56 protein-coding genes, 1 tRNA gene and 1 pseudogene (1 of these 58 running past the window's edge) are annotated in these 56,480 nt (G+C 62.8%); 32 read left to right on the top strand and 26 right to left on the bottom strand.

What is annotated here, in order from left to right:
- On the bottom strand, window positions 1-170 hold the start of the coding sequence (locus NKJ77_RS29095; protein ID WP_023686460.1) for a sarcosine oxidase subunit beta. 1,084 nt of this gene lie to the left of the window's left edge; only the first 170 of its 1,254 coding nucleotides appear in the window; its start codon is at window positions 168-170; the stop codon falls past the left edge of the window.
- 202 nt (window positions 171-372) lie between these two features.
- Here NKJ77_RS29095 and NKJ77_RS29090 point away from each other — a divergent pair, with 202 nt between their 5' ends.
- From NKJ77_RS29090 to NKJ77_RS29055, 8 genes are all read left to right on the top strand, one after another.
- A complete protein-coding gene (locus NKJ77_RS29090; RefSeq protein ID WP_023671141.1) occupies window positions 373-741 on the top strand; it encodes a YrdB family protein in 369 nt (122 codons plus the stop codon).
- Between the two features lie 133 nt (window positions 742-874).
- Window positions 875-1,633, top strand: coding sequence for an SDR family oxidoreductase (locus tag NKJ77_RS29085; RefSeq protein ID WP_352536166.1), 759 nt, complete (start codon window positions 875-877; stop codon window positions 1,631-1,633).
- A 105-nt stretch (window positions 1,634-1,738) separates the two neighbouring features.
- On the top strand, window positions 1,739-2,125 hold the full coding sequence (locus tag NKJ77_RS29080) for an SET domain-containing protein (RefSeq protein ID WP_352536165.1): 387 nt from the start codon (window positions 1,739-1,741) through the stop codon (window positions 2,123-2,125).
- A 176-nt stretch (window positions 2,126-2,301) separates the two neighbouring features.
- Entirely contained in the window at window positions 2,302-2,580 is a 279-nt protein-coding gene (rpsU, locus tag NKJ77_RS29075) for a 30S ribosomal protein S21 (protein WP_023671138.1), read from the top strand.
- A 202-nt stretch (window positions 2,581-2,782) separates the two neighbouring features.
- A complete protein-coding gene (locus NKJ77_RS29070) occupies window positions 2,783-3,637 on the top strand; it encodes a tetratricopeptide repeat protein (protein WP_023700994.1) in 855 nt (284 codons plus the stop codon).
- 256 nt (window positions 3,638-3,893) lie between these two features.
- Window positions 3,894-4,367 (top strand): DUF992 domain-containing protein, encoded by a 474-nt coding sequence (locus NKJ77_RS29065; protein ID WP_023671136.1) that lies wholly within the window; start codon window positions 3,894-3,896, stop codon window positions 4,365-4,367.
- A gap of 89 nt (window positions 4,368-4,456) precedes the next feature.
- Complete coding sequence (locus NKJ77_RS29060) at window positions 4,457-4,936, top strand: DUF992 domain-containing protein (RefSeq protein WP_352536164.1); 480 nt, start codon at window positions 4,457-4,459, stop codon at window positions 4,934-4,936.
- A gap of 193 nt (window positions 4,937-5,129) precedes the next feature.
- Window positions 5,130-6,566 (top strand): MFS transporter, encoded by a 1,437-nt coding sequence (locus tag NKJ77_RS29055; protein WP_352536163.1) that lies wholly within the window; start codon window positions 5,130-5,132, stop codon window positions 6,564-6,566.
- A 120-nt stretch (window positions 6,567-6,686) separates the two neighbouring features.
- Here NKJ77_RS29055 and coaBC read toward each other — a convergent pair whose 3' ends face one another.
- From coaBC to ubiE, 3 genes are all read right to left on the bottom strand, one after another.
- Window positions 6,687-8,153 carry a bifunctional phosphopantothenoylcysteine decarboxylase/phosphopantothenate--cysteine ligase CoaBC gene (gene coaBC / locus NKJ77_RS29050; RefSeq protein ID WP_352536162.1) on the bottom strand — a complete coding sequence of 489 codons (1,467 nt, stop codon included), beginning with the start codon at window positions 8,151-8,153 and terminating at the stop codon, window positions 6,687-6,689.
- Window positions 8,154-8,220: 67 nt separating this feature from the next.
- The gene (gene ubiB / locus NKJ77_RS29045) at window positions 8,221-9,795 is read right to left on the bottom strand and encodes a 2-polyprenylphenol 6-hydroxylase (protein ID WP_352498607.1); all 1,575 of its coding nucleotides are present in this window, start codon (window positions 9,793-9,795) and stop codon (window positions 8,221-8,223) included.
- Between the two features lie 31 nt (window positions 9,796-9,826).
- Window positions 9,827-10,603 (bottom strand): bifunctional demethylmenaquinone methyltransferase/2-methoxy-6-polyprenyl-1,4-benzoquinol methylase UbiE, encoded by a 777-nt coding sequence (gene ubiE, locus NKJ77_RS29040; RefSeq protein WP_352536161.1) that lies wholly within the window; start codon window positions 10,601-10,603, stop codon window positions 9,827-9,829.
- A 134-nt stretch (window positions 10,604-10,737) separates the two neighbouring features.
- Here ubiE and NKJ77_RS29035 point away from each other — a divergent pair, with 134 nt between their 5' ends.
- The 3 genes from NKJ77_RS29035 to NKJ77_RS29025 all read left to right on the top strand — a co-directional run bounded on the left by NKJ77_RS29035 (window position 10,738) and on the right by NKJ77_RS29025 (window position 13,160).
- Window positions 10,738-11,709 carry an adenosine deaminase gene (locus NKJ77_RS29035; RefSeq protein WP_352536160.1) on the top strand — a complete coding sequence of 324 codons (972 nt, stop codon included), beginning with the start codon at window positions 10,738-10,740 and terminating at the stop codon, window positions 11,707-11,709.
- 128 nt (window positions 11,710-11,837) lie between these two features.
- Window positions 11,838-12,467: a uracil phosphoribosyltransferase gene (upp, locus tag NKJ77_RS29030; protein WP_023671129.1), complete on the top strand. Its 630-nt coding sequence runs from the start codon at window positions 11,838-11,840 to the stop codon at window positions 12,465-12,467.
- Between the two features lie 129 nt (window positions 12,468-12,596).
- Entirely contained in the window at window positions 12,597-13,160 is a 564-nt protein-coding gene (locus tag NKJ77_RS29025; RefSeq protein WP_352536173.1) for a TIGR02281 family clan AA aspartic protease, read from the top strand.
- A 9-nt stretch (window positions 13,161-13,169) separates the two neighbouring features.
- On the opposite strand, the gene deoA is transcribed toward NKJ77_RS29025, so the two are convergent.
- The 6 genes from deoA to NKJ77_RS28995 form a co-directional block, all read right to left on the bottom strand.
- A complete protein-coding gene (gene deoA, locus NKJ77_RS29020) occupies window positions 13,170-14,489 on the bottom strand; it encodes a thymidine phosphorylase (RefSeq protein ID WP_352536159.1) in 1,320 nt (439 codons plus the stop codon).
- Window positions 14,489-15,304, bottom strand: a complete 816-nt coding sequence (locus NKJ77_RS29015; RefSeq protein ID WP_352536158.1) for a purine-nucleoside phosphorylase — start codon at window positions 15,302-15,304, stop codon at window positions 14,489-14,491. Before NKJ77_RS29015 ends, deoA begins: the two co-directional genes overlap by 1 nt.
- 12 nt (window positions 15,305-15,316) lie before the next feature.
- A complete protein-coding gene (gene cdd / locus NKJ77_RS29010; protein WP_352536157.1) occupies window positions 15,317-15,709 on the bottom strand; it encodes a cytidine deaminase in 393 nt (130 codons plus the stop codon).
- Between the two features lie 107 nt (window positions 15,710-15,816).
- Window positions 15,817-16,788: an ABC transporter permease gene (locus NKJ77_RS29005; protein ID WP_023683182.1), complete on the bottom strand. Its 972-nt coding sequence runs from the start codon at window positions 16,786-16,788 to the stop codon at window positions 15,817-15,819.
- 1 nt (window position 16,789) lies between these two features.
- The gene (locus NKJ77_RS29000; RefSeq protein WP_023686470.1) at window positions 16,790-17,929 is read right to left on the bottom strand and encodes an ABC transporter permease; all 1,140 of its coding nucleotides are present in this window, start codon (window positions 17,927-17,929) and stop codon (window positions 16,790-16,792) included.
- Complete coding sequence (locus tag NKJ77_RS28995) at window positions 17,926-19,458, bottom strand: ABC transporter ATP-binding protein (protein WP_352536156.1); 1,533 nt, start codon at window positions 19,456-19,458, stop codon at window positions 17,926-17,928. The genes NKJ77_RS29000 and NKJ77_RS28995 overlap by 4 nt, the downstream gene beginning before the upstream one ends.
- Before the next feature lie 218 nt (window positions 19,459-19,676).
- On the opposite strand from NKJ77_RS28995, the gene NKJ77_RS28990 reads away from it, so the two are divergent.
- Both NKJ77_RS28990 and NKJ77_RS28985 read left to right on the top strand, forming a co-directional pair.
- The gene (locus NKJ77_RS28990; protein ID WP_352536172.1) at window positions 19,677-19,883 is read left to right on the top strand and encodes a SlyX family protein; all 207 of its coding nucleotides are present in this window, start codon (window positions 19,677-19,679) and stop codon (window positions 19,881-19,883) included.
- 13 nt (window positions 19,884-19,896) lie between these two features.
- Complete coding sequence (locus NKJ77_RS28985; protein WP_352536155.1) at window positions 19,897-20,283, top strand: hypothetical protein; 387 nt, start codon at window positions 19,897-19,899, stop codon at window positions 20,281-20,283.
- Here the strand turns inward: NKJ77_RS28985 and NKJ77_RS28980 are convergent.
- The 4 genes from NKJ77_RS28980 to NKJ77_RS28965 form a co-directional block, all read right to left on the bottom strand.
- Window positions 20,278-20,739 carry a GNAT family N-acetyltransferase gene (locus tag NKJ77_RS28980; protein WP_352536154.1) on the bottom strand — a complete coding sequence of 154 codons (462 nt, stop codon included), beginning with the start codon at window positions 20,737-20,739 and terminating at the stop codon, window positions 20,278-20,280. The genes NKJ77_RS28985 and NKJ77_RS28980 overlap by 6 nt on opposite strands.
- 89 nt (window positions 20,740-20,828) lie before the next feature.
- On the bottom strand, window positions 20,829-21,818 hold the full coding sequence (locus NKJ77_RS28975) for a BMP family lipoprotein (RefSeq protein ID WP_023683177.1): 990 nt from the start codon (window positions 21,816-21,818) through the stop codon (window positions 20,829-20,831).
- Between the two features lie 252 nt (window positions 21,819-22,070).
- Entirely contained in the window at window positions 22,071-22,394 is a 324-nt protein-coding gene (locus NKJ77_RS28970) for a hypothetical protein (RefSeq protein WP_023825163.1), read from the bottom strand.
- 105 nt (window positions 22,395-22,499) lie between these two features.
- A complete protein-coding gene (locus tag NKJ77_RS28965) occupies window positions 22,500-23,255 on the bottom strand; it encodes a hypothetical protein (protein ID WP_023825162.1) in 756 nt (251 codons plus the stop codon).
- Window positions 23,256-23,614: 359 nt separating this feature from the next.
- Between NKJ77_RS28965 and NKJ77_RS28960 the strand changes: the two genes are divergently transcribed.
- The 6 genes and pseudogenes from NKJ77_RS28960 to NKJ77_RS28935 all read left to right on the top strand — a co-directional run bounded on the left by NKJ77_RS28960 (window position 23,615) and on the right by NKJ77_RS28935 (window position 29,896).
- Window positions 23,615-23,704: transfer RNA gene (locus NKJ77_RS28960), tRNA-Ser, on the top strand.
- A 282-nt stretch (window positions 23,705-23,986) separates the two neighbouring features.
- Entirely contained in the window at window positions 23,987-24,946 is a 960-nt protein-coding gene (locus NKJ77_RS28955; protein ID WP_023686474.1) for a LysR family transcriptional regulator, read from the top strand.
- Between the two features lie 152 nt (window positions 24,947-25,098).
- Window positions 25,099-26,112 (top strand): amino acid ABC transporter substrate-binding protein, encoded by a 1,014-nt coding sequence (locus tag NKJ77_RS28950; RefSeq protein WP_023686475.1) that lies wholly within the window; start codon window positions 25,099-25,101, stop codon window positions 26,110-26,112.
- A gap of 209 nt (window positions 26,113-26,321) precedes the next feature.
- The gene (locus NKJ77_RS28945; RefSeq protein ID WP_352536153.1) at window positions 26,322-27,470 is read left to right on the top strand and encodes an amino acid ABC transporter permease; all 1,149 of its coding nucleotides are present in this window, start codon (window positions 26,322-26,324) and stop codon (window positions 27,468-27,470) included.
- Between the two features lie 18 nt (window positions 27,471-27,488).
- Window positions 27,489-28,614, top strand: a pseudogene (locus tag NKJ77_RS28940) (amino acid ABC transporter permease).
- Window positions 28,615-28,663: 49 nt separating this feature from the next.
- Window positions 28,664-29,896, top strand: coding sequence for a MalY/PatB family protein (locus NKJ77_RS28935; RefSeq protein WP_050586810.1), 1,233 nt, complete (start codon window positions 28,664-28,666; stop codon window positions 29,894-29,896).
- A 169-nt stretch (window positions 29,897-30,065) separates the two neighbouring features.
- Here the strand turns inward: NKJ77_RS28935 and NKJ77_RS28930 are convergent, their stop codons facing one another.
- The 4 genes from NKJ77_RS28930 to NKJ77_RS28915 all read right to left on the bottom strand — a co-directional run bounded on the left by NKJ77_RS28930 (window position 30,066) and on the right by NKJ77_RS28915 (window position 37,742).
- Complete coding sequence (locus tag NKJ77_RS28930; RefSeq protein WP_352536152.1) at window positions 30,066-34,592, bottom strand: autotransporter outer membrane beta-barrel domain-containing protein; 4,527 nt, start codon at window positions 34,590-34,592, stop codon at window positions 30,066-30,068.
- 215 nt (window positions 34,593-34,807) lie between these two features.
- Window positions 34,808-34,963, bottom strand: coding sequence for a hypothetical protein (locus NKJ77_RS28925; RefSeq protein WP_156033724.1), 156 nt, complete (start codon window positions 34,961-34,963; stop codon window positions 34,808-34,810).
- Between the two features lie 472 nt (window positions 34,964-35,435).
- Window positions 35,436-35,729, bottom strand: coding sequence for a hypothetical protein (locus NKJ77_RS28920; protein WP_023704064.1), 294 nt, complete (start codon window positions 35,727-35,729; stop codon window positions 35,436-35,438).
- Window positions 35,730-35,921: 192 nt separating this feature from the next.
- Complete coding sequence (locus NKJ77_RS28915) at window positions 35,922-37,742, bottom strand: PAS domain S-box protein (RefSeq protein WP_352536151.1); 1,821 nt, start codon at window positions 37,740-37,742, stop codon at window positions 35,922-35,924.
- Window positions 37,743-37,870: 128 nt separating this feature from the next.
- Here NKJ77_RS28915 and NKJ77_RS28910 point away from each other — a divergent pair, with 128 nt between their 5' ends.
- Window positions 37,871-38,239, top strand: a complete 369-nt coding sequence (locus tag NKJ77_RS28910; RefSeq protein WP_023744145.1) for a response regulator — start codon at window positions 37,871-37,873, stop codon at window positions 38,237-38,239.
- Between the two features lie 435 nt (window positions 38,240-38,674).
- Here NKJ77_RS28910 and NKJ77_RS28905 read toward each other — a convergent pair whose 3' ends face one another.
- A complete protein-coding gene (locus NKJ77_RS28905; protein WP_023744144.1) occupies window positions 38,675-38,833 on the bottom strand; it encodes a hypothetical protein in 159 nt (52 codons plus the stop codon).
- Window positions 38,834-38,961: 128 nt separating this feature from the next.
- Window positions 38,962-40,962, bottom strand: coding sequence for an AI-2E family transporter (locus tag NKJ77_RS28900; protein ID WP_023744143.1), 2,001 nt, complete (start codon window positions 40,960-40,962; stop codon window positions 38,962-38,964).
- A gap of 185 nt (window positions 40,963-41,147) precedes the next feature.
- Between NKJ77_RS28900 and NKJ77_RS28895 the strand changes: the two genes are divergently transcribed.
- A complete protein-coding gene (locus tag NKJ77_RS28895; protein ID WP_023671105.1) occupies window positions 41,148-41,381 on the top strand; it encodes a hypothetical protein in 234 nt (77 codons plus the stop codon).
- Between the two features lie 238 nt (window positions 41,382-41,619).
- On the top strand, window positions 41,620-42,660 hold the full coding sequence (locus tag NKJ77_RS28890; protein WP_352536171.1) for an aminopeptidase: 1,041 nt from the start codon (window positions 41,620-41,622) through the stop codon (window positions 42,658-42,660).
- 29 nt (window positions 42,661-42,689) lie between these two features.
- Here NKJ77_RS28890 and NKJ77_RS28885 read toward each other — a convergent pair whose 3' ends face one another.
- On the bottom strand, window positions 42,690-43,895 hold the full coding sequence (locus NKJ77_RS28885; RefSeq protein WP_023831736.1) for an ROK family transcriptional regulator: 1,206 nt from the start codon (window positions 43,893-43,895) through the stop codon (window positions 42,690-42,692).
- 145 nt (window positions 43,896-44,040) lie between these two features.
- Here NKJ77_RS28885 and NKJ77_RS28880 point away from each other — a divergent pair, with 145 nt between their 5' ends.
- From NKJ77_RS28880 to NKJ77_RS28850, 7 genes are all read left to right on the top strand, one after another.
- Window positions 44,041-45,306 carry an ABC transporter substrate-binding protein gene (locus tag NKJ77_RS28880; RefSeq protein ID WP_023710878.1) on the top strand — a complete coding sequence of 422 codons (1,266 nt, stop codon included), beginning with the start codon at window positions 44,041-44,043 and terminating at the stop codon, window positions 45,304-45,306.
- An 80-nt stretch (window positions 45,307-45,386) separates the two neighbouring features.
- Window positions 45,387-46,322, top strand: a complete 936-nt coding sequence (locus NKJ77_RS28875; protein WP_352536150.1) for a carbohydrate ABC transporter permease — start codon at window positions 45,387-45,389, stop codon at window positions 46,320-46,322.
- Entirely contained in the window at window positions 46,315-47,220 is a 906-nt protein-coding gene (locus NKJ77_RS28870) for a carbohydrate ABC transporter permease (protein WP_023831734.1), read from the top strand. Before NKJ77_RS28875 ends, NKJ77_RS28870 begins: the two co-directional genes overlap by 8 nt.
- A gap of 82 nt (window positions 47,221-47,302) precedes the next feature.
- Window positions 47,303-48,409 carry an ABC transporter ATP-binding protein gene (locus NKJ77_RS28865; RefSeq protein WP_023831733.1) on the top strand — a complete coding sequence of 369 codons (1,107 nt, stop codon included), beginning with the start codon at window positions 47,303-47,305 and terminating at the stop codon, window positions 48,407-48,409.
- 39 nt (window positions 48,410-48,448) lie between these two features.
- Window positions 48,449-49,216 (top strand): SDR family NAD(P)-dependent oxidoreductase, encoded by a 768-nt coding sequence (locus tag NKJ77_RS28860; RefSeq protein ID WP_023831732.1) that lies wholly within the window; start codon window positions 48,449-48,451, stop codon window positions 49,214-49,216.
- The gene (locus NKJ77_RS28855; RefSeq protein ID WP_023831731.1) at window positions 49,213-50,235 is read left to right on the top strand and encodes a sugar phosphate isomerase/epimerase family protein; all 1,023 of its coding nucleotides are present in this window, start codon (window positions 49,213-49,215) and stop codon (window positions 50,233-50,235) included. The genes NKJ77_RS28860 and NKJ77_RS28855 overlap by 4 nt, the downstream gene beginning before the upstream one ends.
- Window positions 50,235-51,047, top strand: a complete 813-nt coding sequence (locus NKJ77_RS28850; RefSeq protein WP_023735070.1) for an SDR family NAD(P)-dependent oxidoreductase — start codon at window positions 50,235-50,237, stop codon at window positions 51,045-51,047. Before NKJ77_RS28855 ends, NKJ77_RS28850 begins: the two co-directional genes overlap by 1 nt.
- 407 nt (window positions 51,048-51,454) lie before the next feature.
- Here NKJ77_RS28850 and NKJ77_RS28845 read toward each other — a convergent pair whose 3' ends face one another.
- The 5 genes from NKJ77_RS28845 to NKJ77_RS28825 form a co-directional block, all read right to left on the bottom strand.
- Complete coding sequence (locus NKJ77_RS28845) at window positions 51,455-51,889, bottom strand: hypothetical protein (protein WP_023671095.1); 435 nt, start codon at window positions 51,887-51,889, stop codon at window positions 51,455-51,457.
- A 693-nt stretch (window positions 51,890-52,582) separates the two neighbouring features.
- Window positions 52,583-53,131, bottom strand: coding sequence for a dihydrofolate reductase family protein (locus tag NKJ77_RS28840; RefSeq protein WP_352536170.1), 549 nt, complete (start codon window positions 53,129-53,131; stop codon window positions 52,583-52,585).
- 185 nt (window positions 53,132-53,316) lie between these two features.
- Window positions 53,317-53,586, bottom strand: a complete 270-nt coding sequence (locus NKJ77_RS28835) for a PilZ domain-containing protein (RefSeq protein ID WP_081725353.1) — start codon at window positions 53,584-53,586, stop codon at window positions 53,317-53,319.
- 59 nt (window positions 53,587-53,645) lie between these two features.
- Entirely contained in the window at window positions 53,646-53,855 is a 210-nt protein-coding gene (locus tag NKJ77_RS28830) for a hypothetical protein (protein ID WP_023671091.1), read from the bottom strand.
- A 201-nt stretch (window positions 53,856-54,056) separates the two neighbouring features.
- A complete protein-coding gene (locus tag NKJ77_RS28825) occupies window positions 54,057-54,419 on the bottom strand; it encodes a hypothetical protein (RefSeq protein ID WP_023831729.1) in 363 nt (120 codons plus the stop codon).
- Between the two features lie 45 nt (window positions 54,420-54,464).
- Here NKJ77_RS28825 and NKJ77_RS28820 point away from each other — a divergent pair, with 45 nt between their 5' ends.
- The 3 genes from NKJ77_RS28820 (at window position 54,465) to NKJ77_RS28810 (ending at window position 56,387) form a co-directional block, all read left to right on the top strand.
- Complete coding sequence (locus tag NKJ77_RS28820) at window positions 54,465-54,737, top strand: hypothetical protein (RefSeq protein ID WP_023740887.1); 273 nt, start codon at window positions 54,465-54,467, stop codon at window positions 54,735-54,737.
- A 260-nt stretch (window positions 54,738-54,997) separates the two neighbouring features.
- Entirely contained in the window at window positions 54,998-55,750 is a 753-nt protein-coding gene (locus NKJ77_RS28815) for a DUF4142 domain-containing protein (RefSeq protein WP_023831728.1), read from the top strand.
- Window positions 55,751-55,781: 31 nt separating this feature from the next.
- Entirely contained in the window at window positions 55,782-56,387 is a 606-nt protein-coding gene (locus tag NKJ77_RS28810; protein ID WP_023831727.1) for a hypothetical protein, read from the top strand.
- Window positions 56,388-56,480 lie beyond the last annotated feature (93 nt).

Here is a 56,480-nt window from a genome sequence, read left to right as displayed (position 1 = left end):
ATGCCGTGCACGGTGGCGAGATAGTAGGCGGTGGCCAGGCCATGACCGCCGGCGCCGACGATGATGACGTCATATTCCTTCTTCGGTTCCGGCGAGGACCATTGTTCCTCCCAGCCCTTGTGGCCGCGCATGGCCTCGCGGGCGATGGCGAATACCGAATATTTTTTCAACGTTCCAGCCTCGCAAATGGCGGTGGGGTATTTTACGCAGCCCCGGCGCGCGAGGTGTATCACTAGCGAAACGGCGCTTCCACCCTTGCGCTGTTTGCGACGGCGCTTGCCGTTTTGCGCCGCGGTGGAAAAGACCTGCCCGGGCTGGCAGGCATGGCTGCGTTCGGACACACTGGCGATCGCGAGACTCTGGAGGACGAATATGGGCAACGCCTGGTGGAATCTGACGTTGCGTTTCCTGCTGGAACTTGCCGCCTTGCTTGGCCTCGGCTTTGCCGGCTGGAGCCTCTCCGGCGGATGGTGGCGCTGGCTCTTCGCCTTGGCCTTGCCGTTCATTGCAGCTGCGCTGTGGGGAACCTTCGCGGTGCGCGGCGATCCGAGCCGGTCCGGACGCGCGCCGGTTCCTGTACCAGGCGCAGTCAGGCTGGTGCTTGAACTGGCCATCCTGTTTGGCGGTGCAGCCGGATTCTATGCCGCCGGTCACACGACCACGGGCGTTGTCATCACGCTGCTCATCGCCATCAGCTACGCATTTTCGCTCGACCGCCTCGGCTGGCTGCTGAAGCAATAGTCCGGCGCGCGGCGCTTGTGCCGCTGCGAAGCCATTCAGCAAGTCGAGCACGTATCGGGTGGCTAGCACCGTCCCGAACTGCGATCAACATCCCGGTTGCCGGCACAGCCGGCGCGATGAAAGGATGTAAAAAATGTTCGCACTCACCAATAAAATAGCGATCGTCACCGGCGCCAGTTCCGGCATCGGCCGCGCCACCGCAAAACTCTTCGCCGAAGAAGGCTCCAGGGTCGTCATCGCCGCCCGCCGCCAGGCCGAACTCGATGCGCTGGTCGTCGAAATCGAGGACGCCGACGGCACGGCAGTCGCGCTTGCCGGCGATGTCCGCGACGAAGCCTATGCAAAAGCCCTCGTCGATCTCGCCGTCGAAAAATTCGGCGGGCTCGATATCGCCTTCAACAATGTCGGCTCCGTCGGAACGATGGGTCCGATTTCGGAACTGTCGCTGGACGGATGGCGCGAGACGCTCGACGCCAATCTGACCAGCGCCTTTCTCGGCGCGAAATACCAGGTGCCGGCGATGGTCGAACGCGGCGGCGGATCGCTGATCTTCACCTCGACCTTCGTCGGTCACACAGTCGGCATGCCGGGCATGACCAGCTATGCCGCGAGCAAGGCCGGACTGATCGGCCTGACGCAGGTGCTGGCCGCCGAATACGGCCCCAGGGGCGTGCGGGTCAACGCGCTGATGCCGGGTGGCACCGACACGCCGTCGGCAACATTCAAGACGCCGGAATCACGCGCTTTCGTGGAAAACCTGCATGCCTTGAAACGTGTCGCTGTGCCTGAAGAGATCGCCCGCGCTGCGCTCTTCCTGGCATCGGATGCGTCGAGCTTCACCACAGGATCGGCGCTGTTTGCCGATGGCGGCGTCTCGATCACCCGGACGTGAAGCATTTCGCGGATCATCGCCCGCGCCGATCAGCCATAGAACCCGAAACCGGACTTGCTTTTTCCACGCGATTTGGCGATTCGGTTTCGGGTGAGGAGGACGGACATGCTGCTTATCAGGACCTATGTCGCCCAGAGCGCAATCGAAGGCGTCGGCGTGTTCGCCGCCGAGCCGATCAGCAAGGGCGCCTCGATCTGGCGGCTCGATCCGGATTTCGACCGGCTGATCCCGATGGACAAATACGAGGCGGCGCCGCCGCACCTCAAGGAATTGCTCGATCGCTATGCCTATCCGAGCCCCGACCGTCCCGGCTTCATGGTCTACGAAGTCGACAATGGCCGCTTCATGAACCACGCCGAGCGGCCGAACACGGATTTTTCGCAATATGGCGGCGCCACCGCCACCCGAGATATATCAGCCGGTGAGGAAATTACCTGCGATTACGGCGAATTCTTCGAGGATTTCGCACGGCTCCATCTGGCCAGCGCCTAGTTGGCGCCCTATCTCGGGCCTGCCGTGGCAAATTGGCGGTTGTCCTTCATTTCCAGTGTGGACAGCGCGGCCTGATTCTGCTATCAGCCGCCACAATTCGTGGTGTAAAGCGCCGCGGAGGCATGTGGCTATGGCCACTTGCCTGTTGATATCAAACCCGAAAGACAGGATTGCCCGTGCAGGTACTCGTCCGCGACAATAACGTTGATCAGGCGCTTCGCGCTCTCAAGAAGAAGATGCAGCGCGAAGGCATTTTCCGCGAAATGAAGATGCGCGGCCATTACGAGAAGCCTTCCGAGAAGCGCGCCCGTGAAAAGGCCGAAGCCGTTCGCCGCGCCCGCAAGCTGGCGCGCAAGCGCGCCCAGCGCGAAGGCCTGCTGCCGATGACGCCCCGCCCGGTTGCTGCCGGCGCCGCCGGTGGTCCTGGTGGTGCTCCGCGTCCGCCGCGGTTCTGACGCCAATTTTTCGTCCTTTTCGAAGGATACTCTGAGGTGGCGCGATGCGGAATCGCCGCCACCTTTTTGTTTGGAGCGCCGCCATTCTGTTGGAGGCCGTTCCTTGAACGCGCAAACGGCGTTCTAGATTTTGTTACGACAATCTGTGACCCGGCCCGGAGGGGGACCTGGACGGCGCGGCTGAAGTGAGGACAGGGCAGACATGAACGCAATCGGCGTAGAGCGCAGAACCACAATGCGCGGTTTGGCCCTGGCGGCAGCCCTGATGTCCGGCCTGGTGCTTGCCAGTTGCCAGAGCGTTCCGACCGGCGAATTCAACAACATCGACAAGGCGCAAGGCTCGAGCGAGAACATCTCCTCGCTGTCGGCGGTGATCCAGCGCAATCCGCAGGATCCGGAAGGCTACAATGTGCGCGGCTCGGCCTATGGCCGTGGCGGCCAGTATCAGGCGGCGCTGAAGGATTTCGACACCGCCATCCAGCTCAACCCGAATTTCTACCAGGCCTATTCGAACCGGGCGCTGATCCAGCGCTTCCTCGGCAACCAGGCGGCCGCCCTTGCCGACTACAACCGCTCGATCCAGATCAATGCAAATTATGACGCCGCCTATATCGGCCGCGGCAACCTTTATCGCAAGGCAGGCCAGACCCAGCAGGCCTTCAACGATTTCCAGAAGGCGATCCAGCTCGACACCACGGATGCCCGCGCCTACCACAATCGCGGCCTGATCTATCAAAGCCAGGGCCAGCACAAGTTTGCCATCGAGGATTTCTCGACCGCCATCTCGCTGGCGCCGGACGCCGCCGAACCCTACAACGGCCGCGGCCTCTCCTATCTCGCCATGAATGACGAGGACAACGCCTTCTCCGACTTCAACATGGCCATCAAGCTCGACGGCAAGAACGCCGAAGCCTGGTCCAACCAGGCGCTGATCTACGAGCGCCGCGGCGACAAGGTCAAGGCCTCGAAGGCCTACCGCGAAGCCGTCCATCTCGACCCGACCTACCAGCCGGCCAAGGACGGCCTGTCGCGCACATCGGGCGCCACCGCCGGCTGAGATGCAGCCGGCGCGCCGCCATCGGCGGCCTTTTATAACAACGTTCCATTCCTGATGCAGTGCGCCGCGTGAGCGGTTTCTCCGCGGAAAGCGCAGAGCGCTTCCGCTAGGGATGCGTATCCAGAAAACCCCACTATCACCCAATCTTAACCACCGGGGGCAAAGCGTTAACCCCTGCCTTGATCGCGCCAAGTTTTCAGCGGAACGCTCCGGGCCATTCAACCGTTGTTGAAGGCATTTTCGAAAGGACTGACCCATGATCAAGAAAATCATCTGTGCCGCGGCACTTGCCACGACGCTGCTTGCCGTTCCCGCCAGCGCCGGCAAGCTTCAGCTCGGCACGCTCGATTGCACCATCGACGGCGGCGTCGGTTACGTCATCACGTCGAACAAGGGCGTCGACTGCACGTTCCGCCCTTATCACCATGGGCCGTCCGAGAAATACACGGGGATGATCTCCAAGCTCGGCGTCGATCTCGGCCAGACGCATCAGGGCCAGCTGGTGTGGGCGGTTCTGGCCGCCACCCGCGGCCATGACGAGGGCGACCTTGCCGGCCATTATTACGGCGTCAACGCCGAGGCGAGCGTAGTGACCGGCGGCGGCGCCAATCTGCTGGTCGGCGGGCTCGACGGCGCCTTTGTGCTGGAGCCGCTCAGCGTCCAGGCGCAGACCGGCGTCAATGTAGCGGTCGCCGTGACCTCCCTGGAGCTGATCCACTCGTTCAAATAAGCATCGGCAAATAAGGATCGACTGATCCCTCTACGCGCGGCGCGGAACAGGTTACTGTTTCGCGCCGTATGCTTTTTGGGGGATCCGCCGTGCTGAAACCAGCCATCGCCGCCGCTATCACCATCATCTGTACCGCCCAGGCCCAAGCGCAAGACCAGGGCATCGAACTCGGTGTGCTCGATTGCGCCATCGGCGGCGGCACCGGCTTCGTTTTCGGCTCCAGCAAGGATCTGAGCTGCACCTTCACGCCGGCCGACAAGAGCTTTTCGCCGGAAGCCTATTTCGGCGCCGTCAACAAATACGGGCTCGACATCGGCACCACCAAGCAGACCGTCATGCAATGGCTGGTGCTGACGCCGCTGAGGAACATCTATGCGCCCGGCGCGCTGGCCGGCGACTATATCGGCGCCAGCGCCGAAGTGACCGCGGCGGTCGGCGCCGGCGCCAATCTCCTGGTCGGCGGCTCCTCGCAGGCCTTCACCCTGCAGCCGCTCAGCCTGCAGACGCAGACCGGTATCAACATTGCGATCGGCGCCAGCCAGTTTCAGCTGCGCAGCATTGAGAACTGACCAGCGCATCAAGCGGAGAGGCTTCCGGCCAATCTCGCCCGTCTGCACTTCGACAAAAAGCCACTTGAGCTCAACTGCGCTTGAGGTTTTACAACTCGCCTGACTGAAACAGCGCGCATGGCCCCGCTGGTAAGCCCGACTGGCTTCTGGCGCCATGCGCCGGCATCGAGATATGCAAAGGCAGGGTAAAAGAATGACTGAAATCACCAGCAACAAGGTCGACTGGCAGGCATTGTGGGCAAGCGGCGACCTCGCGCGCTTCTGCTTCATCAGCCTCGGCATCCTGCTGCACGCCACCAACGAGACGATGGTGGCGACGGTCATGCCGGCCATGGTCGGGGACCTCGCCGGTGTGCAGTTCGTCGGCTGGTCGCTGGCCGTCTACGAGCTCGGCGCCATTGTCGCCGGCGCAGCGGCCGGGCGGCTGGTCAGCTATGCCGCTCTACGCTCCAACGTCACGGTCGCCGCCCTGCTCTATGCCGTGGGCGCCCTGATCTGCGCCACCGCGCCGTCCATGCCGGTGTTTCTTGGCGGCCGTCTTGTCGAGGGGCTCGGCGGCGGTGCGCTGGTGTCGCTGGCCTTCGTCTCGGTCGAGCGGCTGTTTAACCGCAACATCTGGCCACAGCTGTTCGGCATAATGTCGGCGATCTGGGGCGTCGCCGCGTTCAGCGGCCCGATGCTCGGCGCGATCATGGTCGAGCTCCTGTCCTGGCGCTGGGCCTTCGGCGTCTTCGTGCTGGGTGGCATCGCCATGGCATCGGCAAGCTTCATCGTCCTGAACACGCCGGAAGCGACGAAGCCGCAAGCCGCCGCCGGCACCTCGCCGCCCTTCCCCTATGCAGCCCTTGGCTGCCTCGCCATCGCCGTCGTGCTGATCGCCACCGCAGGCGTCGACGTCGCCTTGCTTCGATCGTCGCTGCTGCTGGTCCTCGGCCTCGCCGGCCTGGCGCTGTTCGTTTTCGTCGACGCCATGAAGCCGCAATCGCGACTGTTCCCGTCGGGCCTGTTCTCATGGCGCTCGCCGGTCGGCAGCGGCATGAGCATGGTTGCCGCCTTCTCGGTGGCGACAGTCTCTTTTTCCATCTACGGGCCGCTTCTGCTTACCACGCTGCACGGCATCCAGATCCTGACCACAGGCTACATCATCGCCGCCGAATCGATCGCCTGGTCAATCCTGTCGATCGCCGTCGCCAATGCGCCGCTGCAGCGCGAACGGCAGATCCTCGTCATCGGCGCGCTGATGATTGCAGCCGGCCTCGCCGGTTTCGCCTATGCCATCCCCGCCGGCTCGATCCCGGTGATCCTGCTCTGCGCTTTGTTGCAAGGCGGTGGCTTCGGCGTGTCATGGCCCTTCCTGACCCGCATCATCGTCGCCTCGGCCCGCGACGGCGAGCAGACGATCGCCTCGGCCGCCGTGCCGACCATGCAGCGCATCGGCTACGCCGTGGGCGCCGCCATGGCCGGCATCATCGCCAATGCCAGCGGCTTTTCGGACGGACTGAACCGCGAGGCAGCAGCGCACGTCGCCGGCTGGCTGTACCTGGCCTTCGTGCCACTCGGCATTGTCGGTTGCCTGGCGGCGTTGAAGATGGCTTTGGAGGCACGCCGGCCGCAACTGGCGCCAGGCTGAGGGCACGGCCGATCGAGAATTTGGCGACAGCATTCCGCCGGCGCTGTCGGCGTCAAATGCCCTCGGCCACAAGGCTGCTTGCAAGACCATGGCCTGCCCGATTGCGGAACCAGCGGCCGCTCAGGCTTGCAAACGCTCGGCGATGAGCGCGGCGAGCCGCGCCGCCACCTCGTCCTTGCCCATCTCAGGCCATTCCTCGACACCGTCCTTCGAGACGATGCGCACCTTGTTGCGGTCGCCGCCCATGACGCCGGTGGGGCCGACGCCGCTTTCATGCGAGACATCGTTGGCGACAATGAAATCGGCGCCCTTCTTCTTCAGCTTGGCCTCGGCATTCGCAATCAGGTCCTGCGTCTCGGCGGCGAAGCCGACAACCAGCCCCGGCCGTTGCCCGTGATGACCGACGCCGGCGAGAATGTCGGGGTTTTCGACCATTTGCAGCGCCGGTGGGCCCTGGCCCGCCACCTTCTTGATCTTCTCGCCGGCCGTGCCAGCGGTGCGCCAGTCGGCGACGGCAGCTACGAAGACCGCGGCGTCCGCCGGCAACAACTGTTCGACGGCCGCTTTCATCTCGGCCGCGGTCTCGACATGTGTCGTCACAACGCCGGCCGGATCGGCAATGCCGACCGGACCGGAGACCAGGCGTACATCCGCGCCCAGTCTCGCCAGCGCTGCCGCAATCGCATGGCCCTGCTTGCCCGAAGAGCGGTTGGCGATGTAGCGCACCGGGTCGATCGGCTCATGCGTCGGCCCCGAGGTGACGATGATCCTGCGGCCGGCCAGCGGCTTCGGCCTGCTGTCGAGCAGTGCCTCGATCACTGCCACGATCTCCAGCGGCTCGGCCATGCGGCCCTCGCCCGCCTCGTTGCTTTCCGCCATCTCGCCCTTGGCCGGGCCGACGAAGGCGATGCCATCCTTGGCGAGCGTCGCCCGGTTGCGGCTCGTCGCGGCATGCGACCACATTTTCGGGTTCATCGCCGGCGCCATCAGCACCTTCTTGTCGGTGGCGAGCAGCACCGTCGAGGCCAGATCGTTGGCATGGCCGTTGGCGAGCTTGGCCATCAGATCGGCAGTGGCTGGCGCCACCACCAGAAGGTCGGCCTCGCGCGACAGGCGGATATGGCCGACATCGTGCTCGTCATTGCGGTCGAACAGTTCGGTGAAGACATGGTCGGCCGAAAGCGCGCCGACCGAAAGCGTGGTGACGAACTCCTGCGCCGCCGATGTCATCACGACGCGCACCGCCGCACCGCGCTCGCGCAGCCGGCGGATCAGGTCCAGCGCCTTGTAGGCGGCGATGCCGCCGCCGATGATCAGCAGGATGCGCTTGCCGTCGAGGGTTTTGTGCGTTTTTGTGGATTGACCACGCTGGGGCAGATCGATGTCAAAACCTCCATGAGGCTCAACCAAGCGGCGGATTGTTGCATAGAGGGTTTCGCTCTCGGGCATGCCGGCTTCCGCCGACAGCACGCTTTTGGCAAGCGCATCACGCGCCTCTTCCTCCATCGACACCCCGCGCGCCGCAGCGCGCTCACGCAATTTCTGCTTCACGTCGTCAGCTAGATTGCGGACAGTAATGGTGCCCATGACTTGCTCCGTGACATCAATACCGCGACTGCAACGCTAGCACCATAATTGCTAGCGTTGCAAGCGATCAGAGCAGCTTCCACGCGATGTAAACCAGCGTCAGCGCGATGACCCACAGCGCCATCCGGCCGGAGCGGGAGTAGTGCGCTTCGGCCTTGCCGATGGCGCGCGATGTCGCTTCGTCGAAGCGCAGGCCGTGTTCGGCCATAAAATCGATCTCGCGCGACAGCCGTTCGGTGCGGGCGGCAAGATCGGGCGCCTGGCGGGCCAGCGCCAGCAGCGCCTTGGCGCCGTCGCGCGCGTCCATCAGCAGGCCGCTCGGCCCGAGATTGCCGGCGATCCACTGGCCGACCACCGGCTCGGCCGTCTTCCACATGTTGAAGGCCGGGTCGAGCGTACGCGCGACGCCCTCCACCACCACCATGGTCTTCTGCAACAGGATCAGTTCCGACCGCGTGGCCATATCGAACAGTTCGGTGACCTCGAAGAGCAGCGTCAAAAGCTTGGCCATCGAAATGGTCTCGGCCGGCTGGCCGTGGATCGGCTCGCCGATGGCGCGGATCGCCTGCGCGAAAGCCGCGACATTGTGCTGGCGCGGCACGTAGCCGGCCTCGAAATGCACCTCGGCGACGCGCAAATAGTCGCGGGTGATGAAGCCGTAGAGGATTTCGGCGAGGAACCGGCGCTCCTTCTTGCCGAGCCGTCCGGCAATGCCGAGATCGACGGCGACGATATTGCCATTGGCCTCGACGAACAGATTGCCTGGATGCATGTCGGCATGGAAGAAGCCGTCCCGCAGCGTGTGACGCAGGAACGACTGGATCAGGTTGGTGGCGATCGCCTTCAGATCGTGCCCCGCCGCAGCGAGGCCGGCGATGTCGTTCATCTTGACGCCGTCGACCCATTCCATGGTCAGCACATCGCGCCCGGTGCGCTCCCAGTCGACCGACGGCACGCGGAAGCCCGGATCGTCCTTGGTGTTTTCGCCCAGTTCCGAAAGTGCGGCCGCCTCGAGGCGAAGATCCATCTCGATCTTGGTGGTCTGCGCCAGCGTCTCGGTCACCTCGACCGGCCGCAGCCGGCGCGACGACGGGATGTATTTCTCCTGCAGCCGGGCGGCGAGGAAATAGCTTTCGAGATCCTGAAAGAAGCGGCGGCGCACGCCAGGCCGGATCACCTTCACCGCCACCTTGGTATCGACACCGTCATGCATGGCCTGCGCGGGATGGACCTGGGCGATGGAGGCCGCCGCGACCGGCCCGCCGAACTGCGTATAGAGTTCGCCGATCTTGCGCCCGAGCGAGCCCTCGATCGCCGCCACCGCTTCCGCCTGCGAAAAAGTGTGCATCTTGTCCTGCAGCATGGCGAGGTCGAGCGCCATGTCGTTGCCGACGACATCGGGCCGCGTCGCCAAGAACTGGCCGAGCTTGACGTAGGAGGGTCCGAGCCGGACCACCGCCTTGGCCAGCCGGTCGCTGCGCTCATAAGCGAGTGCGCGGCGGCGGGTGAAGAGCCGGGCCATGCGCCAGCCGAATTTCGGCAGGCCGCCGAGTTCGTCGCCCGGCAATGCTGCGATCACGCCTTCGCGAACCAGCACCCAGCCGGCCCGTGCGAGCCGAAAGGCGGCGCCGACGCTGCTCATCGCCTACCCTGCTGCTGCAAACTGTGGTGCCTCAAAGCTTCCAGCCCGAATGCAGGGCGGCAATGCCGCCGGAATAGTTGCGGAACGACACGCGCTCGAAGCCCGCGCGGGTGATCATGGCAGCAAAGTTCTGCTGATTGGGAAATTTGCGGATCGATTCGACCAGGTAGGAATAGGGTTCGCCCTCGCCCGTCACCATCTTGCCGATCTGCGGAATGGCGTTGAACGACCAGGCTTCGTAGACCTTGTCCAGCAGCGGCATCTCGACCTCGGAAAACTCCAGGCACAGGAACCGTCCGCCGGGCTTCAGCACGCGAAAGGCTTCCGTCAGCGCGACATCGATGCGCGGCACGTTGCGGATGCCGAATGCGATGGTGTAGGCGTCGAAGGTGCTATCGGTGAAAGGCAGTTCCTCGGCATTGGCCTCGACGAAATCGGTGTTGCCGGACAGGCCCTTTTTCTCCGCGCGGTCACGGCCGACACTGAGCATCGAGCCGTTGATGTCGAGCACCGTGGCATGCGCGTTGCCATGGCTGGCGTCGACGATGCGGAAGGCGATGTCGCCGGTGCCGCCGGCCACGTCGAGCACTTTCCAGCCCGGACGTTTCGGCGGATTGAGCCATGTCACCATGGCATCCTTCCACAGCCGGTGCAGCCCGGCCGACATCAGGTCGTTCATCAGGTCGTAGCGCTTCGCCACCTTGTGGAAAACCTCATTGACCAGAGGCTGCTTGTCGCCTGGCCCTACCTTCTTGAAACCATAGGAGGTTTCCATGCCGCCCGCGGCCGTGGTTCTCTCAACTGACATTATTTTGATCCGTCATAAAACCGGCGGGACCATAGCCGATCGATGGTGCGGGCGCTATTGTTTAAGGCGCGGTGTTCGGCCGCGCTTCCAGGTGGTGGGCTTTACGGCCTGGACTGATGAGACGGGATAACTGCATGCCTTTGAAAGCGGAACTGCACTGCCACATCGAGGGGGCAGCGGCGCCCGAACTCGTCGTCCGCCAGGCGCAGAAATACGGCAAGGACACCTCGCTTTATATCCAGAACGGCTCGTTCGTCTGGCATGATTTCACCTCGTTCCTGGCGGCTTATGATTTTTCCGCCGACCTGTTCCGCACCGAGGAGGATTATGCCCGCCTCGCCGACCATTATCTGACCAGCCTTGCCCGCGACGGCGCCATCTATTCCGAGGTCTTCACCTCGCCCGACCATGCCGTCAGGGCCGGCCTGTCGCCCAAGGCCTATACCGATGCGCTCGGCGAAGGCATGCTGCGCGCCAAAGCCAAGACCGGCATCGAGGGCCGCATGATCGTCACCGGCGTACGCCATGTCGGCGTCGAGTCGATCGAGCAGGCGGCGCGCTTTGCGGCGCGCTGCGGAAATCCGCTGGTCACCGGCTTCGGCGTCGCCGGCGACGAGCGCATGGGCGAGATGGAGGATTATGTCAGGGCCTTCGAGATCGCCCGCGAAGCCGGCCTCGGCATCACCATCCATGCCGGCGAGCTGACCGGATGGGAGACGGTGCAGGCCGCACTCGACCATATCCGCCCGTCGCGCATCGGCCATGGCGTGCGCGCCATCGAAAACCCCGATCTGGTGCGGCGCATCGCCGATGAGGGCATCGTGCTGGAATGCTGCCCCGGCTCCAACATCGCGCTCAAGGTCTACGACAGTTTCGCCGATCACCCTTTCCCTGCGCTGCAGGCAGCCGGCTGCAAGGTGACGCTGAATTCTGACGACCCGCCCTATTTCTGGACTTCGCTGAAGCGCGAATACGACATCGCCGCCGAGCATTTCGCCATGAACGAAAAGGCGCTGGCCGCCATCACCCGAACCGCGATCGAGGCGGCTTTCGTCGACAGGAAGACGAAAAGCGCGCTGCTTGCCCGGCTCGATGCGAAGAGGTGACTGGTGACTGGTGACTGGTGATTGGTTTGCCGGCGCTTCGGCCTGTCAACGGCAATGATCGATCCATCGGGACTCGCAAACCTGCTCACTATTCACTATTCACTATTCACCATTCACTGGAGCAACCCATGCAGGGCGTCACCGTCGTCGACCACCCGCTTGTCCAGCACAAGCTGACCATCATGCGCAAGAAGGAGACGTCGACCGCCGGCTTCCGGCGGCTGCTGCGCGAGATCTCGCTGCTGCTCGGCTACGAGGTCACCCGCAACCTCGAACTGACGACGACGACCATCGAAACCCCGATGGAAACCATGGAAGCGCCGACGCTGGAAGGCAAGAAGCTGGTCTTCGCCTCGGTGCTGCGCGCCGGCAATGGCCTGCTCGAAGGCCTGCTCGACCTGGTCCCGGCGGCCCGCGTCGCCCATGTCGGCCTCTACCGCGATCACGAAACGCTGGAGGCGGTGGAATATTTCTTCAAGGCGCCGAGCGATCTCGCCGACCGGCTGGTGATCGTCGTCGATCCGATGCTGGCGACCGCGAACTCGGCCATCGCGGCCATCGACAAGCTGAAGGAGCGCGGCGCCACCAACATCCGTTTCCTTTGCCTGCTGGCGGCGCCAGAAGGCATCGAGCGCTTCACCAAGGCGCATCCGGATGTCCCGGTCTTTACCGCTTCCATCGACCGCCAGCTCAACGAGAAGGGCTACATCATGCCCGGCCTCGGCGATGCCGGCGACCGCATGTACGGAACTAAATGACGGCGGCTGGCAAGGCCAGCTGGCATCCAGTCGTTTACCGCCCGTTTACGCAAAGCCGCGGTTTCGGGTTGGCGTTAAAGCGGCACACACCATACGTGGGCAAGAATGGGCCTTCACGAAGGTCCGTTCATGCTGCGCAAGCTTCTCATTCTGGGCGTGTTCGCCGGAACGTCGGCATCGATCCCGATCGTCTATCAGTCGAACCCGCAGATTCTCGACAACCTGTTGAAGTCGACCGTCGCCGGCAAGCCGTCCGCGCAGCCTCAGCCCGAACTGAACATGGCCTCGGTTCCCGGCAAGCCGGCCGCACCGCTGCCCACTGGGCGCAAAGTATTGGTGGCGGCTGACAAGCGCGGCCATTTCACCTCCGCCTTCAAGCTCAACGGCCGCCAGGTCGACGGCATGATCGACACCGGCGCCACTTTGGTCGCCATCAACACCTCGACGGCGCGCCGCATCGGCATCTCGCTCAACCCGTCGGACTTCAACCAGCAGGTCAACACCGCCAATGGCGCGATCAGGGCCGCCGTGGTCAACATCGATCGCCTGCAGATCGGCAAGATCAGCGTCGACAACGTCCAGGCGGTAGTGCTCGACGACAAGGCTCTGCGCACCAACCTCATTGGCATGAGCTTTTTGCAGCGGCTGGCAAAATACCAGGTCGAAAACGGCACACTGTTACTGGTGCAGTAGCGCGTTCCGCTACCCGCGCGGCAGCACGCGCCGGATGACAGTCTTGTCGGCGGCTGGTTTCGACGCCCCGATCGTATAGGCCGAAAGCACGGCGGCTGCGGCCGCTTCGGCCTCCGCTTGCGTGCGGGCGTGGACGAGCGCCAGCGGCTCGCCGGTCCGCACCTCGGCGCCGAGCGGCAGCAGCCTGGTGATGCCGACCGCATGGTCGATCCCGTCGTCCGGCCGCGTGCGCCCGCCACCGAGCCCGACCACGGCAAGGCCGATATCGCGGGTGGCAATACCGGTGGCAAAACCGTTGCCTGTCGCCTTGACCGCAAACTCCACCGCCGCTTTCGGCAGATATTTTTCCGGCTTCTCGACGAAATCGGCGGGACCACCAAGGGCTGCGACCATACGTGCGAAGGCGGCCGCCGCGCCGCCCCCGGCCAGCGTCTCGGCCGCGCGCCTGAGACCGTCCTGATTGGACGACGCCAGCCCTGCCGATTGCAGCATCTCGGCGGCCAGCGCCAGCGTCACATCCTCCAGTCGCTTGTCGCGGAGCCTCCCGGTGAGGAAATCGACGGCGTTGCGCACCTCGACCGCGTTGCCGGCCGCCGACGCCAGCGGCTCGTTCATGCCGGTGACCAGCGCCGAGGCCTTCAGGCCGGCGCCGTTGGCGATCTCGACCAGGCTGTTGGCCAGTGCTGTCGCGTCGCGCGACTTCTCCATGAAGGCGCCATTGCCGACCTTGACGTCGAGCACCAGCGACTGCAGGCCAGCCGCGAGTTTCTTCGACAGGATAGAAGCAGTGATCAGCGGCACCGATTCCACCGTTCCGGTCACATCGCGGATCGCATAGAGCCGACGGTCGGCGGGCGCGAGATCGGCGGTCTGGCCGATGATGGCACAGCCGGTCTCGAGCACCGTCTTGCGGAAGCGCGCGATATCCGGCTGGCTGATATAGCCCGGGATGGCATCCATCTTGTCCAGCGTACCGCCGGTATGGCCAAGGCCCCTGCCGGAGATCATCGGTACATAGGCGCCGCAAGCGGCGACGATCGGCGCCAGCATCAGCGAGACATTGTCGCCGACGCCGCCGGTCGAATGTTTGTCGGTGACCGGACCCGGCAGGTCGGACCAGTCGAGCACATCGCCGGAATCGCGCATGGCGAGCGTCAGCGCCACCGCCTCGTCGCGGTTCATGCCGTTGAAGAACACTGCCATGGCAAAGGCGCCGACCTGGCCGTCCGAGACGCTGCCCAAAGTCACGCCCGCGACAAAAGCCGAAATCTCCTGTGCGGACAGTTTCTGGCCGTCGCGCTTGCGGCGGATGATTTCCTGGGGAAGCATCAGGTGCCCTTTGGCTCCGGCAACCCATCCTGGAACACATGCGCAAGGATCGTCGCCAGCCGTGCGCCGCCGATCGGCGCCATGTCCTTGGTCTCCTGGTGCGACAGTTCCGCCCCGGTCATCCCGGCGGCGAGATTGGTGATCACCGAACAGGCGGCTGCGCGAAGCCCAAGGAAGCGGGCGAGAATGACCTCCGGCACGGTCGACATCCCTACCGCATTGGCGCCCATGATGCGCGCCATGCGGATTTCAGCAGGGGTTTCGAAACACGGACCGGAAAACCACATATAGACGCCCTTGTGCAGCGCCGTCCCTGTCGCCTTCGCCGCCCGTTCGATCGCCGCGCGCAAGCCGGCATCATAGGCTTCGGTCAGGCCGACGAAGCGGCGGTCGCTCGGCTCGCCGATCAGCGGGTTGGAGCCGGAGAAATTGATGTGATCGGTGATCAGCATCACCGATCCTGGCAGCATGTCGGGATCGACCGAGCCGGCGGCATTGGTAAGGATCAGCTTGGTGATGCCGATGCCGGCAAGCACCTCCAGCGCCGGCCGCATTGCAGCAGCAACGCCGTGCTCGTAGTAATGGGCGCGGCCGGACAGCATCAGCACCGGCGTGCCGGCGAAAAGCCCCGCGACCACCTCGCCGGCATGGCCAGTCACCCCGCTGCGGGGGAAACCCGGCAGGTCGGCATAAGAGATGCGCACGGCATTCTCGACCTGGTCGACAAGCCCGCCAAGGCCCGACCCCAGCACCATGGCGGTGGTCGGCGCCAACCCGTCCAGCCTTTCAACGAGGTGGTCCAGAGCTTCCTTCATATCAGCCAACTCTCACTTCAAAATGTCGCCACGAAACCCGTAGGGCAGCATGTCGCCCATGGTCACGGTCTCGACCACGCCGGTGTTGTCGCAAAGATAGAGCTTTGTGTCCGGCCGGCAGAACTCCGCCAGCCTTTGCCGGCAGCCGCCACAGGGCGAGCATTTGGCCATGCGCGAGGCAATGACGGCGATCTCGACGATCTTGCCGCCGCCGCCCATGACATAATGCCCGAGCGCCGTGGTCTCGGCGCACCAGCCTTCCGGATAGGACGCGACCTCGATGTTGGCGCCGGTGAAGACGCGGCCGTCCTCGGTGCGCAACGCCGCACCCACCGGAAACTTCGAATAGGGCGCGTAGGCCTTGGCCATGGCCTCCTGCGCGGCTTCGAACAGATCATGCGACATCTAGACGTTCTCTCCGACGATCGTGGTCAAAACCCGGCCATTTGCGTTTTGCTGGCGCCTTTCGAGCACCAGCCGCATGTTCGGCTCAGTGCTCCTGGGCGCCCGGATCAACGTTCCTTGACATAAGGCACGCCGCCGGCGCGCGGCGGGATCGCCTTGCCGATGAAGCCGGCAAGCAGGATCACGGTCAGCACATAGGGCAGCGCCTGCATGAACTGCACCGGCACCTTGCCGATCAACGGCAGCGGCGAACCCTGCAGGCGGATCGCCGCCGCGTCGAGGAAGCCGAACAGAAGACAGGCGAACATGGCGTTGACCGGTCGCCATTTGGCAAAGATCAGCGCCGCCAGTGCGATGTAGCCCTTGCCCGCGGTCATGTCCTTCACGAAGCCGCCATTCTGCACCATCGAGAGGTAGGCGCCGGCAATGCCGGTCAGCACACCGGTGCAGATCAGCGCCCGGTAGCGCAGCCAGGCGACCGAGATGCCGGCGGTGTCGACGGCGGCCGGGTTCTCGCCGACGGCGCGCAGGCGCAGGCCGAAGCGGGTTCGAAACAACACCCACCAGGTGAACGGCACCATGGCGAAAGCGAGATAGACCAGAATCGAATGGCCAGAGAGCAGCTCGGAATAGATCGGCCCAATGATGGGCACATCGTGGATCGCGGCAGCACCAGGCAGAGTGATGGCCTCGAAACGCTCGCCCGGCTGCAGCGCCGGCGTTCGCCCGCCCTGCTGGAACCAGGCTTGGCCCAGAATGATGGTCGAGCCGGCGGCGACGAAGTTGATGGCCACACCGGAGACGATCTGGTTGCCGCGATGGGTGATCGAGGCGAAGCCGTGCACCAGGGCAAAGGCGACCGACATCACGATCGCCATGCCGAGACCGAGGAAGGCCGAATGGAAGACCGAAGCGGCGGCCGCACCTGCAAAGGCGCCGACCAGCATCTTGCCTTCCAGCCCGATGTCGAAAACGCCGGCGCGTTCCGAATAGAGGCCGGCGAGGCAAGCGAGCAGCAGCGGCACCGACAGGCGTATGGTCGAGTCCAGGATCTGCACGATGGCGATGAAGACGTCCATCTCAGGCGCCCTTCCCTTTGACCGCTTCGATGCCGACCGACCTTGGACTGAACGAGGCGAACAGCGCCTGGACATAGGGCCGGAACATGTGCTCCAGCGCACCGGCAAACAGGATGACCAAGCCCTGGATGATGACGATCATGTCGCGGGAAATCGCCGGCATTTCGAAGGCAAGTTCGGCGCCGCCCTGGTAGAGCATGCCGAACAGGATCGCCGCCAGCACGATGCCGACCGGATGCAGTCGGCCCATCAGCGCCACGGCGATGCCGACGAAGCCGGCGCCGGAGACGAAATCGATCGCCACATTGTGCTGGTCGCCCATCACCGGGTTCAGCGTCATCATGCCGGCCAGCGCGCCCGAAATCATCATTGCGATGATGATGATGCGGGTCTCCGAAATGCCGGCATAACGCGCCGCTTTCGGGCTGTGGCCATAGGTGCGCATCTCATAGCCGAGCTTGGTGCGCCAAATCAGCAGCCAGACCAGGAATGCCATGAGCAGCGCCAGCAGGAAGCAGATGTTGAACGGCGCCGAGCGGATCTTGGCGCCGAACAGTTCGATGATCCAGTTGAGCTTCGGCAGCTCGGCCCCGGCGAGGAAGTTGCGCGTCTGCGGTGCCTGCGACGCCGCCGGCTTCAACGGCCCAACCAGGAGGTAGACCATGATCGAGGCCGCGATGAAGTTGAACATGATGGTGGTGATGACGATGTGCGAGCCGCGCTTGGCCTGCAGATAGGCCGGAATCAGCGCCCACAGCGCACCGACGGCGGCTCCGGCGACGATCGCCAGCGGAAAGGTCAGCCACCACGGCAGCACAGTGTCGAAGGCGAGGCAGACCACGCCCACGCCAAGGCCGGCAATATAGGCCTGGCCCTCGGTCCCGATGTTGAACAGGCCGCAATGTGCGGCCACCGCCACTGACAGGCCGGTGAAGATGAAGGTGGTGGCATAGAACAGCGTGAAGGCAATGCCGGTTCCCTTGCCGAAAGCGCCCTCGACCAGGATGACGGCGGCACGAAACGGGTTTTCGCCGACCAGCATGACGACGAAACCGGCAACGATGAAGGCCACGGACAGATTGATCAGCGGGATCAGCCCATAATCGGCCCAGGCCGGCAGTTTGGCGTAAGGCGTGCTCACTCTGCCGCCTCCTGGCGATCGATGCCTGCCATCAGCAGGCCAAGCTCGCCTTCGGTCGCCTCCGGGCCACGTTCGCCGACGATGCGCCCGGCAAACATCACCAGGATGCGGTCCGACAGCGAACGGATCTCGTCGAGCTCGACCGACACCACCAGCACCGCCTTGCCCTGGTCGCGCATGGCAATCAGCCGCTTGTGGATGAATTCTATGGCGCCGACATCGACGCCGCGTGTCGGCTGGCCGACGATCAGAACACCGGGGTCCTGCTCCATTTCTCGCGCCAGCACGATCTTCTGCTGGTTGCCGCCGGAGAAATTCGCCGTTTTCAGACGCGGATTGCCGGGCCGGATGTCATATTTCTCGATGTTGTCCTTGGCATCAGCCATGATGGCGTCGATGTTGAGGAACGGCCCTTTCAGGTAGCGCGGGTCGTCATGGTAGCCGAGGATCGAATTCTCGTTCTCCTCGAAGGCCAGCACCAGGCCGACATGATGGCGGTCCTCCGGCACATGGGCGAGCCCACGGTCGCGCAACTCGCCGGGATCGGCGGCCCCGGTCAGGTCGATCGGCTTGCCATCGAGCATCACCGAGCCGGAAACCGCGCGCCTGATGCCGGAAATCGCCTCGAGCAGTTCGGACTGGCCGTTGCCTGCGACACCGGCAATGCCGACGATCTCGCCGGCGTGGATATCGAAGGAGATGTCGTCGACCATGGTGACGCCGCGCTGGTCTTTCACCGTCAGGTTCTTGACGGCCAGCTTGACCGCGCCGGCCTCCGTCTCGCCCTTTTCGACCCGCAGCAGCACGCGCCGCCCAACCATCAGTTCGGCCAGTTCGCCGACTGTCGTCTTGCTGGTCTCGCGCGTCGCCACCATCGTGCCCTGGCGCATGACCGAGACATTGTCGGTGATGGCCATGATCTCGCGCAGCTTGTGGGTGATCAGCACCACCGTTTTCCCCTGGTCCTTCAATTGCCTGAGGATGCGGAACAGATGGTCGGCCTCGGCCGGCGTCAACACGCCCGTCGGCTCGTCGAGAATCAGGATTTCGGCGCCGCGATAAAGCGCCTTCAGGATTTCGACACGCTGCTGCAGGCCGACCGGCAATTCCTCGATGATGGCGTCGGGATCGACTTCCAGCCCGTATTCGCGCTCGAGCCGCTCCAGTTCGGAGCGCGCCTTGGCGATGCTCTTTTTCAACAGCGCATCGCTTTCGGCGCCGAGGATGATGTTTTCCAGCACGGTGAAATTGTCGACCAGCATGAAGTGCTGGTGCACCATGCCGATGCCGAGCGCGATGGCGTCGTTGGAGGTCTTGATCGACGCCGCCTTGCCGCCGACACGGATCTCGCCGCTGTCGGCCTGGTAGAAGCCGTAGAGGATCGACATCAGCGTCGACTTGCCGGCGCCGTTCTCGCCGACGATGCCGTGGATGGTGCCGCGTGCGATCTCCAGATTGATGTCGCGATTGGCGCGAACGGCGCCAAAACTCTTGTTGATGCCGATCAGTTCGATTGCGGCTTGCGCCATGCAGCCTGTCCCACTCTTATTTTTTTATCGCTTGGTCAAAACGCCTAGCATGATGCCCCACCCGTGCCAATTGGCGGCGCAGTGGCCACTCTCGACAAATCCCGGTGCGCTTGTCAATTTCGAACGTGGCCGCAGACCTTCACATTCACTAATATGCAAGGCTCGACAGTCGCATCATGCTGCAACTGCGTGCACCAGGACCTGGGGAGTTTCGAATGATCATGCCTGTCGACCGGCTGACGACGCTGGAAATCCGCGCCGCCGAGCAGGAAAAGACGATCGAGGAACTGTCGGGCCAGATCGCCGAACAGTGGACGGTGATCGAACGCGTGCAGCGCCAGCTCGATGCCCTGACCGGGCGCTTCATGGCGCTGGAGGAACAATCGGCACCCGACGTGCCGATAACCAAACCGCCGCACTGGTAGCAAGGAGAAGCCGATGGCCGGTGAAAGCGATCGCGTTACGCGGGCGGGCGACTATGTGCTTGGCCTGATGAACGATCGCGACCGCGAGCGTGCCGAGCGCGACCTGGAGATCGATCCCGCCTTCCGCGACACGGTGATGCGGCTGGCCGAGCGCATGCATGTCCTCGACCGTGGTGCGCCATCGGGCGGCAGCGATCGCTGGCGGCTGATCTCGCAACGCATCGCCGAACTGCCGCAGATGCGTGTGGTTGGCCAGGACGAAGCGAAGCCGGTGATCGGCAGACTGGAGCGGAAGCCCTATGGCGTCGGCGTGCATTCGCTCGGTGGCCGACGCGGCGCCGTCATCGCCATCGCGCTGATCATGGTATTCGCGCTGGGTTATCTCGTCGGACAGCTATAGGCCGAGTTCGCGCGACATCAGCAGCATCGGGTAGCCGTCCTGCTCAAACGACTCGACCACTGCCCAACCGAGCCCGGCATAGAAGTCTCGCGCCACCCACGTATAGAGGTAGGTCCTCTCCACACCGATCGCGGTTGCATGCGCTTCGATGGCTGCAACCAGCGCGCGGCCGATCCCTTTGCCGCGGTGGTCGCTATCGACGACCAATCCCGCCAGCCAAGGCGTCAGCTCATGCGCGGGTTCAATTTCGTGGCGAACCAGCAGGCAGGTCCCGACCGGGACCTCCCCTATCCGCGCCACAAGCGCCGCCTCGAAGCCATCTCCATTGAGCAACTCGCGAAGCCCGGCGACTTCCTCATTCAGCGTTCTTGCGCTGCCCTCGAAAAAGGCGGCGATGCGCAGTCGCGCCACTGCATCAACATCGCGTTCGGTCATCGGTCCGATGGTCGGCTTCACTCTCGCCTCTCAAGTTGCGGCCCCCGTCAAAACCCAAAAACAAAACCGCCGGACTCTCGCCCGGCGGTTTCAACTCTAATGGATACAGATCAATACGGGCAGGCGTTGTCGGCGGTATAGTCGTGCACCTGGATCGTGCCGGCGATGATGTCGGCCTTGGCCTTTTCGACGGCAGCCTTCATCTCGTCGGTGACCAGCGCCTTGTTGTTGTCGTCCATGGCGTAGTCGACACCGCCTTCCTTGAGGCCGAGATTTTGCAGGCCGCCTTTGAAGGTGCCGTTCTTGCCGTCCATGAAGGCGGTGTAGACGGCCACGTCGACGCGCTTCAGCATCGAGGTCAGCACCTTGCCGGGCTGCAGGCCGTTCTGGTTGGAATCGACGCCGATGCCGAGCTTGCCGGCATCCGCCGCCGCCTGCAGCACGCCGACACCGGTGCCGCCGGCCGCGGCATAGACCACGTCGGAGCCCTGGTCGATCTGCGTCTTGGCGATCTCGCCGCCCTTGGCCGGGTCGTTCCACGCCGCCGGCGTGTCGCCGGTCATGTTCTGGATGACGTCGGTCGCACCGGCTGCCTTGGCGCCGCCGACATAGCCGCATTCGAACTTGCGGATCAGCGGAATGTCCATGCCGCCGATGAAGGAGACCTTCTTGGACTTCGAGGCCATCGCCGCCAGGATGCCGACGAGATAGGAGCCTTCGTTTTCCTTGAACACAAGCGAGCGGACATTGGGCATATCGACGGCATCGTCGATGATGGCGAAGTTGAGATCGGGATATTCCTTCGCGACCACCTTCAGCGCATCCTCCCAGGCAAAGCCGGCCATGACGATCGGGTTGCGGCCGTCCTCGGCGAAGCGGCGCAGCGCCTGCTCGCGTTGCGAGGCGTTCGACACTTCGAACTCGACATAGGCGGTGCCGGTCTCGGTCTTGAACTTTTCGGCGCCGTGATAGGCAGCCTCGTTGAAGGATTTGTCGAATTTGCCGCCGAGATCGTAGAGGATGGCCGGCTGGACATCCGCGGCGAAAGCCGGAAGAACCATTGCGGTTGCGGCCAGGAGGCCGAGAACGATACGTTTCATGTGATCCACACCCTGTCGGTTATTTTTTTCCGTTACGCGCCGTCCGCCTGCCCGGTTCTCCGGCAGGCATGCGGCATCAGCCAGGAGTGTACTCCCCTCCCGCTCAAGGCAATCTGGCACGGCCCGAAACAAAATTCACGCGGAATTTTGACCTTTTGGAAAAGCATGCCCCCCGTTGGAAAAACATGCCCAAGACGGTGACAGCTGTGGGCGATTGCCACATTGTCGTCGCAAGTCCGCTGGGACAACCCATCAGCCCGGCGCGAATTCTCCGCCGCGCCGCCGGCGCCGGTAGCCGATCGCATAGAGGATGAAGGCAAGCACCGCGAACACGGCAAACCCGGGCTGGGCAAGCACCCAGGCGATGCCGCCATCCCATATCATCGGATTGACCTTGGCGCGCACGAAGGTCTCGAAGCCCGCGCGGGTGTCGGGCGAAACCGCCAGCCAGCTCGAATTCAGCGGCGTCATGACCAATGCGGAAGCCGCCACCGAGCGCGTCGCGTCGAGCACGGCCATGATGACGGCGACCGAGAGTGCGACCATGGCCGCGAGGCGAAACAAAAAACGCAGCATCGAAATCTTCCCCGGTCCTCAAGTTCCTCCCGAGGACCTTCCGGTCAAAGGCGAGGAATAGAATGCGCACGCCCGGCGTGCAATCGCCATACGCGAATTTGAAGCCTATCGCCCGCCTATGGCCACTTTTCGGCTCCGCCGATGGACGAGCCAGACGCCGAGGACGCCGCCGCCAATGGCCCCGACCACCAGCCCGGCAAGGCCGATGAACACCGCGAAGTAGCCGCAGCCGCCTTCGAAACAGCTGATGTCGGTGGCTTCGGCGATCCCCGCGCCGAGCGCGAAGCCGGCGACAGTGCCGACGACGGCGCCGAGGATGATGCCGGCCAGGGCGGCGACGATCGAACTAAAGGCTGACGGTGCCTGCGCTTCCGGCCTTGCATAAAAGGCCTTGGCCTCGTCGCGGCGGCGCAGCAAGTAAATGCAAAAAAGGCCGATGACGATTTCGGTGGCGGCGATCGCAAGCTCCCTGGCGGAGACGGTGAAATCGGCCACGGTCAGCGCATAGACCTGCTCGGCCAGCCGCCAGGCGATGGTGGTGATCTGCCAGATGGTGAAATGACGCGGAAAGCGCGCGGAACGGCTTAAGGCGAGGCCGAGCAGATAAAGCCCCCACACGATGGTGACGATGTCGAAGGCCAGTCCGCCAAGCACGAAATAGAAGACCCTGTCCGGCAGGCCGGAACTCTCGAACAGCCACCGCGCCGAGACCAGCCAGTAGACCGACCATGCCATGACGAAGAGGAGCCAGACCACGGGCACGAAGGACAGCCCGCTGTCCGGACGCCCTGCGGGCGTCAGCCCGCCTGGCATGCCTCCGGCCGGCGTTCCGCTGGCCGGCTGTTCATTGCTCGATGTCATGTCTGGACGTTGCCCCCGCAAAGCCTCCGCCGCACTCGACAGGTGGCGAGGGGCGAAGTCAAGCACGGCCGGCCCTGCCGCCTTGCCCGTGCACACCATTCAGAACCGAAGCGCCTTAGAAGCGGAGGCGTTCAACGCCCCGCGAAACGATGCGTGGACGGCAAAGCGAATAGACTGCCGTTATGGCTTGGCATTCGGCGCCGGATCGACTAGATGAGCCCCGCGCCTGTTTGATTGACGGGCGCCGGGAAGGGCATCCGCTGGTTGGCGGTGTCCATCAAGCGGGTCTTCCCGCAAATCCCAAAGGGATGCATCTCCCCAACCCGCGTGGCAAAACCGGCCGGCGCGAATGCAAGGACGGAGAGGTGGCCGAGTGGTTGAAGGCGCACGCCTGGAAAGTGTGTTTACGGGAGACCGTAACGCGGGTTCGAATCCCGCTCTCTCCGCCACTATCAAACCATTGAAACCGCTGCGATTTCCCATCCCAGCGGGTGCGGCTGACTTTACTTCACATGCTCGCCCTGGGTTCATGGCGGATTGCCGGCTTGCTCGCCAAGCCAGGCGCAGAAATGCCGCGGAGCGATGCGGCGGTCGTCGTCACCTGGTCCGCCAGAGTTTCAAAGGCGTAGCGCCGAACCTCTGTCTTCACTCTTCGTGCCCCATCTGTCACCGTCGCAACCAACGCGTTAGTGCCGCCTGGTGCGGTCTCAGGTCGCAGATGAGGTAATTCCATGAATTATAACGATATCGACCTCAATCTATTGCGGGTCTTTGACGTGATGATGCGGGAAAGGAGCGTGACGCGGGCGGCTACCGAATTGGGCAGAACACAATCAGCTGTAAGCCACTCCCTGTCGAAGCTTCGGTATCTATTGCAGGATGAATTGTTCACCAGAGATGGCGGCGAGATGCGGCCAACTCCCCGGGCAGTTGAGCTGCTGTCGAATATTTCCGCCGCACTCGCAACGATCCGCGCATCGATCGACCGGCATCAGATCTTCAATCCAGCAACGACGCGGCGCAACTTTCGCGTTGGACTTACAGATTATCATGCCATGGTTTTCATCCCGGGCCTCATTCGAGAATTTTCCAGGCAAGCTCCTGGCGCGACGCTGAACGTCATTCCCGCAAACGGACCCGAAATCGGTTCATCGGTCTATCTGAGACAAGTTGACTGCGCGCTGACGGGAGCAGCGATACGCGACGACCCAGGTCTCTTGAAGGTGGAGCTTGGCCAGGACCGATTGTTTTGCGCGGTGTGGAGCGGAAGCAAGATCGCCAGAAGCGCAATGACGCTGGAAACCTATCTGGCCAGTTCCCACCTCCAGATTTCCGCAGATGGCCTGGCGGAAGGCCTCGCGGATGCCGCCCTCAAACAGATGGGTCTTCGCCGCAATGTCGTTGCGACCATCTCGAACTATCCGGTGCTGCCCTGGGCGCTTCGCGGCACTGAACTGATTACCCATTGCGGTGATGCCATCCTGCAAATGCTGGATGAGAGGAGTGAGGTGACGTTGGTCCCGCCACCCCTTCCGATAGCGAATGTGAATGCCTGGCTTATCGTTCACCGCCAGATGGCGAATGACCCGGGAACCAGGTGGCTCCGGGAAATCATCGTGGGAATCTACAACGAATCGCGGAGCAAGAGACACCAAGGCACCGTCGGAGCACCGGGGTCGGCCGTAAAATAGGTCGCGCGCGCTGCTTCACCACTCAACCGCTTCTCAGCTGGGAGTGCTTCGCAACTATGAGCAGCGCTCATTTTCACCATGAGAACAATCGATTTGACGAATACTTGGGCTGGAGAGCACATTCCCTTCAACAATAACAGGGGAATGCCGAAATGAGATCAACGTTCAAGGGCCTACTTGCCCTCGCCATCGCGTGCACCGCCTCCTCGGCGTGGTCCGCAACCCTCGATAATGTCAAGAAAAATGGCGTGCTGACCTGTGGCACGAATTCGGCCACGGCTGGCTTCAGCCTTCCCGACAATGAAGGCAAATGGACCGGATTTGTCGTCGATTATTGTCGCGCCGTGGCCGCTGCCGTGCTCGGGGACGCGCAAAAGGTCAAGTTCATCCCATTGACGCCAAAGGATCGCTTCACCGCCTTGCAGTCGGGAGAGATCGACATTCTCGCCCACAACGCAACCTGGACATCGTCCCGCGATACGTCGCTAGGCATACTGTTTGCCGGCACGTATTTCTATGACGGCCAGGGGTTCATGGTGCGCAAGGCGGACAATATCACGTCAGCCAAGGGACTTGACGGCGCATCGATATGCGTCACCCAGGGCACCACGACCGAGTTGAACCTTGCCGACTATTTTCGCTCGCAGTCGATCAAGTACACGACGGTTGGTTTCGCGGACGAGGAAGCTGTAGTGAAGGCTTATGAGGAGGGACGTTGCGACGTCTTGTCCGCAGACACCTCCACCTTGAACGCGTCGCGGCTTCGCATGGCCAAGCCGGACGACAGCATTGTTCTTCCCGAGCTGATCTCCAAGGAGCCGCTTGGCCCGGCCGTGCGGCAGGGTGACGACCAGTGGCTCAATGTGGCGAAGTGGACGCTCTACGTCATGGTGGCCGCGGAGGAATACGGGGTCACCTCCAAGAACGTCGATGCCATGAAATCGTCGGACAACCCCAGCATCCGCCGCTTGCTAGGCGTGGACGGCAGCATAGGCAAGGACATCGGGCTCGGCGATAACTGGCCGGTCGAGGTGATCAAGCAGGTCGGCAATTACGGCGAAGTGTTCGATCGCAATGTCGGCAAGGATTCGCCGCTGAAAATGGAGCGCGGCATGAACGCGCTCTGGAACCAAGGCGGCGTTCAATACGCTCCGCCGATCCGCTAACGCATGTCGCTCAAAAATGGCCCCGGTTTTGAGACACGACATGCATAACGAAGACCCTAAAGCGCGTCGCCTGAGTCCGTTCAATGGCGACGCGCTTTAGGCAAAGGCATGGTTGCAAGGCGCTGGCGTGTTACCGTCAGCGCCTTGCACGGACCCGATAGGAACAGCCCATGTCCCATTTGTCGCTTCCCGCGCCGTCGCGCAGGAGGTTGTCGCTGCACGATACGAAGGTGCGGGGCATCTTCTACCAGCTCTTGCTCGCCGGCTGCCTGCTGGCCTTGGCGCTGGGCATCGGCATGCAGACTGCATCGAATATGCGGGTCCGGGGGATTCCGCTCTCATTCGACTTTTGGAATGAGTCTGCCGGCTTCGACATCAATCAAACCCTGATACCGTACGATGCATTGTCCAGCTACGGTCAGGCGTTCTGGGTGGGAGTGGTCAACACCCTCTACGTCAGTGTCCTCGCAACCCTGTTTGCGACCTTGCTTGGCTTCGTCATCGGCGTTGCCCGCCTGTCGCCGAACTGGATCGTTTCGAAGGTGGCGACCGCCTATGTCGAGCTTGTGCGCAATGTTCCGTTATTGCTGCAGCTGCTGTTCTGGTACAACGCCGTCCTCAAGCCGTTGCCCTCGCCGAAGGCGTCCATCGCCATTCCCGGCGGCATCTACCTCAACAATCGCGGCCTCATCGTTCCGGAGATTCATCTGCATCCGGGAGCGGGGCTGGTGGGCTTGGCATTCGTTGCGGCCATTTCCTGCTGCGTTGCATTCTGGTTTCGCGCCAGGAGCGTCCAGAGACGGACGGGCAGGCAGCTGCCGGTGCTTCTGGTCAGTCTGGCGACCTTGATAGGATTTCCGTTGGTCCTTTTCCTGGCGGCTGGCGAGCCGGTCTCGCTCGTCGCCCCGCAGCTACGGGGTTTCAATTTTCAAGGCGGGCATCAGCTCTATCCGGAGTTTGCCGCTCTCCTGATCGGTCTGTCGGTCTACACCGGTTCATACATCGCCGAGATCGTGCGAGGTGGAATCCAGGCAGTGCCAAAGGGCCAGACCGAGGCTGCGCATGCGCTGGGGCTGGCGCCGGGCAAGACGCTTCGTCTGGTCGTCGTTCCCCAGGCGCTGCGCATCATCATTCCCCCTTTGACAAGCCAGTATCTCAATCTCATCAAGAACTCGTCGCTTGCCGTGTTCATCGGCTATCCCGACCTCGTTCAGATCTTTGCAGGCACGGTGCTCAACCAGACCGGAGCCGCCGTCCAGGTCATGGCGATTACCCTGTCGGTCTATCTCGTTATCTCCCTTGCCACGTCATTGGCCATGAACGCGTGTAACCGACATTTTGCAATCGTTGAAAGGTGACGGATGAGCGATCAGTCCATGCGTTCGCCAGTTGACGTCAGCGCGCTCATACCAGCCATGGCGCCTCCCGCGGACGTTCGACCGGGTCCAGTGAGCTGGATGAAAAAGAACCTGTTTTCGACGCCGTCTTCAGGCGCGCTGACAATATGCTTTGTCCTCCTAGCCGCGTGGCTGCTGCATCACTTCCTGAGCTTTGCGATCTTCAACGCGGTCTGGAGCGGCGGCCATGAAGCTTGCCGTGCGAACAGCCAGGGGGCTTGCTGGCCTTTCATCGCCGAGAAGTTCGACTACCTGCGATACGGCGCGTATCCGGTTTCCGAGCGGTGGCGCGTGGACCTTGCGCAGGCGATCGGCGCCATCCTCATCGTTTGGCTCCTGTGGACGAAGGCTCCGCGGCGCAAAGTGGCGGCGTTGCTGTTCTTCCTCGTCTACCCCGTGGCCGCGTTCGTTCTCGTGCGCGGCGTTGCCTGGCTTCATTTGCCTGTCATCGATACGACGCTCTGGGGCGGTCTCTTGATCACGTTGCTGATGTCGATCGTGGGTATCGTCTTCTCGCTACCGATCGGGGTTATCCTGGCGCTTGGGCGCAGGTCGGAACTCCCTTTCGTCAAGACGGTTTGCGTCACGTTCATCGAAAGTCGTCCGCGGCGTGCCGTTTATCACAGTGTTGTTCATGGCGAACTTCATGATGCCGCTCTTCGTCCCGGATTATCTGACACCTGATCGTCTGTTGCGCCCGCTCATCGCGATAGCGTTGTTCTCGTCCGCCTATATGGCCGAGGTCGTGAGAGCCGGCCTTCAGGCGATCCCGAAGGGCCAACACGAAGCGGCCAAGGCGCTCGGGATCGGCTACTTCGACATGATGCGCCTGATCGTCCTCCCTCAGGCGTTGACGATCGTCATACCGAGTATCGTCTCGACCTTCATCGGTCTGTTCAAAGACACGACTCTGGTCGCCGTCGTCGGCATCGCGGATTTTCTGAAGGCCGTCGAAACGGCGCGCGTCGATCCGAACTGGGCAGGCCCGACGATCTCATCAACCGGCTACCTCTTTGCGGGGCTGGTCTACTGGAGCTTTTGCTTCGGCATGTCGCGTTACTCGCAATCTATGGAGCGCCAATTGGCGCGTGGCCACAAATCCTAGGAGGCGCTGATGATGCCGCAAGCAATGCCCGCGGCAAGGTGACTATCAAATGGCTTGTGCAGACACGCCCGCATCGGCGCTTGGGCAACGACATATCGCGGGAATAGATTTCGACCAGATCCACGACCGTCAGCAGTTCGGATCCGTCAAATGGGCCAACCAGTGGGACGAGTTCTCTCCCCAGGTCGAGGGCCAGGACCTGCTGTCGCTGTGGACGGCGGATATGGACTTCCGCGCTCCGGAAACCGTCATCGCGCGACTGCGCGAGGCCGCGGAGCATGGCATTTACGGCTACACACGCCGCGATCCGCGCCACTATGAGATCGTGCAATCGTGGTTCGCGCACCGGCACAACTGGTCGCCGAAACTGGAGAACTTGCTTCCCGCGCCGGCGATCATGCCGTCCGTGGCTGCGATACTGCGAACCTTCACCAAGCCCGGTGACTGCGTCATTGTGCAGTCGCCCGTGTACTCGCCCTATTTCGAAGTGGTTCAGGGAAACGGCCGCGTTCTCCTTACGAACCGGCTGAGGCTGCAGAACAACAGATATGAGCTCGATCTCGAGGATTTCGAGAAACTGGCGGCCGGCGGCGCCAAGGCATTCCTGCTGTGCAATCCTCACAACCCTGCCGGAATGGCCTGGACACGCGAAGAATTGGCGGCGCTCAACGACATCTGCGAGCGTCATGGAATCCTGGTGATATCCGACGACATTCACTGCGACATAAGGTTGTCGGATCGTCCTCACATCGTCTTCTCCTCCATCTCGGAAGATGCTGCGGAGAAATCGTTCATCTGCACCGCTCCAACGAAGACTTTCAATCTTGCCGGGGTTCCTTCGGCAACGATTTCGGTAGCCAGCAAAAAGCGCCGCGAGGCGCTTCTTGCCGCAATGCAGGCGTCATTCATGGTGAATGCGAACTTTTTCGGCCGCCTGGCCCTGGAGGTTGCTTACAGCAGCGGCGCGCCGTGGCTCGACCAACTCACGCGCTACATCGCCGGCAACATCGATCTGGTTTGCGAGTTCGCCGGTGAACACCTTCCAGGCATCACGCCCATGCGGCCCGACGCATCGTTTCTGGTGTGGTTGGATGCGTGCGCGCTCGATCGCCGAGTGGGTGGAATTCAGAAATTCTTTGTCGATCGGGCCGGGGTTAATCTCTATGACGGCCGCGTCTATGGGCCTGGCGGCGAAGGCTTCATTCGCCTGAATGTCGGCTGCCCGCGTCCTCTGTTGCGCCAAGGACTGGAGCGCATGTCCAGCGCGCTGGCATCCCTGTGATCGACCGCCAGGGTGCTTCGGATGCGAGCCTGGTACTTGATGCCGGCAGCCGGTAAGGAAACGTCCAGGGCCGACGAGCCGGATGACCGCAAGTCCGGATTCCATAGACCTCGGCAGCCTTGCCGGCCCGACCCTCAAGCCAAGGTCGACATGTCCATCTCGATCGCCGCTACCATTTCACAGCGAACCCGAGTTTGGCGCCCAGGGCATGGCTGTCGCCAAAATCCTTGAGGCTTGTCCGCGCTGTCCCTTCTCCGAAGACGGCGTAGCGACCGTCCGCCCAGCTCAGCGAGCCACCAAGGCCGACACCGCCCCACAGCGCCTGATTTTCGCTGACCAGTTTCGTGCCAGACACATCGACATCATTTCCGTCGAGGAAGTCGTAGTAAAGGTTGCCGAGCCCGTAAATGTGCGTGCGGCTGACTTGCCCCGCATCGTCCACCCACTGGTCTTCATAGTCCGCGGAGAGGCCGAGGCGGCCGACGAGACTGTTGCTGCTGCCGGGCGACACGACGGCGCCAAACGGGTCGGTGAACGTGTCGAAGTCGACCGACGAATAGACAAGCTGGGCTTGGGGCGTCAGCGACCAGTTGCCGTTGAGGGCGATCTTCTGTCCGGTCTCGATGCTCAGCCCGTAGCCGAAACCGTTGTTGCCGTCCGCAAGCGTGGTGCCCAGCGTGGCCGACCGGATGTCACTGTCATACCATGTCGCCTCGGCCTGCGCGTCGACGTAGAAGCCACCGCTGCCGAACCAGGTGAGCGTGCTGCCGACGCCGTAGCCGGTGGCAGCGATCGACCCTGCCCCGAAGATCGAGGAGACGTCCGACGACGCGGTTCCGTAGTGGGCCGTAATCCCTCCGATCAGGGTACCGGCGTCGCTTTCGTGCAGCAGGCCATCGACGCCGGCCTGCAGCTTCCAGGTGGTCACATCATAGTTCGTGCCGGAGGTCGACGTCTCCGGCTTGATCTCGGCATGGGCAGCTTCGATGCGCGCCCATATCGCCTTGCCGTCGACCGAGCCCTGGCCTGGCAGGTCCGCACCTTGCGGCGTAGCACCCTCGCCCCACGACCGATTGCCAATGCGTTGCTGCATGGTGCCCAGTTCATTGAACGCCTGCAGCACCCCTTCATAGGCCTCGTACAGCGGCACGCCGGGCGAATAGAGCGGCTGCGGATCGGGATCGCCGTTGACCAGGGCCGAGCGCAGATACCAATCGCCATCGGCCGGTGTGCTGACGCCGCCTTGGTAAAGCCTGTAGGCATAGGCGCCCGCGACGACCGCTGCATCGCCTTCGAAGGTATAATTGCCGTCGAGCGAGAAGCTGCCGTTCGAGACGCCGCCGACGTCGACGATCTTGATGCCTCCGACCGTTTGGGCGCCCGACCCGCCGAAATTGACGACCTGAAGGGTACCCGTCCCTGACGTGTTGCCGGCGATCACCAGCATGTCTGTCGGCGAACCGTCACCACCGAGCGCAGCGTTGAGAACGACGGCGCCGCTATTGCCGACATAGTCGCCGCTTACGGTAAGTGTGTCGCCTGGGACGCCACCCGCGATGCGCACCGTTCCGGCGTTGCTCAGCCCCGCAATCGTCTGGGACGTGCCGGCAAGATCGAGCGTGGCGCCCGAGGCGACGGAAAACTGCGAGGAGGAACTGAACGCGTTCGCAGCGCCCGCGGCAAGCGTGCCGCCGCTGACCGCAGTGGCGCCGGTAAAGCCTGAGTTGTCCAACGCAAGCAGCAGCGTGCCTTGGCCGTCCTTGATGAACGTACCGGCGCCCGAGAGCACGCCGGCATAGCTGGCGGAGGCGACTTGGTCGAATGTGAAGGAGGCGCCGGCGCCGATCGCGACATCGCCACCGAAGCGCTCGGCCGCCGAGACGAGGCCGCCTTGATTGACGGTCCAGTCCAGCAGCGACGTGCCTGACAGCGTCAGCACGCCGGCGCCATCCTTCATCATTGCGCCGGTGCCGGAGATATCGCCGGCGAAGCTGGCGTCCGCCGCCTGGTCGAACACGACAGTGCCGGAATTGCCGATGTCGCCACGAATCGAGGTTGCATCGCCGACCAGCGTGCCAGCGCTGACCAACGTGTTGCCGCCATAGCTGTTCGTTCCCGTAAGCGTCAGCGTGCCGGCGCCGGTCTTGGCAAGGCTGCCAGCGCCAGAGATCGCACCGGACAAGGTCAGGTCGGCCACAGTGTCGAAGGTGCCGCCGGCCGACGAAAGCGTGACGTCGCGCGCCGAGCTGAACGCCGCTGTGTTGCGCAGCGTCCCGCCGGAGAGCGTCAGGCCGCCAGCGGCAACGCCGAGATTGTTGTCGGCTGAAACAGATAGCACGCCGCCCAGGACGGTGGTGCCGCCCGTGTAGGTGTTGGCGCCGGACAGCACCAGCGTGCCCGCATCGGTCTTGGTCAGGCTGCTGGTCCCGGTTAGCACGGAGGCGATGGTGGCGGTGTAACCTGCTCCGGCCACCGTGCCGTCGCCGACCCGAATGATGCTCTCGCCGCCAGCGCCATCAAGCGTGATGGCGTCGCCTTCGATGCGGTAGCCATCGGCGGCGAATTGCATGCCCGTAATCGCAAGCGCGCCGGCGCTGCCGTCGGCGATGACGGTGCCGCCGAGCGTCTGGAAGATGGCGAAGCCGGGCTGCGGCTTCATCGCGCCAGTTACCAGGCCGGTGCTCGTCGTCCAGTTCAGGCTTGTCGCCGTCCACGTGCCGTTGCCGCCGTCGACCAGATCATTGTTGGCATTGCCGGCCGCGTCACCATCCCAGAAGAGCAAGTCGGTGCCGACGCTGCTGACGAGATTGACCTGGTTGGCGACGGAGGTCTGCACCGTCAGGTCGGCGGCCGTGACACCGGCCGGCAGATTGCCGAGCTCGAGACCATTGTCGGTGAGTGCGCCGCCATAATTGATTAGCCGGTAGACGCCAGGCCCGAAGCCGCCGACATCGGTGATGTTGAGGCTGCCGTCCAGCGTCAGCGCGCCGGTCACCTCGATCAGGTCGTTGACACCGCCGCCGACAATGCCCGCCTGGCCGAGCTCGTAGTCGAGCATAGAACCGGAGCTCAGGCTGAGCGATCCGACCGTAAGCGTGCCAGGGCTGGACCCCGGCGCCAGCACACCGCCATCGGCGACGATCACCGCGCCGCCGATCGAGCCGGAGCCGCCCAGCGTGCCGCCGCTGTTGACCGTCGTTTCGGTGCTGCCGAGCGAGCCCTCGACGATAAGCTTGCCGCTGTCGACGGTGGTGCGGCCGGAATAGGTACTGTCGCCCTTGAGCACCAGGGTGCCGGCGCCCTCCTTGTAGACGCCGCCCACGCCGGTCAGCTCGCCATTCGCGGTCAGCGTCGTACCCGCCGCCGCGCGGAAGTAGCCATAGGCGGAAGTGAGCTTGACATCGCGGCTCATGGCGAAGCTTGCTGTCGTGCCGAGTTCGCCGCCGTCGAGTGTCAGCAGGCCCGTAGCGGCACCCAGATTCTGGTCCGACGCGACCGAGATGCTTTTGCCGGTCCCGACCTTGGTGCCGCCGCTGTGGGTGTTGGCACCGGTCAGCGTCAGCGTGCCGAAGCCTTCGATGTCGACGCTGCCCGAGCCGGAGATATTTCCGCCGAAGGTGTGGGGGCCGAGGTCGAGAAACGAGACAGCGCCGTTGTCCAGGATGTCGCCACGGATCGCCACGGTGTTGCCGGCAAGCGTTCCTGCATTGACGATGTTGCCACCCGTATAGCTGTTGGACAAATTGGTGACGTTGAGCGTGCCGGCGCCGCTCTTGACCAGTGTGCCGGTGCCGGTCACCTGGCCTGACACGTCCAACTGCGTGCCTGCCACCGTGTCGAACCCGCCGGTCGAATTGATCAGGACATTGCGATTGGTGGCGAAGCTGGTGGTCGTGCGCAACGTGCCGCCGTCGAAGGTCAAGCCGCCCGAGAGGGCGCCCAGATTGTTGTCACTCGAAATTTGCAGGGTCCCGCCGGACAAGGTCCAAGGCGTGACGGCAGTTGTCGTCCCCGTTAGGGTCCAGGTGCTGTTTCCGGTTTTCTCGTAGAACCCAAACCCGTCATATTTGGCGCCAGCGCCGATCTGCGACACACCGAAACTGGCGCTGATATCGCCACCCAGCTTGAATGTATCCGCGGCGCTGAAAGCGACCACATTGCCTGTGATGGTGGAGCCGGCCTGAATCTCCAGCGAATTGACGCCGCCGGTGAACTGGATGGCTTTGCCGGCTGCCGGCGTTCCGCCACCGGTGCCGACGGCACCGCCGCTGATCGTACCCGCATTGATGACCGCGATGTTGGCGCCCTTGATCCCTGCGGCGCCATCGCCGCCTGCCAAGGAGCCCTGACCGCCACTGCCGCCAACGATCGTCGCACCTAGCTTGTTGATGACGGTTCCACCTGAAAGCAGCAGAACAGCGGCGCCACCGTCCCCACCGCCGCCGAGAACTGTTCTTCCACCGGCACCCCCGAGCAGATTCCCGCTGTTCTGGATTGTCCCGCCGCCCATCAGGACGATGGCAGCTGCGCCGCCGCCACCACCTGCTTGGACCCCAATTGTGGAAAGACTCGTGCCGCCGGTAACGCTGCCGCCCGCCTCTACAAACACGTTTGCGGACGAGAATATGCCGACGCCGCCACCACCGCTGCCGCTGTTGCCATTGGTCCCACCTCGGCCGCCAGTGCCACCACTCACCGATCCTGTGCCAGTGACTGTAACGTCGGCCGTGGCACTGACGCCCACACCGCCACCGCCACCGCCGCCGCTCCTGACGACGCCATTCGTGCCAGGGGAGCCCAAAGCGCCGGCCCCGCCGCTGATGCTGGTTGCAATGGTCCCGTCTGTCGAGATGACCAGACCCGTAGCACCAGTGGCACCGGCAACGCCATTTGGGTTGTTGGCTGTCCCACTTACCGCTCCCGATCCTCCTGGCGCCCCGTCACCCGTCGTGAGGTCAATGCCGCCACCACCGCCACCAGCGGTCGCGCCATTGGCGGCATTCTGACCCGTGGCACTCGCGAGCGCGCCGTCAACGCCACCTTGTCCAGCGCCTGCGCTGCTACCATTGCCGCCATCTGCCCGAGCCGGCGCGGCGCTCAGCGCAAGGGCAACAGTTAGGATCGTCAAGGCGGAAGTGCTGGAGCGAAGCGACACGACTTGCGGCAAGCGCGCGAGATGCAAAACCCAAAACCCATCACGCGCAATCCGCTCCGCCATGCCTAAGCTCCCTGATTCCTGAGTGCGCGAAGGCAGCATGAAAGCTATTCGCCCGCAAGAAGTTTATAGTCATGAGAGCTACCAAGAAGCTAACGGTGATCAGTAAAATGAAGTCTGCGACTTTTGAGCGACAGAAAATAGTCAATATTAGATATAGCTTATTAAACAGAGACCTTACGGAATCGCGAGAACAATCTCGCTGCATCAATTTATGCGGAAACGTTCGGACCTCCTGGGCTCCAGCCGATCCCATCGGGCGGAGGTGAGTTTCGCCTCTACGGGGGCGATGAGGCGCTAGGCTGCCCCTTGAGCGACCCCTCACTATCCTGCAAGAAGTGATTCTGTAATCGACTCCCACTCTGCGTCTAGCTTGCCAGTTGCCACAGGCTGCCCGGCGCGGCGGTACCAGTAGGCTGCATTAGAAAGGTCGCCTTCTTTGCGGTGCAGATAGGCATGAACCCATACAGAGGCCGGATCAGATTCGTTGGCCTGCACACACTCATGCGCCCGCTCCCAATCGCCCTGTCTATCCCACCATAGAGCGTGGAGCGCCATCCCAAGATTCGCCGGGGGCTCTACTCCCTGAAGGGTCGCACGGAACTCGTCGATGTCCATAGTTACCTCGCCTCTGGCTACGCCGGTCCTGTCCCGTTCCGTGCAACGAAATGCGCCCTCTGCCGGTGATTTGCTCTGCCGACTTTAGCAATGGCTCTGGCGATCTTTAGCGGAAACGGGGTTTTCGCTCGGCAAAGGCCGCATCAAGGGCTTCCAATTGACGAATGCTCGTTGCAGGGCTGCTTCCTGCTTCTAAGCTTCATGGACGGCAGAAGCTGCTACGGAAGCCAAAGGCGCTTCCAAGCCCCATGTTATGCCATGCGGACCGTGTTCGAGATTTCCCTGCCCACTGACCGCTGCGGGCGCAACCCGCTTCAGCACAACGGTTCCAAAGCCACCTTGTCCGACAGTCTGAACCTGCGGACCATCGCTTTCGACCCAGGTGAGGTGAAAGAGCCTCGAACCACCGGAACCGGTGATGCCCCATGTGACCGAAATCCGGCCCTTGTCCCCTGAGAGCACGCCATATTTGGCCGAGTTGGTCGCCAGTTCGTGGAAGGCAATCCCGAGATACTGAACTGCGTTGGGACTGAGCACCAATGATGGGCCCGACATTTCGATCAAATCCCCCCGCGGGAAAGGCTCGACCTGGGCCGCCAAAAGGTCGCTGATCGTGGCACCCTTCCAATCCGCCGATACAAGCAGGTCGTGAGATCGTGACAACGCCATGATGCGCTCGCGCACCTGGGTTTCAAATTGTTTTGGCGTCTCCGATCGCTTGTTGGTCTCCCGGATCATCGACAGGATGACCGAATACTGGTTTTTCACCCGGTGGTTGACCTCGCGCATCAGCATGCGGATGCGGTATTCATTCTCCTTCGTCGACGTGATGTCTCGCGCTATCTTCGATGCGCCGGTGATCTGCCCGGTTGCGTTACGCACGGGCGATATCGTCAGTGAAACCGGAACCAGGCTGCCATCCTTGCGCTGGCGGGTCGTTTCGAATGGTTCGACGCGCTCGCCGCGGCGAATGCGTTGGAGAATGCGGGGTTCCTCGTCCTGATGGTCTTCGGGGATCAGCATGGTCACCGACCGGCCAATCGCTTCGTCGGCGGTGTAGCCGAAAAGCCGTTCGGCGCCCTGGTTCCAGCTTTTTATGATGGTGTTGAGATCCTTGCTGACGATCGCGTCAAATGAGGATTCCACGATCGCTGAGAGGTGCTGCCTGGTTTCTTCGGCACGTTGGCGGTCCGTCAGGTCCAGCAGCATGTTGACGGCGCCGATCAGAGCGCCGTGCTCGTCCCGCAGCGGTGTCGGGTAGGGCAGGAACGGAAAAAACGATCCGTCGGGACGTTGCGCAACAGCTTGCTGATTGCGGACCGGCCTGTTCTCCTTGAGCGCAATGGCCATCGGGCATTCATCGTGCGGCAATTCCTTGCCGTCGGCAGTGAACAGCTTGAACGTCACGCACCATTTATCCTTGCCGATTTCAGGCTCCCTGCCTGCCAGATCGGCCGCGGCGCGGTTGTAGTAGGTGATCGTCCCATCCTGATCGGTCGTGTAGATGGCGACGGGTAGGCCGTCGAGTATCTGGTGATAGGTACTGTCATGCTGCCTGAGCTCCGAGCGGGTGTGCACCAAGTCGGTTACATCGACCGTGAAGCACCGGGTGTTGATCAGCTTGCCGTCCCGGAAATGTCCGCTTGAGGTGACTTCGACGTGCTTGATCGATCCATCGCTGGCCCTCAATCGCGCCGGATATCTTACGATCTTCTCGCCATTGGCAAGGCGACCCAAAATGTCCTCTATGACGTCCCGGTCGGGATAGAACTCGGCGATGTGGCAACCGAGGTAGTCCTCTGCGGGATAGCCGAGAAGGTCGAGCTCAGCCTGGTTGGCATGCACGATTACGCCGTCTGCGTTCACCAGATGGAGGGCAACGGCGCCGTTTTCGAAGAAATCCTTGTAATCGAAATCCAGACCGTCATTGCTGGACACCCCCGGGTTTTCGAAGGCGACAACATTCGCCTGTGTTGCTTCATGCATCCCAAACACCTTGTCCAGTCCAACCAAATATAATGCGGCTTGGATCAGTTGGTTCCCATTGCTCGCGGTCTCGACCCGCTGCGTACGGGAACCGGACCCTAAAAGGGTCGTAGCCTCGACTCGTCTTCCATCTACAAACGTGCGATCATCCGCGCATGGGCAAACCCTTGGTCCTTGTCGTCGACGACGAAGCCTTGATAGCACTGGATATGGAGTCCACTCTTTCGGAGGCGGGCTTTGCCGTGGCATTGGCGGCGACATGTTCCCAGGCGAAACGTTTTCTTGCGGACCATACCCCCGCCGCAGCGATCCTGGACGTCAGGCTGTCGGACGGCGAGGCTGTTGACGCGGCAAAAACCTTGGCAGGGCGGGCGGTTCCTTTCATCGTCTATTCCGGCCTGGGGCTCGAGGAAACCCACGAAGCGTTCTCGTCTGGCGTAAGAGTGATGAAACCCGCCGGACCTGCAGAGGTGGTCCGGGCTCTCAAAGCGATGACCGCCGGGCAGCAGAAGGCGACGGGATAGCCGTGCTCTGAGCACCTTCGGTCTAAACTAGCCAGGCGCTGCCGGAGCAGCTGCCGTGCCTCACGGAGCAGCGAATTGCGGCCGGTGCCGATCAGGCGAACAAGGTCGCGCGCTTGATCCTCGGTGATGCCGGTCTCTTTGGCAGTTGACAGCACCAGTGCTTCATTCCCTTCCACTTTCTTAGGGTTGTGCTCGTCCTTGCCCGTGCTGATCATGCCTTCTCCATCGGCTCAACGCCAGGATCTGAGACTCATTCTTCGACGCACGGTCAACCTCGCTGTGCCGCGTTTGAGCGACAGAGATAGCGGCTCAATTATTGCGTTGCCAGAAACGATCCTGGCAACAGCCAAGTGGCCGGGTCCGTTCGTACGATAAAGCGCCCCGCGCAGGGACGGCGCCAGCATGGGCCAGATCGACCAGACAGATTGAGCGGTCCTATGCCTCTCCGAAATCGGTTTCGTTTCTTGACGTGGGGTGCCGCTCGTAGTCAACGGGCGGCGGCAGGAGCATGATTTCGGTCTCCTTGCGGCCGAACTCTCGGCCGATCTGGAACGCCGCGTAGATCGCGCCGAGGCGGATAAGGAATCTAAGCATGGGGGTTCTCCTTCGATGTTAGGAACCGCAAGGCCGCGAGATTGTTCCATGGTTGCGAGTGGGGACGATCTTGCCGTCGCACCAGAGATTCCAGCGCCGGCGCGGCAATCTGAGACATGGCGGTGCTGCTAGGCTGTTGCGGCCGTTGCCTGGGCCGGGATCCGTTTTCGAGGGGCCGGACGGCGTCGATCGCGGCGTTTCGAAACGACTTTGAGGGGAACGGCCGGCGCTGGAGAAAGTGCGCCAAGCACAGCGTTGACCATGCCGTGGGCTACGAAATCGGCGCTGATGTCGGCGGCCAAAGCTTGCCTTTCTTGCCCGACATCGCCCTGCTCCGCGTCTGACCAGAACACAATCCCAATTCTCAAACCTGCCTTGGCGCGCTTCAGTCTGCGGACCAGAAAGCGGGCATGCTTGAGCGAATCCCGGTTCAGGAAACCGACCACGACAGTGTCGATCGCCTCTAGTTCGAGACGACGAATACCTGCCGGCTCCATATCGACAAAACTGGCCTTCGCCACCGTAGCACCTTGCACCTCCAGCACCTGAGCGAGCATGGCGGCAGCGGCATCGTCGAGTTCGCCGCGACCGCCGGCACAAAGCACCGACATGTCCTTGCCGTCGGGCAACTCGATCTCTTCCTCTTCGACGCCATCTGTTTCCCTGCTCGCGCTCCCTTCCGCGGTGGTTGCCGGCGTATCTTCCTCGCTTGCCTCTTCCTGTGCATCGTCGGCAAGATTTGCCACAAGAATTTGGGCGCTCGCCGCCACCTGCCTTCGCTGTTGATCGCCCATCACGCCACGCATGCGGTCCTGCTCGCCCAACAGGAGAGCAGGAATGGCGACAGTGTCGTAGAAATCGATCAGGTACTTCTCCTCGAGGATCTCCTCGGCATGGTCAGTGGCCTCGTCGGGATCGCCGGCCAGGAGCCGTTGATAGAGCCGGGCGTGAGATTCAAGGACGGGCTCGTTGCCAAACAGGACGTCGAGAAATTCGAACTGCGGAACATGTCGCCCGAGGACGACGAGGCAAACTGTCAGCGGCGTCGAAAGGACCAGGCCGAGCGGCCCCCACAACCATGTCCAGAAAATTGCCGCAACGATGATTGCCAAAGGAGAAAGTCCCGTGCGCGAGCCATAGAGCCACGGTTCGATGACGTTGCCGGTTACCAATTCCATGACGACAAACAGTGCGGCGGTCCACAGCACCAGCGACCAGCCGGGCGCAACCGCCAAGGCCAGAAACAAGGGCAGCAGCATGCCGATAACAGGGCCGATATAGGGAACGAAGCGCAGCGCCAGTGCCAGCAACCCCCACAGCAGCGCGTTGGGAATGCCGAGCACCCAAAGGCCAATTGCGATTGGTATCGCGTAGACGATATTGACCACCAATTGCATGATCAGATAGCGGCCAACCCGTTTGCCGGCATCCTGCAATGCCTGCGTTGTGCGATGGAGGTCGCCATAGCCGACGAGGCGGATAAACCGGTCGCGCAGATCCTCGCGCTCAAGCAACATGAAGATGACGACGATGATGATCAGGCCAGCTGATGCCAGCGGGCTGATCAACGGTCCGATGATGTTCTGCAATACCTCCAGAGGTCTCTCGCGGGCGACGATCTCGACGGGAACAGGCTCGCGCCGGGGCTTGTCGGCCGCAGGCGGCGCCACATCCTGCTTGTCGATCTCCTGACCGACACGCTCGATCACCCCGCTCAGCCTGGCAATTATGCCGCCACCAACGCCCGTCTCCTTGAGGGAACGTACCTTGGTCAGAATGTTTGTCTGGTAGACGGAAATGTTCTGAGCAAGCTCGCTTACCTGGGTCGCAACAATGAAGCTGAACAGGCCCAGGGCCGCGAATGCGCCAATCACGCTCAGAAGCACTGCGGGCAGCCGAGGCAAGCCGACACGCTTCAGTGCGGAGACCATCGGCACCAGCGCAAAGGTCAAAAGCAGCGCGATGGCAATGGGAAGGAACACCTCACGACCGAAATACAGCGCAGCTACTGTCGTGACGATGGTTGCCACGGTAGGCAGAGCTGTGCGCGGATGGGCATTGCCTGCCGCAAGAATCCGTCCTAGCCCCCGCTCGGACGATGAGATGTCGTTTCGACGATTGGCAGCCACGTGATTCCCCCCGTTTCCTACCGATAGTTAGACCCATTCGCCTGCCGGGCAATGTTTAGCAGGGCCGAATACATACGTTTTGCGGTTTTGCGCCCTGGGCGCTGTGCTCCGACGGTTCAGTCGATATCGTCGGAGCCGCAAATCTGTGGTAAAGCCGCCGCCCAACCAACCAAAGGACGACATCTGTGAGCGAACCGACTGTGGCCGAAGCGACCGAAAGTATCTATGCCTCGCTGCGGGCGGACAATGCCGACATCGACGCCCATATCGCGACGCTCAAGGCAGCGCTGACACGAGAGGGCGCAAAACAGGCGGTGTTCGATCCGGCAAAATTGGCGCAGAACAACCGCTCGGGCCGTAAGTTGATGCAGGCTTATTTTCGCCAGCGCGGCGTGAGCGTGAGGTTTTCGGACCAGTAGCGCGCGGCAGCTTGGGGGAACCGCGCCTCGACGGACGGTCCGTATCTCGCTCGCTCCCGCCCTGCGGCGGACTTTCGTCAATCGTAGGCGAATGGCCGCATCGCCCTGCCCAGGTCGGTGTCGCCCCCTACCCCTGCAGCTCTTGACGGAAACCGGTGCCTCCTGTTTGAGGGTGACCAGGACGTTTGCTGCATGGGGAGATGGGCAAGGTGGGCAAACAGTGAAGCGCGTTCTTCAGATGCTTGCCGCGGCGATCATCGCGTCCGGGGCGACCGGCTGCACGAGCATTTCCTACTACGCGCAGTCGTTGCAAGGTCACACGCAGATCATGGCCGCCCGCAAAAATATTGCAAAACTCATCCGTGATCCTTCGACGCCTGAAGCATTGCGCGCCAAATTGACGTCGGCCAGCGCCATAAGAAGGTTTGCGACAGATGAGCTGGCACTGCCCGAAAACAACAGCTACCGCAGCTATGTCGACATCCATCGCGATGCCGTGACTTGGGCCGTTTTTGCCGCGCCGCAATTCTCGCTTGCGCCACGAACATGGTGCTTTCCGGTCTTCGGCTGCGTTCCATACCGGGGTTACTTCTCCCGGAAATCCGCGACTGAGAACGCAGTCGAACTTCAAAGACAGGGGCTGGACGTCTATGTCTCGGGCGTCACCGCCTATTCCACGCTTGGCTGGTCCAGTGACCCGCTGCTGAGCACCATGCTGCGTCAGGACGACACCTATCTCGCAAGCCTTGTTTTTCATGAACTGGCGCATCAGCGCCTCTATGTGGATGGCGATTCCGCATTCAACGAGGCATTCGCCGTTGCCGTTGAAACCAGCGGCGTCAGGGAATGGCTCCGCGCCGCCGGCGACCGGGCCGGATTGCGCCGATACGAAGCCGACCGCAAACGCAGCGCCGATTTTCTCGGACTGGTGGCGAAGACGCGCGACGAGCTAAGGCAGGTCTATGGTAGTCCCCGCACCCCGGAAAAGATGGCAGCCGCCAAGGCAGCAACCATCGACCGGTTGCGGGCGCGCTACCGGCAGATGCGCGACAGGCACTGGGCGGGATACCGGGGATACGACGCCTGGTTCGCTGCCCCGATCAACAACGCCAAGCTCGCGGCAACTTCTGTCTACGGTGAACAGGTTCCGGCCTTTCTTCGCTTGTTCGACCTGTGTTCGGGCGACTATCCAAGGTTTTACGCTTCTGTCCGGCGGATCGCGGATTTGCCCAAATCGTCACGCGCCGAAGCGCTCAAGGCTGCGGACACGTGCAATTGACTTGAACAAGCACAGGCTGGTCCTGACGATCACCCCAGCGACAGTTCCTTCGTCTGGTGTCTCAAAACGAGGCCGACCGCGCCCAGCAAGGCATCGTTCTCGGTGTGCCTGCCAACGATGATGCGCGTGCGCAGGGCGGGAGCGACATCCCGGGACTTGATCAGCGTGTGGCGTTCATAGGACGCGATCAGCGGCGTCAACAGAATGTCCCCTGCCAAAGCCATATGGCCGCCGATGATGATAAGCGGCGGATTGAGCACCGAGCCGATCAGGCCGAGACCCCGGCCGGCGATCTCGGCGGTATCCTCGATCATCCGCAACGCCCTGACGTCGCCCTGCTCGGCCATGGCGATGACATCGTCCATGGTGACTTGCCGCCCAACGACACGCGAAATCTGTTCCAGCGGCCGGGTAAAACTCGCGTAGAGCTCCAGGCATCCGCGATTGCCGCAGCGGCAAAGGTCGCCGCCGGGATCGATGCTGATGTGCCCGAATTCGCCGGCGCCGCCGGCGACGCCCGTCACCAGCCGGCCATGCTGGACAATGGCGCCGCCGACACCCAGATCGATCTTGAACAGCACGAAATCGTCCTGGCCGACGGCCGCACCCCACATCAGCTCGGCAATGGCCGCGCAGTTGCTCTCGTTGTCGGCGAAGATCGGCTGTTCCAGGACGGGTCCGAACACATCTCGTATGTTGACGCCGGCCCATGTTGGAACCATGCTGGCGCGCAGCACCACTCCATCGCGGCTGACAGGGCCGGAGACGGAGACACCAACCCCCAGGAGCCCCGCCACCGGCAGACCGTTTTCCCTGTAGGATTGGGCAATTGCCGATTTGACCGCCTGGGCCGCCTGTTGCGGCTGGTAGTCCAGCGCCATTGGAATATTTTGTTCGGCAATGACGGAATGCGAGACATCGGCGACGATGAGCCGTATCTGCTGAAGAGCCAGGTGAATGCCGACGCAGGTGCCCGCTGTCGGATTGAGCGTCACCGCCGCGGCTGGCCTGCCGATGCCTCTGATGCCGTCGCGGCTGGTCGGGGCTTCGATCACCATTCCAGACCTTTTCAAGCCGTTAAGCGCGGTTGACACCGTCGAGCGCGCCAGACCGGTGGCGCGTGCGATCTGCAACGCGGAGAGTGCGCCGCGCTCGCTCAGGCAGCGCACGATCATGCTCTCCGGCGACGCGGAGGGTCTGTCGATCAGCCAGGTTCTAAGCGAAGGTTTTGTCATGGCTCAACATAAACATCGTTGACTGATAGCTCCAATATGTCATCTTGGAAAGAACTCGAGATTGACGCATCTCGCCGGCGGCGGCTTCAAACCGCGGCCATAAGCGGTCGAGACGAACCGTGCAACACGATATGGGAGTGAAACGATGAAGTCCGTCATGACCGCGCTTGCGGCCGCTGCTGCGTGCACATTTTTCGCCGGAACAGCCTTCGCCGAACCCAAGACCAACCTTTTGCACCAGTGGGCGACCGGATCGGACGCCCAGGCGATCGCCAAGCTCGGCGAGATGTTCACCGCCAAGGGCGGCAAATGGGAACAGACCTCGATCGCCGGCCACACCGCCAATACGCTGGCCAAGCTGCGCGCCGACGTGATCGCCGGCAATGCCCCGCCTGCCGTGCAGCTCAAGGGCCCCGAGATCGCCGAATGGAACGAGACCGGCATGACCGCCGATCTCGACGAGTTGGCGGCCTCGGAAGGGTGGGAGAAAGTGGTGGCGCCGGAATTGCTTCCGGTGATGAAGCCGACCGGCAAATGGGTCGCCGCGCCCATGAACATCCACCGCATCAACTGGCTCTGGGCCTCGCCCAAGGTCATGCAGGCGGCCGGCGTGGCGGAAATGCCCAAGACCTGGGCCGAGTTCAATGCCGCCTGCGACAAGATCGTCGCCACAGGCAAGATCTGCATCTCGCATTCGACCGCCGACTGGACGGATTCGACGGTGTTCGAGGTCGTGCTCTACGGCCAGGACATCGATCTCTACCGTAAGGCCTTTGTGGAAGGCGATGTCGAGTCCATGCGCAGCCCGGGAATGGTCAAGGCCTTCACGCAGATGCGCCTGATGACGAGCAAATACATGGATCCGGGCATGGTCGGCCGCGACTGGGATTCGATGTCGGCGCTGGTCGGCAAGGGCGACGCGGCGTTCCACATCATGGGCGACTGGACGATCGGCCTTTTGACCGCCGCCGGCTTCAAGGAAGGCACCGACTATGTCTGCGCCCAGGCGCCGACCGATTGGGGCAAACCCGGCTTCATCCTCAACTCGGACTCGGTCGTGTTCTTCAAGCAGAAGGACCAGGATTACATCGACGGCCAGAAGCTGCTGGCCAGCCTGATCCTGTCGCCCGACTTCCAGACGGTCTTCAACCAGGCCAAGGGCTCGATCCCTGCACGCCTGGATATCGATCTGTCGAAGGGCTTCAATCCGTGCCAGCAGCTCTCGCAGAAGGATCTGCAGGCTTCGATCAAGGACGGCACGCTGGTCCGCTCGATGGCGCACAACATGACCATCCCGCAGAAGATGCGCGGCGCGATCATGGACTCCATTACCGAGTTCGTGGCGACACCGGACATGTCGCCCGAGGATGGCGCCAATGCGATGGCCGACGCGGCGGAAGCACAGAAATAGACGGGAATGGCCGGGCGCGATGCCTATCCGCCCGGCCGTCCTCCCTTTCAGTCCCGTGCTCTGCCAATGCTGTACTCTGAATGTCAAATCAAGACCTGATCCTGTCGGTACCGACGCCCGCCCGCCCCTGGCGCGAGCGGCTGGGCTCCGCGATGCCCTTGCTCGTGCTCGGCCCCTCACTCGTGGCGAGCTTCGTCTACGTCTTCGTGTTCACCGGCTGGACGCTCTATATCTCGCTGTCCAACTCCTCGCTGCTGCCGACCTACGGCTTCGTCGGCCTGGACAACTACGCGTCGCTGTGGGCGAACCGGCGCTGGAACATCGCCTACAACAACCTGTTTTTCTTCAGCGCTTTCTACATCGTCGGCTCGATGGCGGTGGGACTGCTGCTGGCGATCCTGATCGACCAGCGCGTGCGCGGCGAAGCGGCCTGGCGCGCGATCTTCCTCTATCCGCTGGCCGTCTCCTTCATCGTCACCGGCACGGTCTGGAGCTGGCTCTACAATCCGACCGACGGCATCCAGGCCATGGTGCGCGGTTTCGGCTGGACGAGCTTCAGTTTCGCACTGGCCAGCGACCGGCACTATGCGATCTACGCGGTGATCATCACCGGCGTCTGGCAGGCCTCGGGCTTTGCCATGGCGCTGTTCCTGGCCGGCCTACGCTCGGTGGATCAGGACCTCGTCAAGGCCGCGCAGATCGACGGCGCATCGACATTCCGCATCTATCGCAAGGTGCTTCTGCCAACCATTGCGCCGATCTTCCTGGCGGTCGCCGTCATCCAGATCCAGTTCGCCATCAAGACCTTCGACCTCGTGGCGGCCCTGACCAAAGGCGGCCCGGGGATCTCGACCACCTTCCCCGCCATCTACGTCTATGACCTGATGTTCCAACGCGGCCAGATCGGCGAAGGTGCGGCCGCCGCCATCATGATGCTTGCCGCTGTTGCCGTGGTGCTGGTGCCCTATTCATTCTGGGTGGTCTGGCGCCGGCGCAAGGAAGCCGGCCATGGCTGACGTCTCCCTGGACCAGTCGCTCGACCGTCGCGCTGCCGCAGTCGCGTCGCGCCGGCATTTTCTCACCCGCTTCGCCATCTATGGGCTGCTGGTCGTCTTCGCGGCGATCTACCTGGTCCCGTTGCTGGTCGTGGTGCTGAATTCATTCCGCGACCAGCAGGAGATCGCACGCAACGGGTTGATCTCGCTGCCGCGCAGCTTCCGCCTCGATGCCTGGGGCCAGGCCTGGAGCACCTATTGCATCGGCGGCACCTGCGAGGGCATGCAGCGCAACTTCTACAACTCCCTGAAGATGACGATCCCGGCCACGATCATGTCGACGGCGGTCGGCGCGATGAACGGTTACATCCTGTCGAAATGGCGCTTCAGAGGCTCGGAAGCTTTGTTCACCTGCATGCTGCTCGGCGTCTTCATTCCGGGCCAGATTTCGTTGATGCCGTGGGCGTTCATCCTCGGCAATCTCGGCCTCAGCAATTCGGTCTACGGGCTCGTCCTCATCCACGTCATCCAGGGCATTTCGTTCACCACTTTGTTTTGCCGCAACTACTACGTCAGCATCCCCGACGACCTGATCAAGGCGGCGCGCATCGACGGCGCCGGCTTCTGGCGCATCTTCCGCAAGATCATTCTGCCGCTCTCCTCGCCGATCCTGATCGTCACGGTGATCTGGCAGTTCACCGGCATCTGGAACGAATATCTGTTCGGCGTCGTCTTCACCTCCGGGCAGCAACAGCCGATCACGGCAGCGCTCGTCGCGCTGACGGCAAGCGGCACCAATGTGCGCGCCTACGATGTCATGAGCGCCGCCGTGCTGATCGGCGCGCTGCCGCCGCTGCTGATCTATCTCTTCGGCGGCAAGTATTTCGTTCGTGGCCTGACCCAAGGGGCGATCAAGTGAGGCGCCGTCAAGTGAGGCGCGATCCAGTGAGCGGAGCCTGTCTCCTGTCGCCGATCGTCCCGTCCGCCAAGAAGGGCATCGCATGTCGACATTGACCATCCGATCGCTGCGCAAGAACTTCGGCGCGGTCGAGGTGCTGAAGGGCATCGATCTCGAAGCGCGGAACGGCGAGTTCATCGCGCTGGTCGGACCGTCCGGCTGCGGCAAGTCCACTCTGCTGGCGATGATCGCCGGGCTCGAATCTGTTACCTCCGGCGAGATCCGCATCGACGGAAGGCTGGTCAATTCGGTGCCGCCGAAGGACCGCGACATCGCCATGGTGTTCCAGTCCTACGCGCTCTACCCGACGATGACGGTGCGCGAGAACATCACCTTCGGCATGGAAAGCCGCCGCGTCCCGAAGCCGCAGCAGGACGAGGCCGTCAGTCGAGTTGCTGCCTTCCTGCAGATCGAACCGCTGCTTGGGCGCAAGCCCGGACAGCTCTCGGGCGGCCAGCGCCAGCGCGTCGCCATGGGCCGGGCGCTGGTTCGCGATCCCAAACTGTTCCTGTTCGACGAGCCGCTCTCCAATCTCGATGCCAAGCTGCGCGTCGACATGCGCACCGAAATCAAGAAGCTGCATCACCGCGTCGGCAAGACCACGGTTTACGTCACCCACGACCAGGTCGAGGCGATGACGCTGGCGTCGCGCATCGCCGTGATGCACCAGGGCGAGGTCCAGCAATTCGACGATCCCGCCACGATCTACAACCGTCCGGCCAACATGTTCGTCGCCGGCTTCATGGGCTCGCCGGCGATGAATTTTTTGGCCGCGGAACTGAGCCAGGAAGGCGGTCACGCCACTGTTGTGTTGCAGGCCGCCGATGGCAAGACGGCCAGCCTGCCGATCGTCCAGGCGCTCCCATCCGATACGCCGCGACAAATCATTCTCGGCATCCGGCCGGAGCACATCTACCGCTTCGATCCGGATCTTGCGCGCCGCAAGCCGGGCATCGCGCAAATCGATGCCGTGGTCGAACTGGTCGAGCCGACAGGCGCGGAGACCATGGCCGTCCTGCGCCTGGGCGGCAAGGAGATCACCGGCCGTTTCGACCCCGACGGCACGCCGCTTATGGGCGAGACGGTGACGCTCGGCATCGACATGGCGCGGGCGTGCCTGTTCGACCCGACGACCCAACGCCTGATCTGACCCGATCTGACCGAAGCTTGATCTGAAAAGAGTTCCGCCTTGTCCTTCGCCACCTATCCGAGCCTGTCCGAGCGTGTCGTGCTGATCACCGGCGGTGCGTCGGGCATCGGCGCCGACACGGTCCGCGCCTTCGCCGCCAATGGCGCACGAGTGGCGTTTCTTGATCTGCAGCAGGAGGCCGGCGAGCAGCTTGCCCGCGACCTCGCCGCCACGGCAGCGCATCCGCCCCTGTTCCTGCGCTGCGACGTGACCGATATCCCTGCCCTGCAGGCCGCGATCGGCACGGTGCGCGACCGCCTAGGGCCTGTCGCGGTGCTGGTCAACAACGCCGCCGATGACAATCGCCTCTCCGTCGCCGACGTGACGCAGGAATATTGGGACCACGCCCAGGATGTGAACCTCAGGCACCACTTCTTTTCCGCTCAGGCCGTGCATCCGCACATGAAGGAAGTGGGCTTTGGTTCGATCGTCAATTTTTCCTCGATCGCCTGGCGTTTCGGCGCGTCAGAGATGGCGCCCTATGCGGCGGCCAAGGCTGCGGTGGTCGGGCTGACCTTCGCGCTGGCGCGGGCGTTTGGCCCCGACAACATCCGCGTCAACGCCATCGAGCCGGGCGCCGTCATCACCGACCGGCAGCGGGAGCTTTGGTACAAGACCCAAGGTTCGGTCGATCAGGTCGTGCAGCGCCAGGTGATCCGCAAGGTTCTGCTCGGCGAGGAGATCGCGCGCACGGTGCTGTTCCTCGCCGCCGACGACAGCCGCATGATCACCAAGCAGTCGATCACCGTGGATGCCGGCCTGCGATGACCACACCTGACTCAAAGGATCGCTTCATGCTCGAGGTCGGCCTGAACCCCTACGGCCTGACCTATCATCTCGGCCTCCAGGGCCGCGGCACGCCACGCGCCAATCCGCAGCCAGCGGGGCTCGAAGGTTTCATCGCGCTCGCGACCGAACTCGGCGCGCGCGTGCTGGAGATCTGGGTGCCATGGCTGAGCGAGCTTTCCGACGACGCGGTGATCGCGCTGCGCGAACGGCTCGCCGGCCTTGGCATCACGCCGGTCGTCAGCGGCGGCCTGCTGGTGGGCGAACCGCTCGACGATGCGTTTCGGGCCGCGCGCCTGCTCAAGGCCAAAATCATCCGGACGGCGCTGACGCCGGTTCTCTGCGGCGACCGCAACGCCGCCGGCGCAAAATGGAGCGAGTACGTCGGCATCATTCGGGGGCGATTGGTGGAATGGGGTCCCCGCGCGAATACCGAAGGGTATGTCCTTGCGATCGAAAACCACCAGGACTTTACCAGCCGGGAACTCGTCGATTTCTGCGCCCTCGGTGGTGACAGTGTGGGCGTGACCTTCGACACCGGCAACACGTTCCCGGTCGGCGAAGCGCCGCTCGATTTTACGAAGGTGATCGCCCCCTATGTCCGCCATGTCCACCTCAAGGATTACCGCGTGCAGTTCACGACCGAAGGTTACCGGCTGATCCGCTGCGCCATCGGCGACGGTGCGGTGCCGTTTGCCGAGCTGTTCGCCATTCTTGGCCAGCACCACGATCGCATGACCGCCGTTCTCGAACCGGGCGCCTTGGAGGCCCGGCATGTCCGCTATCTCAGCGACGACTGGTGGCGCGGCTATCCCCCGAAGACGGCGCGCGACTTTGCCGCCTGCCTGGCGGCCGCGCAGCGCAACCGGCTGCCCGACGATGCCGACACAAGCACCCCCTGGGAGCGCGAAGACGACGTCTCACTGGTTTTCTATGAGCTCGACATGATCCGGCGCAGCGCCGCCAACATGCGCAAATTTGGTTTGATGGAGAAGATGTGATGACGGCACGTGAACTCGATGGATTAACCGCCTTCGTAACCGGCTCCGGCCGAGGCCTCGGCCGCGTGATGGCCGAGCGCCTGGCGGAACTCGGCGCCAATGTCGCGATCCACGACATGGACGAGGAAGCGCCGGCCAAATATGGCGAGTTCGCCAATCTCGGCGAAGTGGTCGAGCGCCTGAAGCGGCACGGCACGAAGGTCACGTCGGTGACCGGCAACATCGGCGACCAGAAAGCGGTTGCCGAGATGAAGCGCAGGATCGAGGCCGATCTCGGCGACGTCCATGTGCTGGTCAATTGTGCCGGCGGCGACATCGGCGCCAGGGGCGGCAAGCCGAACCCGAACAACGCCCTCGACATCGAACTCGACGACATCCGCGTGCTCACCGAGAACAATCTGATCGGCACGATGCTGGTCTGCCAGGCCTTCGTGCCGCCGATGAAGCAGCGCGGCGGCGGCTCCGTCATCAACATCGCCTCCGCGGCGGCACATCTCGGCTGCTCGCCCGAGGTCGTTTACTCCACCTTGAAGGCCGCGGTCGTGCATTACACCCGCTGCCTGGCCAAGGAACTGATCGACGACGGCGTGCGCATCAACGCGGTCAGCCCCGGCGCCACAAAGACGGCACGCTTCCAGGCGACCCGCGTGGTCGATCCGGAGCGCATGGATTCCAGCCGCAAATCGCTGAACCGCTATGCGGAACCGGAAGAGATCGCGGAGGCGGTGGCGTTTCTGGCTGGCCCGCGGGCGCGGTTTATCAACGGGCAGGTGCTGCGGGTGGATGGCGGGTTTACGATCTTTCCGGGGTGATGGGGGAGGCCTCGAATTTCAATTTCGGGCCGAAAGCGGAAGGTCCGTTTTCGGGATTCCTGGGTTAAATTGCCCCCTCACGCCTCGATCTTTTCGCAGCGTCAAAACGGCTGTGGAGGGATTGGCAGGCTATACCGCTGACGAAGCGCACATGTGACGCACCGAGGATAAGTAACCCCGCTTGGTCACGAGGGCGCTGCCGACCGGTTGGTCGAAACTGGCGCTGGTACTCGCTATTCACGAAATTGCCGATCACCCTGACGAGGTCCACTAAGCAATGGTGAACGTCATTTCTGAAGTCGCAAGCAACTCGGCCGCCCTACTCCATTGAGGTCAGCCATGCCTTCGCGGAGCCGACGCAATCTCTGCTGGAGCCTGCATGCTTCTTCAGGCGCAAGCGCTGTGTCTCAGTGCGGCATGAATCCTTTTCTCAGCCAAGCCAATATCTTGCTCCCATTGAGAACCCTGCGGACACGCCCGGCGGCCCAGCCAGCCTGCATGGTGGCGCCGGTGTGGCAACTGCAGACGATCTCATGCAACTGCCAATCGGAGAGTTCGAAGAAGCGTCTGGCTTCCCCGTAGGTATCCGATTGCATGCCCGATGCACGCAGCAGTGGATCGTCAAAGGCGACACTAATCGCCGATCCGACCGCGCGCGCTTCTCCGCGGACAGAGGGATGCAGATGCTCAGTCCCGGTGAGAGCCACAAGGGAGCGCGTCGGATTTCGATAGAGCAGTTCCGCCCACCGCTCTATCCGTTGTGTCCTTGTAGCCAGCAGAGCCGGCGATAGTGGACTGATGTCCGCGACTGACTGGAGTTGATCGAGTGTCTGGTGCTTCATGACTGCCTCCTGTTGGTCGTTCCAATCCCAAGGCCTTTGCTGCAGGATTGGCTCACACGCTAAGCCGCCTCGTAAAGGAGCGGCGGCCGATCAGGTGTTGCCACCAATCGCCCACAGGCACCGCGCGGCGGCATCTGCAGCGACCCCAACTGCATTCCTTCGCCAATGTTCCAGCGGGATGAAAAAAACTGTGCGGCCGGCCGACCCGACGGATCCGGCTGGCGCACGCAGGATCCTGAACTGCTGGACGATGATGACGCAGGCCTGGAAAGGCGGCTAGGTTGGACCTTGCTTTTCAGGCTTGACCATGATGTTTCACTACCCGCTCGGTCATCGCGGGAAGGCCAGGAGCAGAGCCGCTGGCAACGGTGAGTTGCGGACCAGGGCGGGCGGTGGTGGACGACGCCCTTGGGCCGCCAGGTCACTGAAGGACCAACCGAAGCGGCGCTTCGGGCGTAAAAGCGATGTCCTTGTAGGTCTGCAATGTCTGCTTATGGAGGAACGGCGGCAAGGCCTCTTTGACCGGCATGGGGCGCATTGCTGACCGGCAGATTTTCGGCCGACAGCAGACCCTCTGCTGCTTGGGTACCCAGCACGCAAGCTGACATGTGAGACCTCGGTGCGAAGGCCGGGACCAGGCCCACTGCGAACGTACGTGTTGGTTCGCATGTTGGCGCTGAAGCGCCTTATCGTTCAGCCTCGCGGCACATAGATCATATGAACCGTATCGTCATCGATCAATGTGCTCGACACCAGTTGCAGCGGAGGCCTTGCCTCGTGGAAGAAAGGCTTGCCCTTGCCGAGCACGAACGGCCTCACGTGCAGGTGATATTCGCCAATCAGGCCCAGCCCGGTCATAAGACCGGCCAGTTCCGGACCGGAAACGCTCAGGATACCCTCCGTGCGGGCCGCGATCTCGCGAATCTGCGCTTCAATATCGCCGGAGATGAGGGTGGCGTTCGGGCCGACCCGTGAAAGTGTGCGCGAAACGACCCATTTGGGCAGCTTGCGCCAGAGTGTCGCGAACTGGCGAAGCGAAGCATCCCATTCCGCGTGATCATCGTCCCAATAGCGCATGACCTCGTACATCCGGCGGCCATACACAGCGCCGGCATGGTTGCGAATCGTCTCGATCCAGTACTCGAAGTGCTTCTGGCTTGGTGCGCCCATGACCAGATTTCCGGCAAGGTCATCGACATAGCCATCGATGGAAACGTTCATTCCCAAGATAAGTTTGCCCATAAGCAGCGCCTTCACCTAGTGGGTCCACGGACCAACCGCTTGCAATGCAAGCGGTCAGAGGCTATCGCAACTGATTGCAAATCGCAAGCAGCATGGAAGGAAGCGTTCGTGCCGCAAACGAGCCCTGCCTTGTCCCATCAACCCTGCACTTGAACAGCTGGGTGATCCGTCCCGGCTACCGCCATCTACGCCTGCCGTCCCGAATCGAGTTGCACCCCAAGTCGCTCGTTCCGTCTCCACCGCACCACGGCGCGATAGCTGGTATGATCGACCGGCACGTGAAGCACGAAACGGTCGGGGATTGCGATATCGGCCTTCACCCGCAGCTCCGCACCGTGGGCGTGCTGGTTGCAAACCAGACAATTGATACTGGCGTCGCCAACGCGGATTGTCGCTTCCTTCAGAACAAGATCACGGATATGCGACCGTCGCTCTATCGGTGGGTCAGTCGGCATTGCCTTATCCCTCTGATTTGACGACCTGAAACTCTTCTGAAGCCGGAATGGAAAGCGCACTACCGGCCCAGCGGTTGCCTCGAAAGACTGACGAGCTCGGCTTCATCGACCACGCCGGCCATATAGTTCGCGATAATCCGGGATGCGATGGCGTCGCGTGCTTCGGGCGACTGACCGTCGCGCTTAAGCTGCTCGAATACACGGCCCAACAGCTCGAGTTCGGACGGCTGCAAAACGCCGGCCTCGGTGGCTTTGCGTCGAATGGGCATTTGTGATCCTCCACTACGGTCAACAACATACGACCGCGGCAGGGAAACTCAACTCACCTGTCGAGGGCGCCGCGCGGGCGGCGCCGACCACAAATCCCGTTTACCCGAGCGGGGAGTTTTTCACTCAAAGCCACGGTGATCTGGCGTCCATACAAAGCCCGCCAGCAAAGCCGGCGGGCGCAATATTCATAAGATACGCCGCTAGAACCAGCTTCGGTCGCGTTCCTGGCTTTGCCCGAGCAGCATGCCGATCAACAACCCGGCAATGCCGCCAAGCACGAAAGCGCTGCTGATGGTGCCGGGATTTTGCTGGACGGCTTCGGACACCGTCTGCGCCTGCGATCTCAGCTGCTGCGTTGCCCGTGCCGCGCGCTCGGTCGCGCTGCCATACCAGCCGCCGGCTTCGCCAACGGCATCTTCTGCGCGCTCGGCAAGCGTCCGGTTGATCTTGCTGATCTCGCGCTTCAGCGATGCGACCTGCTTCTCCAGGGCCTCCTGGGCCTCTCGGGCGGAAATCTTCGGGGTGTCCTTCGGGGTGTCCTTCGGGGTGTCGTTCTCGGCCATGGCTGTTCCTTTCGTTGAGGCAGGGGGAACGGCCAACGGACAAGGATGGTTCCGCTGCCTGCCGTCACGGTCATTCGCCGGGCCGGCCGCCAACTTTGGGAACACTCTCCCGATCCAACGGTTGTGGCTGATGGAGGCACGCATTTGTCGAATCGATCGAGCCATGCTGAAACGCTGCGGACGGTCTCCGACCTGCTCCACCGCGCCCGCCGTGTCATTCGCGACGGCGGCCATGCGGCGGCGATGTTCGAAATAGACACGCTGCTGCAGGTCGCACAAACAGAGGTTGCGCGCCGCCTCGAACGCAACGATCGCTGAACCTCGATAGGGCACCGCGGGCGGTGTTCATTTGCGGGCGGCGAAGGCCTCGTTTCCCTTTGCGATGGACTTGAAGGCGCCCATCGAGCGGGTCGCCGTCCGCCCCACGCGTCGACATCGCAAAGGCGCAAAAGCCGAGGATGAGGGGCCATCATCGCGGCATCGACCCTCCCGGTTATAACGCTTGGGCGGCGGAACAAAGCTTGGCCGCACTGGTTAGGCTCACAGCACGATGTGTGCCCCAACGAGGATCTCTGTCCATGAAAACACGTGTTCTTCTAGCTTCGCTGGCCACCGCCACAGCCATGGTCTTCGCCCTGCCCGCCTTCGCCGCCGACAGTGCTCAGGACTTTGTCGACAAGGCTGCCATCGGCGGCCTGTTCGAAGTGGACTCCAGCAAGATCGCAGAAGGCAAGGCCCAGGATCAAGGCGTCAAGGATATCGCCAAGAAGATGATCGACGATCACGGCGCCGCCAACGCCAAGCTTGCGACCATCGCCGGCGAACAGAAGCTGAAAGTGCCGACGGAGCTGGACGCCAAGCACAAGGCCGATCTGGAGGCTCTGCAGAATGCCAACGATGCCGTCGACAAGCCCTATGTCCAGATGCAGCGCGATGCGCATTCGGAGGCGGTCACGCTGTTCGAGAGCTACGCCAAGGACGGCGACAACGCGCAGTTGAAGACCTTCGCCTCCGAGACCTTGCCGACGCTCAAAATGCATCAGGAAATGGTCGAGAAGATCGCTTCCGCCGACAATGCATCGTCGGCCACCAGCTCCACCACCCCGGCCGTGAGCACGACCGACACCACCAATCCGGCCGCCCCGATCCCGGGTGCCAACAGCTTCACCGAGGATCAGGCGAAGAGCCGCATTCAGGATGCCGGCTTCTCCGGCGTGTCCAAGCTGACCAAAGACGACCAGGGCATCTGGCGCGGTCAGGCCACCAAGGATGGCAAGACCACGACCGTGGCGCTCGATTATCAGGGCAACGTCGTTGCCGGCGCCAACTGAACCTCTGAACCAGATCGAGGAGATCAAGACCATGAAAACCGTAACCGGACTTTTCGACAACTACGATGATGCCTCCGATGCCGTCGGCGAACTGGAGGCAATCGGAGTGCCGCAGGCCGACATCAGCATCATCGCCAACAATTCGGATGACTGGTACGACGACGGCGACACTTCCAACGCCGCCGAGGATGCAGCCGGCGGCGCCGGTCTTGGAGCCGTCATTGGCGGCGCCGGCGGGCTTCTGACAGGGCTCGGCATCATGGCCATTCCGGGCGTCGGTCCGGTCGTGGCCGCAGGATGGCTGGCCGCCACCGCGGTCGGCGCCGTTGGCGGCGCGGTCGTCGGTGGCGCTGCCGGTGGCATCGTCGGGGCGCTGACCGAGTCAGGCGTCCCCGAAAGGGATGCGCATGTCTATGCGGAGGGCGTTCGCCGCGGTGGCACGATGGTGACCGCCAGGGTCAGCGACGAACTCGCCGATGAGGCCGAGCGTATTCTTGGCGAGTCCAACTCGGTCGATCTGCAAGACCGCCGACGCGCCTACGAAGCCGGTGGCTGGACCGGCTTCGATGCCAATGCCGACCCCTACACCGACATCGAGGCCGAGCGCGACAGAACGCGCAACGCCAGCCCACTTTGATCATCGAGCCCCCGGCGCCGCGCGCGGGCGGGGCGGGCGGGGGGGGGGGGGGGGGGGGGGGGGCGGGAAATTTGGGCAAAAAGAGGGGGGGGG

Source organism: Mesorhizobium sp. M0052 (assembly GCF_040323255.1).
GTDB lineage: Bacteria > Pseudomonadota > Alphaproteobacteria > Rhizobiales > Rhizobiaceae > Mesorhizobium.
Note: the sequence above shows the minus strand (reverse complement) of the source record. Positions and strands in the feature narration are given on the sequence as shown.

Coding starts and splice junctions, on each gene's coding strand:
- NKJ77_RS28975 (WP_023683177.1), bottom strand. CDS start 21,818: ATGAAACGTATCGTTCTCGGCCTCCTGGCCGCAACCGCAATGGTTCTT.
- NKJ77_RS29080 (WP_352536165.1), top strand. CDS start 1,739: ATGCTGCTTATCAGGACCTATGTCGCCCAGAGCGCAATCGAAGGCGTC.
- NKJ77_RS28985 (WP_352536155.1), top strand. CDS start 19,897: ATGGCCGGTGAAAGCGATCGCGTTACGCGGGCGGGCGACTATGTGCTT.
- NKJ77_RS28875 (WP_352536150.1), top strand. CDS start 45,387: ATGTCAAATCAAGACCTGATCCTGTCGGTACCGACGCCCGCCCGCCCC.
- NKJ77_RS28995 (WP_352536156.1), bottom strand. CDS start 19,458: ATGGCGCAAGCCGCAATCGAACTGATCGGCATCAACAAGAGTTTTGGC.
- NKJ77_RS28955 (WP_023686474.1), top strand. CDS start 23,987: ATGAATTATAACGATATCGACCTCAATCTATTGCGGGTCTTTGACGTG.
- ubiB (WP_352498607.1), bottom strand. CDS start 9,795: ATGAGCAGCGTCGGCGCCGCCTTTCGGCTCGCACGGGCCGGCTGGGTG.
- coaBC (WP_352536162.1), bottom strand. CDS start 8,153: ATGGGCACCATTACTGTCCGCAATCTAGCTGACGACGTGAAGCAGAAA.
- NKJ77_RS29065 (WP_023671136.1), top strand. CDS start 3,894: ATGATCAAGAAAATCATCTGTGCCGCGGCACTTGCCACGACGCTGCTT.
- NKJ77_RS28970 (WP_023825163.1), bottom strand. CDS start 22,394: ATGCTGCGTTTTTTGTTTCGCCTCGCGGCCATGGTCGCACTCTCGGTC.
- NKJ77_RS28880 (WP_023710878.1), top strand. CDS start 44,041: ATGAAGTCCGTCATGACCGCGCTTGCGGCCGCTGCTGCGTGCACATTT.
- NKJ77_RS28840 (WP_352536170.1), bottom strand. CDS start 53,131: ATGGGCAAACTTATCTTGGGAATGAACGTTTCCATCGATGGCTATGTC.
- NKJ77_RS29035 (WP_352536160.1), top strand. CDS start 10,738: ATGCCTTTGAAAGCGGAACTGCACTGCCACATCGAGGGGGCAGCGGCG.
- upp (WP_023671129.1), top strand. CDS start 11,838: ATGCAGGGCGTCACCGTCGTCGACCACCCGCTTGTCCAGCACAAGCTG.
- NKJ77_RS28830 (WP_023671091.1), bottom strand. CDS start 53,855: ATGCCCATTCGACGCAAAGCCACCGAGGCCGGCGTTTTGCAGCCGTCC.
- NKJ77_RS29025 (WP_352536173.1), top strand. CDS start 12,597: ATGCTGCGCAAGCTTCTCATTCTGGGCGTGTTCGCCGGAACGTCGGCA.
- NKJ77_RS29085 (WP_352536166.1), top strand. CDS start 875: ATGTTCGCACTCACCAATAAAATAGCGATCGTCACCGGCGCCAGTTCC.
- NKJ77_RS28810 (WP_023831727.1), top strand. CDS start 55,782: ATGAAAACCGTAACCGGACTTTTCGACAACTACGATGATGCCTCCGAT.
- NKJ77_RS28835 (WP_081725353.1), bottom strand. CDS start 53,586: ATGCCGACTGACCCACCGATAGAGCGACGGTCGCATATCCGTGATCTT.
- NKJ77_RS29005 (WP_023683182.1), bottom strand. CDS start 16,788: ATGGACGTCTTCATCGCCATCGTGCAGATCCTGGACTCGACCATACGC.
- NKJ77_RS28845 (WP_023671095.1), bottom strand. CDS start 51,889: ATGAAGCACCAGACACTCGATCAACTCCAGTCAGTCGCGGACATCAGT.
- NKJ77_RS28870 (WP_023831734.1), top strand. CDS start 46,315: ATGGCTGACGTCTCCCTGGACCAGTCGCTCGACCGTCGCGCTGCCGCA.
- NKJ77_RS28965 (WP_023825162.1), bottom strand. CDS start 23,255: ATGACATCGAGCAATGAACAGCCGGCCAGCGGAACGCCGGCCGGAGGC.
- NKJ77_RS28935 (WP_050586810.1), top strand. CDS start 28,664: ATGGCTTGTGCAGACACGCCCGCATCGGCGCTTGGGCAACGACATATC.
- NKJ77_RS28905 (WP_023744144.1), bottom strand. CDS start 38,833: ATGCTTAGATTCCTTATCCGCCTCGGCGCGATCTACGCGGCGTTCCAG.
- NKJ77_RS28815 (WP_023831728.1), top strand. CDS start 54,998: ATGAAAACACGTGTTCTTCTAGCTTCGCTGGCCACCGCCACAGCCATG.
- NKJ77_RS29055 (WP_352536163.1), top strand. CDS start 5,130: ATGACTGAAATCACCAGCAACAAGGTCGACTGGCAGGCATTGTGGGCA.
- NKJ77_RS28820 (WP_023740887.1), top strand. CDS start 54,465: ATGGTTCCGCTGCCTGCCGTCACGGTCATTCGCCGGGCCGGCCGCCAA.
- NKJ77_RS29015 (WP_352536158.1), bottom strand. CDS start 15,304: ATGAAGGAAGCTCTGGACCACCTCGTTGAAAGGCTGGACGGGTTGGCG.
- ubiE (WP_352536161.1), bottom strand. CDS start 10,603: ATGTCAGTTGAGAGAACCACGGCCGCGGGCGGCATGGAAACCTCCTAT.
- NKJ77_RS28850 (WP_023735070.1), top strand. CDS start 50,235: ATGACGGCACGTGAACTCGATGGATTAACCGCCTTCGTAACCGGCTCC.
- NKJ77_RS29070 (WP_023700994.1), top strand. CDS start 2,783: ATGAACGCAATCGGCGTAGAGCGCAGAACCACAATGCGCGGTTTGGCC.
- NKJ77_RS28825 (WP_023831729.1), bottom strand. CDS start 54,419: ATGGCCGAGAACGACACCCCGAAGGACACCCCGAAGGACACCCCGAAG.
- NKJ77_RS28920 (WP_023704064.1), bottom strand. CDS start 35,729: ATGGACATCGACGAGTTCCGTGCGACCCTTCAGGGAGTAGAGCCCCCG.
- NKJ77_RS29090 (WP_023671141.1), top strand. CDS start 373: ATGGGCAACGCCTGGTGGAATCTGACGTTGCGTTTCCTGCTGGAACTT.
- NKJ77_RS28855 (WP_023831731.1), top strand. CDS start 49,213: ATGACCACACCTGACTCAAAGGATCGCTTCATGCTCGAGGTCGGCCTG.
- NKJ77_RS28885 (WP_023831736.1), bottom strand. CDS start 43,895: ATGACAAAACCTTCGCTTAGAACCTGGCTGATCGACAGACCCTCCGCG.
- NKJ77_RS28865 (WP_023831733.1), top strand. CDS start 47,303: ATGTCGACATTGACCATCCGATCGCTGCGCAAGAACTTCGGCGCGGTC.
- deoA (WP_352536159.1), bottom strand. CDS start 14,489: ATGCTTCCCCAGGAAATCATCCGCCGCAAGCGCGACGGCCAGAAACTG.
- NKJ77_RS28890 (WP_352536171.1), top strand. CDS start 41,620: ATGCTTGCCGCGGCGATCATCGCGTCCGGGGCGACCGGCTGCACGAGC.
- NKJ77_RS28925 (WP_156033724.1), bottom strand. CDS start 34,963: ATGGTAGCAGCGCAGGCGCTGGACAAGGTGGCGTTGACGGCGCGCTCG.
- NKJ77_RS28910 (WP_023744145.1), top strand. CDS start 37,871: ATGGGCAAACCCTTGGTCCTTGTCGTCGACGACGAAGCCTTGATAGCA.
- NKJ77_RS28950 (WP_023686475.1), top strand. CDS start 25,099: ATGAGATCAACGTTCAAGGGCCTACTTGCCCTCGCCATCGCGTGCACC.
- cdd (WP_352536157.1), bottom strand. CDS start 15,709: ATGTCGCATGATCTGTTCGAAGCCGCGCAGGAGGCCATGGCCAAGGCC.